At 54.3% G+C, this 56,040-nt stretch carries 57 protein-coding genes, 1 tRNA gene, 1 other RNA gene and 1 pseudogene (1 of these 60 running past the window's edge); 31 read left to right on the top strand and 29 right to left on the bottom strand.

Annotation, left to right across the window (positions count from 1 at the left end; all coding sequences use genetic code 11):
- The first annotated feature begins 537 nt into the window (after positions 1–537).
- On the top strand, positions 538–1,212 hold the full coding sequence (locus tag AAIG26_RS15735) for a hypothetical protein (protein WP_343180924.1): 675 nt from the start codon (positions 538–540) through the stop codon (positions 1,210–1,212).
- Between the two features lie 32 nt (positions 1,213–1,244).
- Entirely contained in the window at positions 1,245–2,522 is a 1,278-nt protein-coding gene (locus AAIG26_RS15730) for a hypothetical protein (RefSeq protein WP_343180923.1), read from the top strand.
- A 42-nt stretch (positions 2,523–2,564) separates the two neighbouring features.
- Here the strand turns inward: AAIG26_RS15730 and AAIG26_RS15725 are convergent, their stop codons facing one another.
- Positions 2,565–2,726 (bottom strand): hypothetical protein, encoded by a 162-nt coding sequence (locus AAIG26_RS15725; protein WP_313627760.1) that lies wholly within the window; start codon positions 2,724–2,726, stop codon positions 2,565–2,567.
- Between the two features lie 652 nt (positions 2,727–3,378).
- Here AAIG26_RS15725 and AAIG26_RS15720 point away from each other — a divergent pair.
- Positions 3,379–4,053: a hypothetical protein gene (locus tag AAIG26_RS15720; protein WP_343180922.1), complete on the top strand. Its 675-nt coding sequence runs from the start codon at positions 3,379–3,381 to the stop codon at positions 4,051–4,053.
- 122 nt (positions 4,054–4,175) lie between these two features.
- Here AAIG26_RS15720 and argG read toward each other — a convergent pair whose 3' ends face one another.
- Entirely contained in the window at positions 4,176–5,522 is a 1,347-nt protein-coding gene (gene argG, locus AAIG26_RS15715) for an argininosuccinate synthase (RefSeq protein ID WP_174240560.1), read from the bottom strand.
- Positions 5,523–5,899: 377 nt separating this feature from the next.
- Between argG and AAIG26_RS15710 the strand changes: the two genes are divergently transcribed.
- The 11 genes from AAIG26_RS15710 (at position 5,900) to mtr (ending at position 19,623) form a co-directional block, all read left to right on the top strand.
- Positions 5,900–5,976, top strand: a tRNA-Met gene (locus tag AAIG26_RS15710).
- Between the two features lie 208 nt (positions 5,977–6,184).
- The gene (rimP, locus tag AAIG26_RS15705) at positions 6,185–6,637 is read left to right on the top strand and encodes a ribosome maturation factor RimP (RefSeq protein ID WP_017457352.1); all 453 of its coding nucleotides are present in this window, start codon (positions 6,185–6,187) and stop codon (positions 6,635–6,637) included.
- Between the two features lie 29 nt (positions 6,638–6,666).
- Positions 6,667–8,154 (top strand): transcription termination factor NusA, encoded by a 1,488-nt coding sequence (gene nusA / locus AAIG26_RS15700; protein ID WP_017457353.1) that lies wholly within the window; start codon positions 6,667–6,669, stop codon positions 8,152–8,154.
- Between the two features lie 24 nt (positions 8,155–8,178).
- Positions 8,179–10,893, top strand: a complete 2,715-nt coding sequence (infB, locus tag AAIG26_RS15695; protein WP_020455415.1) for a translation initiation factor IF-2 — start codon at positions 8,179–8,181, stop codon at positions 10,891–10,893.
- Positions 10,894–11,025: 132 nt separating this feature from the next.
- Complete coding sequence (gene rbfA / locus AAIG26_RS15690; protein WP_017457355.1) at positions 11,026–11,427, top strand: 30S ribosome-binding factor RbfA; 402 nt, start codon at positions 11,026–11,028, stop codon at positions 11,425–11,427.
- Positions 11,427–12,374 (top strand): tRNA pseudouridine(55) synthase TruB, encoded by a 948-nt coding sequence (gene truB / locus AAIG26_RS15685; RefSeq protein ID WP_020455414.1) that lies wholly within the window; start codon positions 11,427–11,429, stop codon positions 12,372–12,374. The genes rbfA and truB overlap by 1 nt, the downstream gene beginning before the upstream one ends.
- A 146-nt stretch (positions 12,375–12,520) precedes the next feature.
- Positions 12,521–12,790, top strand: a complete 270-nt coding sequence (rpsO, locus tag AAIG26_RS15680) for a 30S ribosomal protein S15 (RefSeq protein ID WP_017457357.1) — start codon at positions 12,521–12,523, stop codon at positions 12,788–12,790.
- 244 nt (positions 12,791–13,034) lie between these two features.
- Entirely contained in the window at positions 13,035–15,170 is a 2,136-nt protein-coding gene (gene pnp, locus AAIG26_RS15675; protein WP_020455413.1) for a polyribonucleotide nucleotidyltransferase, read from the top strand.
- 108 nt (positions 15,171–15,278) lie between these two features.
- Complete coding sequence (gene nlpI, locus AAIG26_RS15670) at positions 15,279–16,163, top strand: lipoprotein NlpI (RefSeq protein ID WP_020455412.1); 885 nt, start codon at positions 15,279–15,281, stop codon at positions 16,161–16,163.
- Positions 16,164–16,342: 179 nt separating this feature from the next.
- On the top strand, positions 16,343–18,238 hold the full coding sequence (locus tag AAIG26_RS15665) for a DEAD/DEAH family ATP-dependent RNA helicase (RefSeq protein ID WP_045513214.1): 1,896 nt from the start codon (positions 16,343–16,345) through the stop codon (positions 18,236–18,238).
- A 140-nt stretch (positions 18,239–18,378) separates the two neighbouring features.
- The gene (mtr, locus tag AAIG26_RS15660) at positions 18,379–19,623 is read left to right on the top strand and encodes a tryptophan permease (protein WP_020455410.1); all 1,245 of its coding nucleotides are present in this window, start codon (positions 18,379–18,381) and stop codon (positions 19,621–19,623) included.
- A gap of 42 nt (positions 19,624–19,665) precedes the next feature.
- On the opposite strand, the gene AAIG26_RS15655 is transcribed toward mtr, so the two are convergent.
- The 3 genes from AAIG26_RS15655 to AAIG26_RS15645 form a co-directional block, all read right to left on the bottom strand.
- Positions 19,666–20,673, bottom strand: coding sequence for a luciferase-like monooxygenase (locus AAIG26_RS15655; protein WP_343180921.1), 1,008 nt, complete (start codon positions 20,671–20,673; stop codon positions 19,666–19,668).
- A gap of 142 nt (positions 20,674–20,815) precedes the next feature.
- The gene (locus AAIG26_RS15650; RefSeq protein ID WP_343180920.1) at positions 20,816–21,694 is read right to left on the bottom strand and encodes a U32 family peptidase; all 879 of its coding nucleotides are present in this window, start codon (positions 21,692–21,694) and stop codon (positions 20,816–20,818) included.
- 7 nt (positions 21,695–21,701) lie between these two features.
- The gene (locus tag AAIG26_RS15645; protein WP_020455407.1) at positions 21,702–22,697 is read right to left on the bottom strand and encodes a peptidase U32 family protein; all 996 of its coding nucleotides are present in this window, start codon (positions 22,695–22,697) and stop codon (positions 21,702–21,704) included.
- Between the two features lie 239 nt (positions 22,698–22,936).
- On the opposite strand from AAIG26_RS15645, the gene AAIG26_RS15640 reads away from it, so the two are divergent.
- Positions 22,937–23,461, top strand: coding sequence for an SCP2 domain-containing protein (locus tag AAIG26_RS15640; protein ID WP_020455406.1), 525 nt, complete (start codon positions 22,937–22,939; stop codon positions 23,459–23,461).
- Positions 23,455–23,958, top strand: a complete 504-nt coding sequence (locus AAIG26_RS15635) for an N-acetyltransferase (RefSeq protein ID WP_343180919.1) — start codon at positions 23,455–23,457, stop codon at positions 23,956–23,958. Before AAIG26_RS15640 ends, AAIG26_RS15635 begins: the two co-directional genes overlap by 7 nt.
- On the opposite strand, the gene AAIG26_RS15630 is transcribed toward AAIG26_RS15635, so the two are convergent.
- Positions 23,945–24,247 (bottom strand): GIY-YIG nuclease family protein, encoded by a 303-nt coding sequence (locus AAIG26_RS15630; protein WP_044489495.1) that lies wholly within the window; start codon positions 24,245–24,247, stop codon positions 23,945–23,947. The genes AAIG26_RS15635 and AAIG26_RS15630 overlap by 14 nt on opposite strands.
- Positions 24,248–24,300: 53 nt before the next feature.
- Between AAIG26_RS15630 and AAIG26_RS15625 the strand changes: the two genes are divergently transcribed.
- Complete coding sequence (locus AAIG26_RS15625; RefSeq protein ID WP_020455403.1) at positions 24,301–24,738, top strand: YhbP family protein; 438 nt, start codon at positions 24,301–24,303, stop codon at positions 24,736–24,738.
- Here AAIG26_RS15625 and AAIG26_RS15620 read toward each other — a convergent pair.
- A complete protein-coding gene (locus AAIG26_RS15620; protein WP_020455402.1) occupies positions 24,724–25,242 on the bottom strand; it encodes a type 1 glutamine amidotransferase in 519 nt (172 codons plus the stop codon). The two genes, AAIG26_RS15625 and AAIG26_RS15620, sit on opposite strands and share 15 nt — an antisense overlap.
- A gap of 120 nt (positions 25,243–25,362) precedes the next feature.
- Here AAIG26_RS15620 and AAIG26_RS15615 point away from each other — a divergent pair, with 120 nt between their 5' ends.
- Positions 25,363–26,016, top strand: a complete 654-nt coding sequence (locus AAIG26_RS15615; RefSeq protein WP_045513199.1) for an NAD(P)H-binding protein — start codon at positions 25,363–25,365, stop codon at positions 26,014–26,016.
- Positions 26,017–26,067: 51 nt separating this feature from the next.
- Complete coding sequence (locus AAIG26_RS15610; protein WP_020455400.1) at positions 26,068–27,105, top strand: permease; 1,038 nt, start codon at positions 26,068–26,070, stop codon at positions 27,103–27,105.
- Positions 27,106–27,163: 58 nt separating this feature from the next.
- Here the strand turns inward: AAIG26_RS15610 and dolP are convergent, their stop codons facing one another.
- From dolP to AAIG26_RS15590, 4 genes are read right to left on the bottom strand one after another with little or no spacing between them, the layout of a single operon-like run.
- Positions 27,164–27,739 carry a division/outer membrane stress-associated lipid-binding lipoprotein gene (dolP, locus tag AAIG26_RS15605; protein ID WP_017457372.1) on the bottom strand — a complete coding sequence of 192 codons (576 nt, stop codon included), beginning with the start codon at positions 27,737–27,739 and terminating at the stop codon, positions 27,164–27,166.
- A gap of 9 nt (positions 27,740–27,748) precedes the next feature.
- Complete coding sequence (gene diaA / locus AAIG26_RS15600) at positions 27,749–28,339, bottom strand: DnaA initiator-associating protein DiaA (RefSeq protein ID WP_040016590.1); 591 nt, start codon at positions 28,337–28,339, stop codon at positions 27,749–27,751.
- 23 nt (positions 28,340–28,362) lie between these two features.
- Complete coding sequence (locus tag AAIG26_RS15595) at positions 28,363–28,758, bottom strand: YraN family protein (protein WP_020455399.1); 396 nt, start codon at positions 28,756–28,758, stop codon at positions 28,363–28,365.
- Complete coding sequence (locus tag AAIG26_RS15590) at positions 28,716–30,854, bottom strand: penicillin-binding protein activator (RefSeq protein WP_343180918.1); 2,139 nt, start codon at positions 30,852–30,854, stop codon at positions 28,716–28,718. Before AAIG26_RS15590 ends, AAIG26_RS15595 begins: the two co-directional genes overlap by 43 nt.
- A 62-nt stretch (positions 30,855–30,916) precedes the next feature.
- Here AAIG26_RS15590 and rsmI point away from each other — a divergent pair, with 62 nt between their 5' ends.
- Entirely contained in the window at positions 30,917–31,780 is an 864-nt protein-coding gene (gene rsmI / locus AAIG26_RS15585) for a 16S rRNA (cytidine(1402)-2'-O)-methyltransferase (protein ID WP_045513193.1), read from the top strand.
- A gap of 73 nt (positions 31,781–31,853) precedes the next feature.
- On the opposite strand, the gene garD is transcribed toward rsmI, so the two are convergent.
- Entirely contained in the window at positions 31,854–33,425 is a 1,572-nt protein-coding gene (gene garD / locus AAIG26_RS15580; RefSeq protein ID WP_343180917.1) for a galactarate dehydratase, read from the bottom strand.
- Between the two features lie 421 nt (positions 33,426–33,846).
- On the opposite strand from garD, the gene AAIG26_RS15575 reads away from it, so the two are divergent.
- From AAIG26_RS15575 to rnpB, 5 genes are all read left to right on the top strand, one after another.
- A complete protein-coding gene (locus AAIG26_RS15575) occupies positions 33,847–35,181 on the top strand; it encodes an MFS transporter (protein WP_020455395.1) in 1,335 nt (444 codons plus the stop codon).
- A 25-nt stretch (positions 35,182–35,206) separates the two neighbouring features.
- Positions 35,207–35,977: a 2-dehydro-3-deoxyglucarate aldolase gene (garL, locus tag AAIG26_RS15570; RefSeq protein ID WP_020455394.1), complete on the top strand. Its 771-nt coding sequence runs from the start codon at positions 35,207–35,209 to the stop codon at positions 35,975–35,977.
- Between the two features lie 31 nt (positions 35,978–36,008).
- On the top strand, positions 36,009–36,899 hold the full coding sequence (gene garR / locus AAIG26_RS15565) for a 2-hydroxy-3-oxopropionate reductase (RefSeq protein ID WP_020455393.1): 891 nt from the start codon (positions 36,009–36,011) through the stop codon (positions 36,897–36,899).
- A gap of 103 nt (positions 36,900–37,002) precedes the next feature.
- Positions 37,003–38,148, top strand: coding sequence for a glycerate 2-kinase (gene garK / locus AAIG26_RS15560; RefSeq protein ID WP_020455392.1), 1,146 nt, complete (start codon positions 37,003–37,005; stop codon positions 38,146–38,148).
- A 32-nt stretch (positions 38,149–38,180) separates the two neighbouring features.
- Positions 38,181–38,559: RNase P RNA component class A (rnpB, locus tag AAIG26_RS15555), an RNA gene on the top strand.
- Positions 38,560–38,649: 90 nt separating this feature from the next.
- On the opposite strand, the gene AAIG26_RS15550 is transcribed toward rnpB, so the two are convergent.
- On the bottom strand, positions 38,650–39,201 hold the full coding sequence (locus tag AAIG26_RS15550; protein WP_343180916.1) for a hypothetical protein: 552 nt from the start codon (positions 39,199–39,201) through the stop codon (positions 38,650–38,652).
- On the opposite strand from AAIG26_RS15550, the gene AAIG26_RS15545 reads away from it, so the two are divergent.
- Positions 39,200–39,952 carry a glutamine amidotransferase gene (locus tag AAIG26_RS15545; RefSeq protein WP_343180915.1) on the top strand — a complete coding sequence of 251 codons (753 nt, stop codon included), beginning with the start codon at positions 39,200–39,202 and terminating at the stop codon, positions 39,950–39,952. The two genes, AAIG26_RS15550 and AAIG26_RS15545, sit on opposite strands and share 2 nt — an antisense overlap.
- On the opposite strand, the gene AAIG26_RS15540 is transcribed toward AAIG26_RS15545, so the two are convergent.
- Positions 39,932–40,324 carry a nuclear transport factor 2 family protein gene (locus AAIG26_RS15540; RefSeq protein WP_343180914.1) on the bottom strand — a complete coding sequence of 131 codons (393 nt, stop codon included), beginning with the start codon at positions 40,322–40,324 and terminating at the stop codon, positions 39,932–39,934. The two genes, AAIG26_RS15545 and AAIG26_RS15540, sit on opposite strands and share 21 nt — an antisense overlap.
- Before the next feature lie 91 nt (positions 40,325–40,415).
- Here AAIG26_RS15540 and AAIG26_RS15535 point away from each other — a divergent pair, with 91 nt between their 5' ends.
- Complete coding sequence (locus AAIG26_RS15535) at positions 40,416–41,135, top strand: AraC family transcriptional regulator (RefSeq protein WP_343180913.1); 720 nt, start codon at positions 40,416–40,418, stop codon at positions 41,133–41,135.
- A gap of 67 nt (positions 41,136–41,202) precedes the next feature.
- Here the strand turns inward: AAIG26_RS15535 and yhaL are convergent.
- Positions 41,203–41,289, bottom strand: a pseudogene (gene yhaL, locus AAIG26_RS15530) (protein YhaL); the annotation flags it as partial.
- A 95-nt stretch (positions 41,290–41,384) separates the two neighbouring features.
- The gene (locus AAIG26_RS15525; RefSeq protein ID WP_020455386.1) at positions 41,385–42,086 is read right to left on the bottom strand and encodes a pirin family protein; all 702 of its coding nucleotides are present in this window, start codon (positions 42,084–42,086) and stop codon (positions 41,385–41,387) included.
- 105 nt (positions 42,087–42,191) lie between these two features.
- Between AAIG26_RS15525 and AAIG26_RS15520 the strand changes: the two genes are divergently transcribed.
- Positions 42,192–43,088, top strand: a complete 897-nt coding sequence (locus tag AAIG26_RS15520) for a LysR family transcriptional regulator (RefSeq protein WP_020455385.1) — start codon at positions 42,192–42,194, stop codon at positions 43,086–43,088.
- 32 nt (positions 43,089–43,120) lie between these two features.
- On the opposite strand, the gene AAIG26_RS15515 is transcribed toward AAIG26_RS15520, so the two are convergent.
- From AAIG26_RS15515 to AAIG26_RS15465, 11 genes are all read right to left on the bottom strand, one after another.
- On the bottom strand, positions 43,121–43,468 hold the full coding sequence (locus AAIG26_RS15515; protein WP_045513183.1) for a DUF805 domain-containing protein: 348 nt from the start codon (positions 43,466–43,468) through the stop codon (positions 43,121–43,123).
- A 124-nt stretch (positions 43,469–43,592) separates the two neighbouring features.
- The gene (locus AAIG26_RS15510) at positions 43,593–44,579 is read right to left on the bottom strand and encodes a glutathione S-transferase family protein (protein WP_045513181.1); all 987 of its coding nucleotides are present in this window, start codon (positions 44,577–44,579) and stop codon (positions 43,593–43,595) included.
- 75 nt (positions 44,580–44,654) lie between these two features.
- A complete protein-coding gene (locus tag AAIG26_RS15505) occupies positions 44,655–45,047 on the bottom strand; it encodes a DoxX family protein (RefSeq protein WP_020455382.1) in 393 nt (130 codons plus the stop codon).
- Between the two features lie 218 nt (positions 45,048–45,265).
- Positions 45,266–45,556 carry a YqjK-like family protein gene (locus AAIG26_RS15500; protein WP_343180912.1) on the bottom strand — a complete coding sequence of 97 codons (291 nt, stop codon included), beginning with the start codon at positions 45,554–45,556 and terminating at the stop codon, positions 45,266–45,268.
- Positions 45,553–45,948, bottom strand: a complete 396-nt coding sequence (locus AAIG26_RS15495; RefSeq protein ID WP_017457400.1) for a phage holin family protein — start codon at positions 45,946–45,948, stop codon at positions 45,553–45,555. Before AAIG26_RS15495 ends, AAIG26_RS15500 begins: the two co-directional genes overlap by 4 nt.
- Position 45,949: 1 nt before the next feature.
- A complete protein-coding gene (locus tag AAIG26_RS15490) occupies positions 45,950–46,252 on the bottom strand; it encodes a YqjD family protein (RefSeq protein WP_020455381.1) in 303 nt (100 codons plus the stop codon).
- A gap of 38 nt (positions 46,253–46,290) precedes the next feature.
- Positions 46,291–46,659, bottom strand: a complete 369-nt coding sequence (locus AAIG26_RS15485; protein WP_044489740.1) for a DUF1090 domain-containing protein — start codon at positions 46,657–46,659, stop codon at positions 46,291–46,293.
- Positions 46,660–46,807: 148 nt separating this feature from the next.
- Entirely contained in the window at positions 46,808–47,194 is a 387-nt protein-coding gene (gene mzrA, locus AAIG26_RS15480; protein ID WP_020455379.1) for an EnvZ/OmpR regulon moderator MzrA, read from the bottom strand.
- 4 nt (positions 47,195–47,198) lie between these two features.
- Positions 47,199–47,861 carry a DedA family general envelope maintenance protein YqjA gene (gene yqjA / locus AAIG26_RS15475; protein WP_017457404.1) on the bottom strand — a complete coding sequence of 221 codons (663 nt, stop codon included), beginning with the start codon at positions 47,859–47,861 and terminating at the stop codon, positions 47,199–47,201.
- A 326-nt stretch (positions 47,862–48,187) separates the two neighbouring features.
- Entirely contained in the window at positions 48,188–48,964 is a 777-nt protein-coding gene (gene exuR, locus AAIG26_RS15470) for a transcriptional regulator ExuR (protein WP_020455378.1), read from the bottom strand.
- A 123-nt stretch (positions 48,965–49,087) separates the two neighbouring features.
- Positions 49,088–50,389 (bottom strand): MFS transporter, encoded by a 1,302-nt coding sequence (locus AAIG26_RS15465; RefSeq protein WP_020455377.1) that lies wholly within the window; start codon positions 50,387–50,389, stop codon positions 49,088–49,090.
- Between the two features lie 465 nt (positions 50,390–50,854).
- On the opposite strand from AAIG26_RS15465, the gene uxaC reads away from it, so the two are divergent.
- The 3 genes from uxaC to AAIG26_RS15450 all read left to right on the top strand — a co-directional run bounded on the left by uxaC (position 50,855) and on the right by AAIG26_RS15450 (position 54,508).
- The gene (gene uxaC, locus AAIG26_RS15460) at positions 50,855–52,267 is read left to right on the top strand and encodes a glucuronate isomerase (RefSeq protein ID WP_020455376.1); all 1,413 of its coding nucleotides are present in this window, start codon (positions 50,855–50,857) and stop codon (positions 52,265–52,267) included.
- Between the two features lie 17 nt (positions 52,268–52,284).
- Positions 52,285–53,772: an altronate dehydratase family protein gene (locus AAIG26_RS15455; RefSeq protein WP_020455375.1), complete on the top strand. Its 1,488-nt coding sequence runs from the start codon at positions 52,285–52,287 to the stop codon at positions 53,770–53,772.
- A 184-nt stretch (positions 53,773–53,956) separates the two neighbouring features.
- Positions 53,957–54,508, top strand: coding sequence for a YgjV family protein (locus tag AAIG26_RS15450; protein ID WP_343180911.1), 552 nt, complete (start codon positions 53,957–53,959; stop codon positions 54,506–54,508).
- A gap of 15 nt (positions 54,509–54,523) precedes the next feature.
- Here AAIG26_RS15450 and sstT read toward each other — a convergent pair whose 3' ends face one another.
- Both sstT and AAIG26_RS15440 read right to left on the bottom strand, forming a co-directional pair.
- Positions 54,524–55,768: a serine/threonine transporter SstT gene (gene sstT, locus AAIG26_RS15445; RefSeq protein ID WP_160268577.1), complete on the bottom strand. Its 1,245-nt coding sequence runs from the start codon at positions 55,766–55,768 to the stop codon at positions 54,524–54,526.
- Positions 55,769–56,008: 240 nt separating this feature from the next.
- Positions 56,009–56,040, bottom strand: partial view of a TerC family protein gene (locus AAIG26_RS15440; protein WP_343180910.1) — the 3' portion only. Its footprint extends 934 nt past the window's final position; only the last 32 of its 966 coding nucleotides appear in the window; the start codon falls outside the window, past its right edge — the gene reads right to left on this strand; it ends in the stop codon at positions 56,009–56,011.

Below are 56,040 nucleotides of genomic sequence, written 5' to 3'. Positions count from 1 at the left end.
TTATCCGTTTCGCTATGCGTGATAAGTTTCTGCGCTGTCGCGGCGGAAATGAATATCAGCGCCAGTTTTACTCCGTCAGCAACGAATCCGGAAAACGGCGCATTCACCAATACCACACCGCTTTCGGGGTATTGTGCGACCTGGCCTGTGTATTGCCCGCCGGGTGCATTTGGTATTGCGTTGCCGTTAGAGCTGACGTTGAAAAAGCCGATTATGGCTAATGACATACCAAGAAATAACCCCTACTTCGGGTTAAGTAATAAGGCCAGAACGCTACCTGTTGTTAACGAAACGACCGGCGAAATTGCGCAAGTGACCTTCCGAATCAGTGGCTTCAGTGCAAGATATTCCCCACCCACCCCCAGTACAACATGGGTTGGCGGATCATTTATGTACCCCAACCCCCCTTGCCAGTATGGCGGACCCAGTGTAGGGGACAACGTTTATTATAGCTTTATATGGAAGGTAACCTCTGCGGATGGAGCTTGTTATAAAATCAGTAACATAGACAGAACCGAGCCGTCCCGCTTTTACAACATGAGTATTGCCTACGAACTGGATACGCCGGATCCGCTGAAGATGAGTTCAGGTATCTATAAAGGCACCGCATCGCTCACTGTTGGCCCCGGTGGCAACATCGATTTTGGCGATGTGTATGAAGCTAACGATACCGTGCTGAATATCAACTTTGCGCTGACAGTGACCCATGAACTGAAACTCACGCCAGCCGCTGGTGCGCAGACGGTTGCCCTGCAACCCTGTCCATCGGGAAAGATCTGCTCAGAGGATGAGGGGAAGGCCAACTGGGAACGCTGGATGGTTTCCCGCGTAACGCCGCAACTGACCGGGCGAAGCGCGTTTACGCTCTCCAGTTCCGGTGGGTTCACCGTGTTCCTGGACTGCGCCGATCAGATAGGTAAGGAGTGTGCGCTTACCAGCGATAACAGCGGGCAACAGGTGCCGATGAAGGTGACGATCAACATGCCGGATAATGTGGTGGATATGCAGACCGGCTCCACGGTGACCGGCAGACCGCTTTTCATTGGCAAAACTGCGAACCAAAACGAGTTCACCGCCAAAGTCTATGGGGCAGATAAACCCGGCAGTATCGATTTCCTGGTGCGCCAGAAAGATGTGGACACCATGCTGTCGACGCGCCCGGACACCTATCGCGCTGCGGTCAGCGTGATTTTTGATCCGAATATCTTTTGAATTTACGCGACGGCGCAGATCGAGTGAAAAAAATGAATCTTCCATTTACACGCGTGCTTTCACAGTTGCTGGCTGCATGCCTGCTTCTTGTGAGCTTCGCCTTATCGGCGGCGACAATGCACATTACGGCAGAGTTTGTGCCATCGCTGGAAAACCCGGAAAAAAACACCTTCACGAATACCACGTCACAGAGTGGATATTGTTCAATTTTGCCTGGGGAATGTGCCGGTACCGGAATGGTCAGTATCTCAATGGGCGGCATAACGGCCTCTCTGGCGACGGCCGGGTTTACGGCTAATTCTGATCCCAGAATGGGAATGTACTTTAAAATGCCGGGCGCAATGCGCAATATCACGGTGGTGAATCAGCAAACGGGCTCGTCGGTGACGCTTGGTTTCAGGGTTAACGCTTTTTCTGCAAGATACCATACGCGAGCAGACTGGCCCGTCAGCCAGCATCAATCTACGTGGAACGGCAGTAGTTTTGTATATGCTCCCGCACCCTGCGGTTATTCGGGCGTGGGCTGGATTAGCTATACCGCTTATCTATTTATGTGGAAATGGCCAGCCAGTGATTCTGCCTGCTATAAAACAGCCAGGATCAACCTGACGGACGAGCCTTATTATATTGACTTGACCAGCTTAGGGTATGAGTTAGTCACACCTGATCCGCTGAAAATGGCATCCGGCACCTATACAGGAACCCTATCTCTTAGCGTGGGTTCCGGTGGAGATATTGATTTCGGTGATAATTTTAAGACTTCCGACAATCAGTTAGATCTCAACTTTACCCTCTCTGTAAACCATGAACTGAAACTGACTCCGGCCACCGGTGCGCAGACGGTCGCCCTGCAACCCTGTCCATCGGGAAAGATCTGCTCAGAGGATGAGGGGAAGGCCAACTGGGAACGCTGGATGGTTTCCCGCGTGACGCCGCAACTGACCGGGCGAAGCGCGTTTACGCTCTCCAGTTCCGGTGGGTTCACCGTGTTCCTGGACTGCGCCGATCAGATAGGTAAGGAGTGTGCGCTTACCAGCGATAACAGCGGGCAACAGGTGCCGATGAAGGTGACGATCAACATGCCGGAGAATGTGGTGGATATGCAGACCGGCTCCACGGTAAGCGGCAGACCGCTTTTCATTGGCAAAACTGCGAACCAAAACGAGTTCACCGCCAAAGTCTATGGGGCAGATAAACCCGGCAGTATCGATTTCCTGGTGCGCCAGAAAGATGTGGACACCATGCTGTCGACGCGCCCGGACACCTACCGCGGTGCGGTCAGCGTGATTTTTGACCCGAATATCTTTTGAATTCACTGAGCCACGTCTTCGCGGAACAAGTGACGCTGCCATTCAGGACGAAAGCGGCTGCGGCGGGGGGCGGGAAATAAGCGCAATATCGCATCTGGTGGTGATGGTGCGCAGGGCTTCCCGGCGCAAAAGCGTATCCGGACGCGTCGCACTACCTTTCAGTGCCGGGAAAGCAAAACCGTGAACCTGAATTACCTGGCGCATTTCTGCCAGGCTGGAATTGCTTAAGAAAGTGCCATTTATCAGCGCCTTCTGTTATGCGTTTTGATGTTTACAGAGAAATATTATGTCCCTACTACGCCACATTACGCGAGCAGCCTTATCCGTTTCGCTATGCGTGATAAGTTTCTGCGCTGTCGCGGCGGAAATGAATATCAGCGCCAGTTTTACTCCGTCGGCAACGAATCCGGAAAACGGCGCATTCACTAATACCACACCGGTTTCTGGGTATTGTGCGACCTGGCCTGCGTATTGCCCTGCGGGCTCCTTTGGTATTGCGTTGCCGTTAGAGCTGCGCTTAAAACAGCCGATTGTTGCCAATGACGTACCGAGAAATAACCCCTACTTCGGATTAAGTAATAAAGCCAGAACGCTACCTGTCGTTAACGAAACGACCGGCGAAGTTGCGCAAGTAACCTTCCGGATCAGTGGCTTCAGTGGGCGATACTCATTGGCCGGGAATGATTACGCCTGGGTTGGGGGATCGTATTCCTCGCCAAACTCACCTTGCCAGAACAGTGGCCCCCTTGTGGGAAACTCCAACTGGACGGCTTTTGTATGGAGAGTCACCACAGCAGAGGGCGCTTGTTATAAAGTCAGTACCATAGACAGAACAGAGCCCTCGCGCTTCTACGAAATGAGTATTGCCTACGAACTGGATACGCCAGATCCGCTGAAGATGAGTTCCGGTATCTATAAAGGTACTGCGCCACTCACCATTGGCCCCGGGGGTAACATTGATTTTGGCGATGTGTATGTAGCCAGCGATACCATGCTGAATATTAACTTTGCGCTGACGGTGACCCATGAACTGAAACTCACGCCGGCCGCCGGTGCGCAGACGGTTGCCCTGCAACCCTGCCCATCGGGAAAAATCTGCTCAGAGGATGAGGGGAAGGCCAACTGGGAACGCTGGATGGTTTCCCGCGTGACGCCGCAACTGACGGGGCGAAGCGCGTTTACGCTCTCCAGTTCCGGTGGGTTCACCGTTTTCCTGGACTGCGCCGATCAGATAGATAAGGAGTGCGCGCTTACCAGCGATAACAGCGGGCAACAGGTGCCGATGAAGGTGACGATCAACATGCCGGATAATGTGGTGGATATGCAGACCGGCTCCACGGTGACCGGCAGACCGCTTTTCATTGGCAAAACTGCGAACCAAAACGAGTTCACCGCCAAAGTCTATGGCGCAGATAAACCCGGCAGTATTGATTTTCTGGTGCGCCAGAAAGACGTGGACACCATGCTGTCGACGCGTCCGGACACCTATCGCGGTGCGGTGAGCGTGATTTTTGATCCGAATATCTATTGAGGATATGGAACGCCCATCCTGGCGGGAGAAAGCGAACCGGCTTGATAAATGTTGTTAAGCTGAAGCGATAACTTAAAGCAGAGAATCGTGCCTGCAAGGCAGGCACGAAGATGCAGAGAGACTTATTTCTTCTCGCTGTTTTCCTGGTTTTCTACCTGAGGCAGGCCATTCCCGGCCGTGGTGGAAAGCAGACCGGTTTGCACGTAGTTGAACAGTTTCTCACGGGTATCGGTGATATCCAGATTGCGCATCGTCAGTTGACCGATACGGTCATCCGGGGAGAACACGGACTCGCCTTTTTCCATCGTCAGACGCTCTGCTTTGTAGGTCAGATTGTCGGAAACGGTATTCAGAATCGAATAATCATTGCCGCGACGCAGCTCCAGCGTGACTTCACCCGTGATGGCGCTTGCTACCCAGCGTTGCAGGGAGTCACGCAGCATCAATGCTTGCGGATCGAACCAGCGGCCCTGGTACAGCAAGCGACCAAGCTGGCGGCCATGGGCGTGATATTGCTCAATAGTGTCTTCGTTGTGGATACCGGTCAGCAGACGTTCGTAAGCGATATGCAGCAACGCCATCCCCGGGGCTTCGTAAATACCGCGGCTTTTCGCTTCGATAATACGGTTCTCAATCTGATCGCTCATTCCCAGACCGTGACGGCCACCGATGCGATTGGCTTCCAGCATCAGTTCAACATCGTCAGTGAAGGTTTTGCCGTTCAGCGCAACCGGATGACCGCGCTCAAAACGTACGGTAACTTCTTCCGCCGGGATTTTGACATTCTCATCCCAGAATTTAACCCCCATGATTGGGTTAACAATCTTCACGCTGGAATTGAGGAACTCTAAATCTTTCGCTTCGTGCGTAGCGCCCAGCATGTTGGAGTCAGTCGAGTAGGCTTTTTCTGCCGACATTTTGTAGTCGAAACCAGAGGCAACCATGAATTCGGACATTTCCTGACGGCCGCCGAGTTCATCAATAAAGTCGGTATCCAGCCACGGCTTATAGATTTGCAACTCGGCGTTAGTCAGCAGGCCGTAGCGATAGAAACGCTCAATATCGTTGCCTTTATAGGTGCTGCCGTCGCCCCAGATATTCACACCATCTTCTTTCATTGCCGCAACCAGCATCGTGCCGGTTACCGCGCGGCCCAGCGGCGTGGTGTTAAAATAAGTCAGACCACCTGTCGTATTATGAAAAGCGCCGCACTGGATGGCGGCAATGCCTTCGGCGACCAGCTGTTTACGGCAGTCGATTAGGCGAGCATTTTCCGCACCGTACTCCTTTGCGCGACGGGGAATGGCGTCATAGTCATCCTCGTCCGGTTGACCCAGGTTCGCAGTGTATGCATAAGGAACCGCGCCTTTTTGGCGCATCCACAGCAGCGCTGCGCTGGTGTCCAGTCCGCCGGAGAAAGCGATGCCGATACGTTGACCTGCGGGAAGATGCTTGAGAATCGTCGTCATAAAAAAATCCCTGCTTGATAGACCGATGGTGAGAGACTTAACAGCCACGCCATACTCTTTGTGCCATCCGACCAGAACAATTAGTGAATGGTTATGCAAAATAAGTGAGTTTTCATTTAATCATCTTTTGACGATGACCGGAAGAGAAGAGTGCAATTTTCATTGCGATAGTGGTGAACACTGCTGTTTACATGCTTAAAAATAATACGCAACAAAATTGCATACGTCAGGGGCACAGGATGCTAACGCGCCACGGTTGACAGAACGGCATGTATATCAATATACTGCAGCCCGGTTTTACGTCCCGTCTTCGGTACCAAATCCCAGCATTATTTGCAAATTTGCACTCAAGCGAGTAGAATTTGCCACGTTTCAGGCGCGGGGTGGAGCAGCCTGGTAGCTCGTCGGGCTCATAACCCGAAGGTCGTCGGTTCAAATCCGGCCCCCGCAACCACTTTCCCTAAGTGTTCTTTTTCAAATATACTATGAAGACTTAACGCCTTCGCAGCTGGATTTGAAAAAAATACTCACGGAAGGTTCTCCAGGCCGCAGTTGCGGCTATAGGGTTCAGTTATTTAAAGCCCCGATTTATCGGGGTTTTTTGTTATCTGAGTACGAAATAACTGGGCTATACGCCCTTTTTTTATGTCTTGGGGGTGGACTTGTCCACATTAGAGCAAAAATTAACAGAGATGATTACGGCGCCGGTTGAAGCACTGGGCTATGAACTGGTCGGTATCGAGTTTGTGCGCGGGCGCACATCTACACTGCGCATCTATATTGATAGTGAAGATGGCATCAATGTTGATGATTGCGCTGATGTCAGCCACCAGGTCAGTGCGGTACTGGATGTTGAAGATCCGATTACCGTGGCTTACAACCTGGAGGTTTCCTCACCAGGTCTTGAGCGTCCTTTGTTTACGGCTGAGCACTATGCGCGCTTTAAGGGCGACGAAGTCTCGCTGGTTCTGCGTATGGCGGTTCAAAACCGTCGTAAGTGGCAGGGCATCATTAAAGATGTCGATGGCGAGATGATCACCGTTACGGTCGAAGGTAAAGATGAAGTGTTCGCATTGAGCAATATTCAAAAAGCGAACCTGGTCCCCCACTTTTAACAGTCTGGATTTGAGGTGAAAGGCCCCCGATGAACAAAGAAATTTTGGCTGTTGTTGAAGCTGTTTCTAACGAAAAGTCGCTTCCGCGTGAAAAAATCTTTGAAGCGCTGGAAAGTGCTCTGGCTACAGCAACCAAGAAAAAATACGAACAAGAGATCGATGTTCGCGTAAGCATTGATCGTAAAAGCGGTGATTTCGACACGTTCCGTCGCTGGCTGATCGTTGAAGAAGTGACGCAGCCGACACGTGAGATCACCCTCGAAGCAGCGCGTTACGAAGATGAGAGCCTGAACCTCGACGACTATGTTGAAGATCAGATTGAATCCGTCACGTTTGACCGCATCACCACCCAGACCGCAAAACAGGTCATCGTACAGAAAGTACGTGAAGCTGAGCGCGCAATGGTGGTCGATCAGTTCCGCGAGCACGAAGGCGAAATCATCACCGGCGTGGTGAAGAAAGTGAACCGCGACAACATCACGCTGGATCTCGGCAACAACGCTGAAGCCGTTATCCTGCGCGAAGATATGCTGCCGCGTGAAAACTTCCGTCCGGGCGACCGCATCCGCGGTGTGCTGTACGCTGTGCGCCCTGAAGCGCGTGGTGCGCAGCTGTTCGTGACCCGTTCCAAACCGGAAATGCTGGTTGAACTGTTCCGCATTGAAGTGCCGGAAATCGGTGAAGAAGTTATCGAGATTAAAGCCGCAGCCCGCGATCCGGGTTCTCGCGCCAAAATCGCCGTGAAGACGAACGACAAGCGTATCGATCCGGTCGGCGCCTGTGTGGGTATGCGCGGTGCGCGTGTGCAAGCGGTTTCGACGGAACTTGGCGGTGAGCGTATTGATATCGTGCTGTGGGACGATAACCCGGCGCAGTTCGTTATCAACGCAATGGCACCGGCTGACGTTGCTTCTATCGTGGTGGATGAAGATAAACACACCATGGATATCGCCGTTGAGGCGGGCAACCTGGCGCAGGCTATCGGCCGTAATGGTCAGAACGTGCGCCTCGCGTCTCAGCTGAGCGGCTGGGAACTCAACGTCATGACCGTTGAGGATCTGCAGTCCAAGCATCAGGCTGAGGCTCATGCCGCGATTGATACCTTCACCCGCTACCTGGACATTGACGAAGATTTCGCCACCGTTCTGGTCGAAGAAGGTTTCTCTACGCTGGAAGAACTGGCCTATGTGCCAATCAAAGAGCTGCTGGAAATCGATGGTCTGGATGAAGACACCGTCGAAGCCCTGCGTGATCGTGCGAAAAACGCGCTGACCACTCTGGCACTGGCGCAGGAAGAAAGCCTCGGTAATAAAGAACCGGCTGAAGACCTGCTTAACCTGGAAGGTCTGGATCGCGCACTGGCTTTCAAACTGGCTGCTCGTGGTGTTTGTACGCTGGAAGACCTCGCTGAACAAGGTGTGGATGACCTGAGCGATATCGAAGGGTTAACCGATGAGAAAGCAGGTGAGCTCATCATGGCCGCACGTAATATTTGCTGGTTTGGCGACGAAGCGTAATAAACTGTAGCAGGAAGGAACAGCATGACAGATGTAACCGTAAAAACGCTGGCCGCTGAGATTCAAACCTCTGTGGACCGCCTGGTACAGCAATTTGCTGACGCAGGGATCCGCAAGTCCGCTGAAGACTCAGTGACGGCACAAGAAAAGCAGACGCTGTTAGCGCATTTGAACCGTGAGCACGGTTCTTCGCCTGACAAGCTGACTCTGCAGCGCAAGACGCGCAGTACATTAAGTATTCAGGGCACCGGTGGGAAAAGTAAATCGGTGCAGATCGAAGTCCGTAAAAAACGCACCTTTGTAAAACGCGATCCACAAGAGGCTGAACGTCTCGCTGCGGAAGAAGAGGCGATGCGTGAAGCGGAAGAGAAGGCCCGTCGTGAAGCAGAGGAAGCCGCTGAGCGCGAAGCCGAGGAAAAAGCCAAACGTGATGCCGAAGCTCGTGCGAAACGTGAAGCTGATGAAAAGGCTAAACGCGAAAATGCTGAAAATGCAAAACGCGAAGCTGCGGAAAATAGCAAAGTGAGCAACCAACAATCTGACGAAATGACCAGGACAGCCCAGGCGGAAAAAGCCCGCCGTGAATCCGAAGCGCAAGAACTTAAGCGCAAAGCGGAAGAAGAGGCTCGTCGTAAACTGGAAGAAAATGCGCGTCGCGTAGCGGAAGAAGCTCGTCGTATGGCTGAACAAAATGAAGCGAACTGGGCAGCTCCGGCAAGCGAAGAAGAAGAGACTACTGGTGACTACCATGTAACCACTTCCCAGCATGCCCGCCAGGCGGAAGATGATAACGACCGTGAAGTTGAAGGCGGTCGTGGTCGCAGCCGCACAGCGAAAGCAGCGCGTCCGAAGAAAGGCAACAAACACGCTGAAAGCAAAGCTGATCGTGAAGAAGCACGTGCGGCAGTTCGTGGTGGTAAAGGCGGCCGTCAGCGTAAAGGTTCTGCTCTGCAGCAGGGCTTCCAGAAGCCAGCTCAAGCGGTTAACCGTGACGTCGTGATCGGCGAGACCCTCACCGTTGGCGAACTGGCTAACAAGATGGCGGTTAAAGGCTCTCAGGTCATCAAAGCGATGATGAAACTGGGCGCGATGGCGACCATCAACCAGGTTATTGACCAGGAAACTGCGCAACTGGTTGCTGAAGAGATGGGCCATAAAGTTATCCTGCGTCGTGAAAACGAGCTGGAAGAAGCGGTAATGAGCGACCGTGACACAGGTGCTGCAGCAGAACCGCGCGCACCGGTTGTGACCATTATGGGTCACGTTGACCACGGTAAAACCTCTCTGCTGGACTACATTCGTTCAACGAAAGTGGCCTCTGGCGAAGCGGGCGGCATTACTCAGCACATTGGTGCTTACCACGTTGAAACCGACAACGGCATGATCACCTTCCTGGATACCCCAGGCCACGCCGCGTTTACCGCAATGCGTGCCCGTGGTGCTCAGGCGACGGATATCGTGGTTCTGGTTGTTGCTGCCGATGACGGCGTGATGCCGCAAACTATCGAAGCTATCCAGCACGCGAAAGCGGCGCAGGTGCCGGTAGTGGTTGCCGTGAACAAGATCGATAAGCCTGAAGCCGATCCGGATCGCGTTAAAAACGAACTCTCTCAGTACGGCATCATTCCGGAAGAGTGGGGCGGCGAAAGCCAGTTCGTACACGTTTCCGCGAAAGCTGGTACCGGTATCGACGAACTGCTGGATGCGATCTTGTTGCAGGCCGAAGTTCTTGAGCTGAAAGCCGTACGTAAAGGTATGGCGAGCGGTGTGGTTATCGAATCCTTCCTCGATAAAGGTCGTGGTCCGGTGGCATCCGTGCTGGTGCGCGAAGGTACGCTGCATAAAGGCGATATCGTGCTGTGTGGCTTCGAATATGGCCGCGTGCGTGCGATGCGTGACGAATTGGGTCGCGAAGTCACCGAAGCTGGTCCGTCCATTCCGGTAGAAATCCTCGGTCTGTCCGGTGTTCCGGCTGCGGGTGATGAAGCGACTGTTGTGCGTGACGAGAAGAAAGCGCGTGAAGTGGCACTGTACCGTCAGGGCAAATTCCGCGAAGTTAAACTGGCGCGTCAGCAGAAATCCAAACTGGAAAACATGTTTGCCAACATGACCGAAGGCGAAGTTCACGAAGTGAACATCGTTCTGAAGGCTGATGTTCAGGGTTCTGTCGAAGCTATCTCCGATTCTCTGCTGAAACTGTCTACCGACGAAGTGAAAGTGAAGATCGTAGGTTCTGGCGTAGGTGGTATCACCGAAACCGACGCGACGCTGGCTGCTGCATCCAACGCGATTCTGGTTGGCTTTAACGTTCGTGCCGACGCTTCTGCGCGTCGCGTGATCGAAGCGGAAGGTCTGGATCTGCGTTACTACTCCGTCATCTATAACCTGATCGACGAAGTGAAAGCGGCAATGAGCGGTATGCTCTCTCCGGAGCTGAAACAGCAGATCATCGGTCTGGCGGAAGTTCGCGATGTGTTCAAATCGCCGAAATTCGGTGCGATCGCGGGCTGTATGGTTACCGAAGGTGTGGTTAAACGTCACAACCCGATCCGCGTTCTGCGCGACAACGTGGTTATCTATGAAGGCGAGCTGGAATCCCTGCGTCGCTTCAAAGATGACGTCAACGAAGTCCGTAACGGCATGGAATGTGGTATCGGCGTTAAGAACTACAATGATGTACGTACCGGCGATATGATCGAAGTGTTCGAGATCATTGAGATCCAACGTACTATTGAGTAATTCGCTTCGCTTTTCGGCTGCTAGCCAGCCGAAATGAAAAGTGGATGAACATTGCTGGCCGGGTAAGCGAAGCGCCTCCCGGCAAGAAATATTAAAAGGGGCTACGGCCCCTTTTTAGTCTGGAGAATTATTATGGCGAAAGAATTTGGTCGCCCGCAGCGCGTGGCTCAGGAACTGCAAAAAGAGATTGCGATTATCCTGCAGCGCGAAATTAAAGATCCGCGTCTGGGTATGATGACCACCGTTTCTGGTGTCGAAGTTTCCCGCGATCTGGCTTATGCCAAAGTGTTTGTCACCTTCCTCAACGATAAAGACGAAGCATCCGTGAAAGCGGGTATCAAAGCGTTGCAGGATGCCTCTGGCTTTATTCGTTCCCTGTTGGGTAAAGCGATGCGTTTGCGTATCGTGCCGGAACTGACGTTCTTCTACGACAACTCGTTGGTGGAAGGGATGCGCATGTCCAATCTGGTGACCAGTGTGGTGAAACACGATGACGAACGTCGTGTGAACCCGGACGACAGCAAGGAGGACTGATGAGTCGTCCTCGTCGTCGCGGTCGCGACGTGCATGGCGTTCTGCTGCTGGATAAACAGCAGGGCGCTTCCAGCAATGATGTGCTGCAAAAAGTAAAGCGTCTTTATAACGCCAACCGTGCCGGACACACCGGAGCGCTTGATCCGCTGGCGACCGGTATGCTGCCGATTTGCCTGGGAGAAGCGACAAAGTTTTCCCAATATCTGCTGGATTCGGACAAACGTTATCGGGTGATTGCCCGCCTTGGGCAGCGTACCGATACGTCCGATGCGGATGGGCAAATCGTTGAAGAGCGTCCGTTGACCTTCAGTGCCGAACAACTGGCTACTGCGCTGGAGAGTTTTCGCGGTGATACGCAGCAAGTCCCGTCGATGTACTCTGCCCTGAAATATCAGGGAAAGAAGCTCTACGAGTATGCGCGTCAGGGCATTGAGGTTCCGCGTGAAGCGCGCCCAATTACGGTTTACGAGCTGTTATTTATCCGCCACGAAGGCAATGAACTTGAGCTGGAAATTCACTGCTCGAAAGGGACTTACATCCGTACCATCATTGATGATTTGGGTGAGAAACTGGGCTGCGGCGCACATGTTATCTATCTGCGTCGCCTGGCGGTGAGTAAGTATCCTGTTGAACGTATGGTGACGCTCGACAAGCTGCGCGAGCTGGTGGATCAAGCCGAGCAGCAGGGTATCCCGGCAGCACAACTGCTGGATCCGTTACTGATGCCAATGGACAGCCCGGCGTCAGATTTCCCGGCGGTTAACATTCCGTCAGTGGTCGCGGCATACTTCAAAAACGGTCAGCCGGTTCGGGCATCCGCTGCGCCAAAAGCGGGGCTGGTGCGCGTCACAGAAGGCGATGACGCAAAATTCATTGGCATGGGCGAAATGGACGACGAAGGCCGTGTTGCGCCGCGTCGTCTGGTGGTCGAGTATCCTGCACAATGACGGGCTTACCTTGCGGGAAACCGTGACTACGAGTAGAATATTGCCGCTTAACGCCGGGCTATGTATTTAACATCACCCGGCGTTAATCCTGAGGCCGCTGAATTAGAGATCGGCGCCTTTTCATTTTTTTATCACTGGAGTTTAAAATGTCTCTAAGCGTTGAAGCTAAAGCAAAAATCGTTTCCGAGTTTGGTCGTGGTTCTAACGACAGCGGTTCTACCGAAGTTCAGGTTGCACTGCTGACTGCTCAGATCAACCACCTGCAGGGTCACTTTGCAGAGCACAAAAAAGATCACCACAGCCGTCGTGGTCTGCTGCGTATGGTTTCTCAGCGTCGTAAACTGCTCGACTATCTGAAACGTAAAGACGTTGCACGCTACACCGCGCTGATCGAGCGTCTGGGTCTGCGTCGCTAAGTCTGGCGAGTTTCAAGAAGGGGCCTACAAGGCCCCTTTTTTCAACCAGGCGGCAGCAATTGGCAGTAAACTAATGTATTGTTGCCAGGTATGATCTTCACTGCAGAGGTTCGCGCGGCTAATGAGAGGCTTTATCCGCAATGGGCGGGTTAGGGTTGTCATTAGTCGCGAGGATGCATGAAGATTCGGTTAAATTGTCAGCATGCCAAAGGTGTGCTGACTTTCATTAAGAAAGGACAGAACTTTGCTGAATCCGATCGTTCGTAAATTCCAGTATGGTCAACATACCGTCACGCTGGAAACCGGCATGATGGCGCGTCAGGCGACTGCTGCCGTTATGGTAAGCATGGATGACACCGCAGTATTCGTGACCGTTGTTGGCCAGAAAAAAGCAAAACCAGGTCAGGATTTCTTCCCGCTGACCGTTAACTATCAAGAGCGTACGTACGCTGCAGGTAAAATCCCTGGCGGTTTCTTCCGTCGTGAAGGCCGTCCGAGCGAAGGCGAAACGCTGATCGCGCGTCTGATTGACCGCCCGGTTCGCCCGCTGTTCCCGGAAGGGTTCGTGAACGAAGTGCAGGTTATCGCTACCGTGGTTTCCGTTAACCCGCAGGTTAACCCGGATATCGTAGCCATGATCGGTGCTTCCGCCGCGCTTTCACTGTCTGGTATCCCGTTCAATGGCCCGATTGGCGCCGCGCGTGTTGGTTATATCAACGACCAGTACGTTCTGAACCCAACTCAGGAAGAGCTGAAAGCAAGTAAGCTGGACCTGGTCGTAGCCGGTACTGAAGCCGCGGTTCTGATGGTTGAATCTGAAGCGGAATTGCTGAGCGAAGATCAGATGCTGGGCGCTGTGGTGTTTGGCCACGACCAGCAGCAGATTGTTATCCAGAACATCAACGAGCTGGTAAAAGAAGCAGGCAAACCGCGTTGGGACTGGCAGCCGGAAGCGGTGAACGAAGCGCTGAACGCGCGCGTTGCTGCACTGGCAGAATCACGTTTGAGCGATGCGTATCGCATCACTGACAAACAAGAGCGTTATGCTCAGGTTGACGTGATCAAATCCGAAACCATCGCAACGCTGGTGGCAGAAGATGAAACCCTGGATGCCAATGAGCTGGGTGAAATCCTGCACGCTATCGAGAAAAACGTTGTTCGTAGCCGCGTACTGGCAGGCGAACCGCGTATCGATGGCCGCGAAAAAGATATGATCCGTGGTCTGGACGTTCGTACCGGTGTTCTGCCTCGCACCCATGGTTCCGCACTGTTTACCCGTGGCGAAACTCAGGCGCTGGTTACTGCAACTCTGGGTACCGCGCGTGACGCGCAGATCATCGACGAGCTGATGGGCGAGCGCACTGACTCTTTCCTGTTCCATTACAACTTCCCTCCGTACTCCGTAGGGGAAACCGGGATGGTTGGTTCGCCGAAACGTCGTGAAATTGGTCACGGCCGTCTGGCTAAACGCGGCGTGCTGGCAGTAATGCCGGATGCTGATAAATTCCCGTACACCGTACGTGTGGTTTCTGAAATCACCGAATCGAACGGCTCTTCTTCTATGGCTTCCGTTTGTGGCGCATCTCTGGCGCTGATGGACGCAGGCGTACCGGTGAAAGCCGCCGTTGCGGGTATCGCAATGGGTCTGGTGAAAGAAGGCGACAACTTTGTTGTTCTGTCCGACATCCTGGGCGACGAAGATCACCTGGGCGATATGGACTTCAAAGTAGCGGGTTCCCGCGACGGTATCTCTGCGCTGCAGATGGATATCAAAATTGAAGGTATCACCAAAGAGATCATGCAGGTTGCGCTGAACCAGGCGAAAGGTGCTCGTCTGCATATTCTGGGTGTAATGGAGCAGGCGATTAACGCGCCGCGTGGTGATATCTCTGAATTTGCGCCGCGTATCCATACCATCAAAATTAATCCAGATAAGATCAAAGACGTGATCGGTAAAGGCGGCTCCGTCATTCGTGCACTGACCGAAGAAACCGGCACCACCATCGAAATCGAAGATGATGGTACCGTGAAAATCGCAGCTACTGACGGCGACAAAGCGAAACATGCTATTCGCCGTATTGAAGAGATCACGGCTGAGATCGAAGTGGGCCGTGTCTATAGCGGTAAAGTGACCCGCATCGTTGACTTTGGCGCATTTGTTGCCATCGGCGGCGGTAAAGAAGGTCTGGTTCATATTTCTCAGATCGCGGACAAACGCGTTGAGAAAGTGACCGATTATCTGCAGATGGGCCAGGAAGTGCCGGTTAAAGTTCTGGAAGTTGACCGTCAGGGCCGTATTCGTCTGAGCATTAAAGAAGCGACTGAGCAGACTCAGCCTGTAGAAGCGTCGGAAGCGCCGCAAGCAGAGCAGGGCGAGTAAGGTTGTTTTTGCCCTCCGCGATAGCGGAGGGCTTATTAGCAGGCAGGACGCCATGTTTGCAGCCGGGGGACAGGACGTTCATCCAATTGTTGTCTTCGGGAGTGGGAAATGAAGCCTTTTTTGCGCTGGTGTTTCGTTGCGACAGCTTTAACGCTGGCAGGATGCAGCAACTCTGCCTGGCGTAAAAGTGAAGTCCTCGCGGTGCCATTGCAACCGACTTTGCAGCAAGAAGTGATTCTGGCACGCATGGAACAAATTCTTGCCAGTCGGGCTTTAACCGATGACGAACGCGCACAGCTTTTATATGAGCGCGGAGTGTTGTATGATAGCCTCGGTTTGAGAGCCTTAGCGCGAAATGATTTCTCGCAAGCGCTGGCAATCCGACCCGATATGCCGGAAGTATTCAATTACTTAGGCATTTATTTAACGCAGGCAGGCAATTTTGATGCTGCCTATGAAGCGTTTGATTCTGTACTTGAGCTTGATCCAACTTACAACTACGCGCACTTGAATCGCGGGATCGCACTGCATTACGGCGGTCGCGACAAGTTAGCGCAAGATGATCTGCTGGCGTTTTATCAAGACGATCCTAATGATCCTTTCCGGAGTCTGTGGCTTTACATCGTTGAGCGGAAGCTTAATGAGAAGCAGGCTAAAGAAGCACTGAAGCAGCGCTTCGAAAAATCGGACAAGGAACAGTGGGGATGGAACATTGTCGAGTTCTACCTCGGCGACATTAGCGAAGCAACGCTAATGGATCGCCTGAAGGCAGACGCAACGGATAACACCTCGCTCGCTGAGCATCTCAGTGAAACCAACTTCTATTTAGGTAAGTACTACCTAAGTCTGGGGGATAAGGACAGCGCCACGGCACTGTTCAAACTAGCGGTTGCCAACAACGTCCATAATTTTGTTGAGCATCGTTACGCATTGTTGGAATTAGCGCTCTTGGGCCAGGAGCATGACGACCTGGCAGAATCGGACCAGCAATAGCTGACGAACATATCAGCCCGTAATCTTTTTTGATTGCCATCACCTTCGCGGGTGAGGGCTTCATTGTTCGTTAATTAACCTACTTTGAGCCGGTTCACACTTTTCAATGAAAATTGCTAATTTTTTTCACGATGAGTTATGTAGACTGGCCGCCAATGACATAGAGGCACTTGTACTACATGGCTGAATTCGAAACCACTTTTGCAGATCTGGGCCTGAAGGCTCCCATCCTTGAAGCCCTTAACGATCTCGGTTACGAAAAACCATCTCCGATCCAGGCTGAGTGCATCCCGCACCTGCTGAACGGTCGTGACGTGCTGGGCATGGCCCAGACTGGTAGCGGTAAAACTGCAGCGTTTTCTCTGCCGCTGCTGAACAACATCGATCCGGACCTGCGTGCGCCGCAGATCCTTGTGCTCGCTCCGACCCGCGAACTGGCGGTTCAGGTTGCTGAAGCAATGACCGATTTCTCTAAACATATGCGCGGTGTAAGCGTGGTAGCCCTGTACGGCGGCCAGCGTTATGACGTGCAATTACGCGCTCTTCGCCAGGGGCCACAGATCGTCGTCGGTACGCCGGGTCGTCTGTTGGATCACCTGAAACGCGGCACGCTGGATCTCTCTAAACTGAGCGGTCTGGTGCTGGATGAAGCCGACGAAATGCTGCGCATGGGCTTTATCGAAGACGTAGAAACCATCATGGCGCAGATCCCGGAAGGTCATCAGACCGCTCTGTTCTCTGCCACCATGCCGGAAGCAATCCGTCGCATTACTCGCCGCTTTATGAAAGAGCCGCAGGAAGTGCGCATTCAATCCAGCGTGACGACTCGTCCGGACATCAGCCAGAGCTACTGGACTGCATACGGCATGCGTAAAAACGAAGCGCTGGTTCGCTTCCTGGAAGCGGAAGATTTTGATGCGGCGATCATCTTCGTTCGTACCAAAAACGCAACGCTGGAAGTGGCTGAAGCGCTGGAACGCAGTGGCTATAACAGCGCCGCACTGAACGGTGACATGAACCAGGCACTGCGTGAGCAGACACTGGAGCGCCTGAAAGACGGTCGTCTGGATATCCTGATTGCAACTGACGTTGCAGCACGTGGTCTGGACGTTGAGCGCATCAGCCTGGTTGTTAACTACGACATTCCGATGGATTCTGAATCCTACGTTCACCGTATCGGTCGTACCGGTCGTGCGGGTCGTGCGGGCCGTGCACTGCTGTTCGTTGAGAACCGCGAGCGTCGTCTGCTGCGTAACATCGAACGTACGATGAAACTGACCATTCCGGAAGTGGAACTGCCGAACGCAGAGCTGCTGGGCAAACGCCGTCTGGAAAAATTCGCCGCTAAAGTTCAGCAGCAGCTGGAAAGCAGCGATCTGGATCAGTACCGCGCGCTGCTGGCAAAAATCCAGCCTTCTGCTGAAGAAGAGATGGATATTGAAACGCTGGCCGCTGCACTGCTGAAAATGGCTCAGGGCGAACGTCCGCTGATCCTGCCGCCGGATGCACCGATGCGTCCTAAGCGTGAGTTCCGCGATCGTGATGACCGTTTCGAACGCCGTGGCGATCGTAACGATCGTGGTCCGCGTGGCGAACGTGGTGGCGAAGATCGTCCGCGTCGTGAACGTCGGGATGTTGGTGAAATGGAACTGTATCGTATCGAAGTGGGCCGCGATGATGGTGTTGAAGTACGCCATATCGTTGGTGCTATCGCGAACGAAGGTGATATCAGCAGCCGTTACATTGGTAACATCAAACTGTTTGGTACTCACTCTACCATTGAGCTGCCGAAAGGCATGCCGGGCGAAGTTCTGCAGCACTTCACTCGCACGCGTATTCTGAACAAGCCGATGAATATGCAGCTGCTGGGCGATGCACAGCCGCGTGAGCGTAGCGAACGTCGTGGTGGCGGTGAGCGTCGCGGCGGTTTCGGTGGTGAACGCCGTGAAGGTGGTCGTGGTGAAGGCCGTCGTTTCAGCGGTGAGCGTCAGGAAGGTCGTAGTTTCGGTGGCGAACGTCGTGCACCGCGCCGCGATCGTGACGATAGCGCTCCGCGTCGCCGTAACGACGCATAGTTTGCGTTACAGTCTGTAAAGAAATAGATACAGCCCCGATCGAAAAGATTGGGGCTTTTTTTATCCGTAATGTACTCCTGTACTGGTACAATGCAGCAGCCTGAACTACTGGCATTGCTCACCACAGGAGAATCATTCAGATGTCGACACTGACAACCACACAAGCTTCCCCTTCGCTGTTCGGCGGGGTAGTGATTATTGGCGGCACGATCATTGGCGCAGGCATGTTTTCACTGCCGGTGGTGATGTCCGGCGCGTGGTTTTTCTGGTCATTGCTGGCGCTCGTTTTTACCTGGTTTTGCATGTTGCACTCCGGGCTGATGATCCTTGAAGCCAACCTGAATTACCGGAGCGGCGCGAGCTTCGATACCATCACCAAAGATTTGCTGGGAAAAGGCTGGAACCTGGTTAACGGTATCTCGATTGCTTTCGTGCTCTATATCCTGACTTACGCCTACATTTCGGCAAGCGGCTCTATCTTGCACCACACCTTTGCGGAAATGTCGCTGGATGTTCCGCCGCGTCTGGCCGGGCTTGCCTTTGCGCTGTTGGTGGCATTTATCGTCTGGCTCTCGACACACGCTGTCAGCCGAATGACGGCGATTGTACTGGGTGCGAAGGTCATCACCTTCTTTCTCACTTTTGGCAGCCTGTTGGGGCATGTCGAGCCAGCAACCTTATTTAACGTTGCTCAGAGCGATGCTTCGTACACGCCTTATCTGTTGATGACGCTGCCCTTCTGTCTGGCCTCGTTTGGCTACCACGGCAATGTGCCGAGCCTGATGAAATACTACGGCAAAGATCCGCGTACCATTATTCGTTGCCTGGTCTACGGCACGCTGCTGGCGCTGGGGTTATATGTGATTTGGTTGCTGGTTACCATGGGCAACATCCCGCGTCCGGCGTTTATTGAGATCGCGGCCAAAGGCGGGAATATCGATGTGCTGGTGCAGGCGCTGAGCGGCGTGCTGAATAGCCGCAGTCTGGATCTGTTGCTGGTTGTCTTCTCAAACTTTGCAGTCGCCAGTTCCTTCCTCGGCGTGACGTTGGGGCTGTTTGACTACCTGGCGGACTTGTTCAAGTTTGATGATTCCCCGCTGGGACGTTTTAAAACCGCACTGCTGACCTTTTTGCCGCCGATTGTGGGTGGCTTACTGTGGCCGAACGGCTTTTTGTATGCAATTGGTTATGCGGGTCTGGCAGCAACGATATGGGCGGCGATTGTTCCGGCATTGCTGGCAAATGCGTCGCGTAAGCGCTTTGGCAGTCCGGCATTTCGCGTGTGGGGTGGCAAGCCGATGATCGTATTGATCCTGCTGTTTGGCATCGGCAACGCGGTCGTGCATCTGCTTTCCAGCTTTAATTTGCTACCTGTTTACCAGTAATTATTTCTCTCCTCTCCCTTATGGGAGAGGAGAATCTCTGCGCTAGCCGAGCAGTTCTTCTTTCACCTGCATCGCCAGCTCAAACGAGTAGAGCCGCGCCTGGTGATCAAAAATCTGCCCGTTGACCATAATTTCATCGGCGTCCGTTTCCCGCAGAATCGACTCCAGCCCGTGGCGCACTTTCGCTTTATCACCCACCAGCGACATACTCAACGCCTGCTGTACGCCGTATTGTTCCGACGGTGACCAGAACTGATCCATATTGGGGATCGGTGGTGGCAACTGCGCGCTTTCACCACGGCGCAATTTCACAAATGCCTGCTGCATAGAGGTAAACAGGAATTCCGCATCGCGATTGCTGTCGGCTGCGACAATATTGATGCACACCATCGCGTACGGTTTTTCCAGCCGCGCCGAAGGCGTAAAGTTGGTGCGATAAAGATGTAACGCCTGGAACAACATATCCGGCGCGAAGTGCGAAGCAAAGGCAAACGGTAAGCCCAGCTTTGCGGCCAGTTGCGCGCTATACAGGCTTGAGCCCAGCAGCCAGACGGGGATTTTTTCACCGTAGCCCGGGACCGGTCGTACGTGCGGGTTTGGATCGCGGGCATCAAACCAGTCCACCAGTTCAGCGACATCTCGCGGGAAATTGTCGATATCACCGCTCATATGGCGGCGCAGCGCCATCATGGTGCGCTGGTCGCTGCCTGGCGCGCGGCCAAGCCCGAGATCGATACGCCCGGGGTAGAGCGTATTCAATGTGCCGAACTGCTCGGCAATCACCAGCGGTGAATGGTTTGGCAGCATCACGCCGCCGGAACCCAAATGCAGAGTTTGCGTATTCGCCGCCAGATAGCCAATCAATACGGAGGTCGCCGCGCTGGCGATACCGGTCATATTGTGGTGTTCTGCCAGCCAGTAGCGATGATAACCGCGCTGTTCGGCCCGTTTCGCCAGATCCAGCGAATGAGCGAACGCCTCGCGGGCGCTGGAGTTTTGCGGGATCGGCGCAAGATCAAGCACCGAAAAAGGGATCGTTTTATCAGACATACACACTCACTTTGCTACAGCATTGTCATCAGATTGAAGGTCTTCTTCCAGCCTGGCGCAATGTGCCGCTCCCGGCCAGAAAAGCTGCAACTTTCATACTGCATTAACTTGTGACAATTCTTGTTAACAAAGTGAGCTTTTATTACTGCTGTAAAGCCAGACCCGGCAGCCTGCGCCAGTAGCCGTTGCAATCGCTATTAGAGGCCAGTGATAGCGGCGCATTACCCGTTTCATTAGCCTTAAACGCGTCAAGCATGGCAAACGTCTCGTTACCCATCGGCGACAGGCGCACCATATCCACAAGGCCATTCATTGAGACCAGTTCATTGCCAAGGTTGTAAACATAGCCGCTCATCGTCTGGATACCGTTGAGCACAAAGACTTGCTGATTCTCTTGCGAAAGGATGCTGCGTCCGTTCGGGTATTTAATGCAGCAGGTTTCGCACTCATCTTTGGGTCTGTCTTCGGAGCGGGCGGTAAAGCAGCGCGCGGAGTAAGCCAGTGGCAGATGACCGTAGCTCAGCACTTCCACTTCAAATTGCTGACGAATACCGAGGGAATCACACTGATCGAGTAAGTTTTTCAGCCAGTCGCGTGAAAGCTCAACCGGCATGCACCAGCGCACCATGCCTTGCTTGAGCAGTAAACGCAGCGCCACCGCGTTGTAGCAGTTGAGCGCATGCCCGGCGACAAACGGCAGCTTGCGCTCGGCGCACATATTCACCACGCCCAGGTCGCTGGCTTCGAGTAAAAACTCGCCGTTATCAACGTAACGTTTTAGTTCGTTTAATTCGGAAGAGGCCTGCACCAGCGCCAGCGTGGAAAGCACAACCTGCTTGCCGCTGCCCGCCAGTTGTTTGGCCATATCCAGCCAGTCGCCCACTTTGGTGGCGCGGCGCTTGCTGCAGACGGCTTCGCCAAGGTAAATCACATCGGCGTGGCTGGTGGCGGCCTGGCGGTAAAAATCTTCCAGCGTCTCTTTTGGCCAGTAGTAAAGCACCGGCCCTAATGAATATTTCATGGTTTTCCTACTGCCATTTGCGGTGATACGCGCCGAGGGTGGTTTGGGTGCCTTCCGACATCGACCCCAGCGTTTCCATCCAGGCCGATTGCGGCACAAAATCTTGCGGCGAGGCCATACAACGGTCGATTGCCTGACGCCATACTTTTGCCACCTGGCTGACATAGGCGGGGCTACGCTGACGCCCCTCGATTTTTACCGAGGCAATATTGGCGGCCAGCAGCTCTGGCAGCAGCTCCAGCGTGTTGAGGCTGGTGGGTTCTTCCAGCGCGTGATAGCGCTCGCCATCCACCAGATAGCGGCCTTTGCATAAGGTCGGATAACCGGCGTTTTCGCCATCCTGATAGCGATCAATCAGCACTTCGTTAAGACGGGACTCCAGCCCCTGCGGTGTTTGCTGCCAGCGCACAAAACGCGCCGGAGAACAGGCGCCCACGGTATTGGGCGATTCGCCAGTCAGGTAAGAAGAGAGATAGCAGCGACCTTCCGCCATAATGCACAGGCTGCCAAAAGCGAACACTTCCAGCGGCACCGGCGTGACGCGCGCCAGTTGCTTGACCTGGTGAATCGATAACACGCGCGGCAGCACCACGCGCGCCACGTCAAAGTGGCGATGGTAAAAACGAATCGCCTCTTCGTTGGTCGCGGAAGCCTGGACGGAGACGTGGCGCTCAATATGCGGATAGCGCTCGGCTGCATATTCCAGCATCGCTAAATCCGCCAGGATCAGCGCGTCAGCGCCAATCTGCGCCGCCATATCAACGGCGCGCTCCCAGCGTTGATAACCATCAGGATGCGCAAATGTGTTAATGGCGATATGCAGCTTGCGGCGGTGTTGATGAACAAAGCTGACCGCTTCCTGCAGCTTCTTCTCGGTAAAATTAAGACCGGCGAAATGGCGGGCGTTGGTATCATCTTTCAGGCCGATATACACAGCGTCGGCGCCGTTTTCGATGGCCGCCTTCAGCGCCGGAAGGTTTCCGGCAGGGCAGAGCAACTCCATAGTGTATCCTGCAATCAGGGGCGCTATGGCCCGGATGTACCCCGTGGGGTCGCTAAGTTGTTAATGAACTGGGATTTTAGTTAACCTGTCAGCGACAATTTTTGATTTGAGGCAGTTAAATGCGTATTGATGGCGCCAATAATCCCCGGCTGTTTATTCGTAATTGTTGATTTGTGCCGCTATGCCATTTGGCGATTGTGGCAAAATAGCAGTCATTATCATTTCAGGGAGTAAAGCTCGTGTTGGATAAATTGCGCTCACGTCTTGTTCACGTTGGCCCGTCGTTACTGAGCGTGCCGGTTAAGCTGACGCCTTTTGCCATCAAACGTCAGGTGCTGGAGCAGGTGCTGCGTTGGCAATTCCAACAGGCGCTGGCGGACGGAGAACTTGAGTTTCTGGAAGGCCGCTGGTTAAGTATCCAGGTTCGGGATATTGGCCTGACGTGGTATACCTCTGTTGCAGATGGGCAGATGATTGTACGTGAATCTGCCGATGCGGATGTCAGCTTCAGCGCGGACGCCAGCGATTTGCTGATGATTGCTGCGCGTAAGCAGGATCCCGATACGCTGTTTTTCCAGCGCCGTCTGGTGATTGAAGGCGATACGGAACTTGGGCTGTACGTGAAAAACCTGATGGACGCCATTGAGCTGGAGCAGATGCCAAAACCCCTGCGGGTGATGCTGCTGCAGCTGGCGGAATTTGTTGAGGCTGGCCTGCAAGCGCCGCCTGCAACGACACAACCTTCTGTAGGTGAGCCATGCTGATTAGAGTTGAAATTCCCATTGATGCTCCCGGTATCGACGCGCTGCTGCGCCGTAGTTTTGACGGCGAAGCGGAAGCGACGCTGGTGCACGATCTGCGCGAAGACGGGCTGATCACGCTGGGATTTGTTGCGACCGATGACGAAGGTCAGGTCATTGGCTACGTGGCGTTTAGCCCGGTTTCGGTCGCCGGTGAAGAGCTGCAATGGGTCGGGCTTGCGCCGCTGGCCGTTGATGAGCAGTACCGCGGGCAGGGTATTGCGCGTCAGTTAGTGTATGAAGGGCTGGATTCACTCAACGAGTTTGGTTATGCGGCGGTGGTCACTTTAGGTGATCCCGTGTTTTATAGCCGTCTCGGGTTTGAGAAGGCGGCGCAGTATGATTTGCGCTGCCGCTGGCCAGAAAGCCATGACGCGTTTTTAGTTCATCGTCTGGCGGATGACGCGTTCAATGGCGTCAGTGGTCTGGTCGAATACAGCGATCATTTCAATCGTTTTTAACGGACACAGATAACAGGCTTTCCCGCAGCGCCTCGAACGAGCCATCCCCGGCGACGAGGCGCTCTTTCTGGCGCTTGGTTAACTGCTTAATGCGGTACTCCAGCCGCAGTGCCAGCGACCTTTCCCCCACCTCGGCTGAAAAAGCCAGTGCCAGCGCGCCTTTTCCCCGTAACGCTTTTGCGCCTTTCCCGGATTGATGCTGGGTAAAACGCCGTGCGACATCGGTGGTAATACCGGTGTAGAGCATGTTGTCAGCGGTGCGAATAAGGTAAAGAAACCAGGGCGTCATGACGATGTTCAGTATGTTAATGTGAAAGAAAAATAACATGGGGAAGGGAAAAAATGGAGACTCTAGCAGCCATTAATCGCTGGCTAGCGAAGCAGCATGTTGTCACGTGGTGTGTGGCGAATCGGGGAGAGTTATGGTGTGCGAACGCGTTCTATTTTTATGATCCGCAAGCGGTCGCGTTTTATATCCTGAGCGAGGATCAAACCCGCCATTCACAGATGACGGGTTTGAAAGCGCAGGTAGCAGGCACGGTAAACGGCCAGCCAAAAACCGTGGCGCTGATTCGCGGCGTGCAGTTCACCGGCGAGATCCGCCGCCTCGACAGCGAAGAGAGTGCGACGTTGCGTGCGAAGTACAATCGTCGCTTTCCGGTCGCCCGCGTATTATCTGCCCCGATGTGGGAAATTCGTCTTCACGAACTGAAGTTCACCGATAACACGCTGGGTTTTGGTAAAAAACTGCACTGGATCCGCGACTCAGGCACCCAATAAGCGCAGCGCTTCACGATTAAATGCGGGCAAATCATCGGGAGTACGGCTGGTAACCAGCTGATCTTTATCGACCACCACTTCCTGGTCGTAGAACTCACCCCCGGCGTTTTTCACATCCACCACAATCGGTTTCACCGCCGTGAGCTTACGCCCGCGTATCGCATCGGCGCTGATCAGCAACTGCGGACCGTGGCAAATGGCGAAGACCGGCTTGCCAGTGCTGATGAAATCGCGCGTGAAGGTGACAAAACGATCGTCGCCGCGCAGATAGTCAGGCGAGTGTCCCCCCGGCAGCAGCAGCGCGTCAAAGTCTGCCGGGCGCACTTCATCAATGGCTTTATCAATTACCACTTCCGCTTCGCCCTTTTTGCCGTGAATGGTTTTCCCGGCCTGTTTCTCAATCGTAATAACCTCATGACCGGCCTTGCGGAATTCATGGGCCGGAGAGGTGAATTCTGAATCTTCAAACTCGTCGGTGATCAAGACAGCAATTTTCTTGCTCATACTTCCTCCGTTGTTTTGGCTTCAGAAAGGGAGTTATGCATACTGATAACTCACCAGCACACTAAGCCTGGTTCAGCAGGCTGACATTGCAACACAGATTCATCTGCAAAGGGGGAAGCGATGCAACGTGTATTAATCACCGGTGCCACCGGTCTGGTTGGCGGGCATCTGTTGCGGTTGCTGAACAGCGACCCGCGCATTGACGCGATCACGGCGCCGACTCGCCGACCGTTGCAGGGCATCTCTGGTGTTGCGAACCCGCACGATCCTCAGCTCAGTGACGCGCTGGCACTGGTCACGGAACCGGTCGATACGGTTTTTTGTTGCCTCGGTACAACCCGGCGTGAGGCGGGTAGCAAAGAGGCATTTGTGCTTGCTGATTACACGCTGGTGGTGGACACGGCAATCACCGGCCTGCGCCTTGGCGCCACGCAAATGCTGGTGGTCAGTTCAATGGGAGCAAACGCGCGCTCGCCGTTTTTCTACAATCACGTAAAAGGTGAGATGGAAAACGCGTTGATGGCGCAACAGTGGCCGTCGCTGACCATCGTCCGCCCGTCAATGCTGCTGGGGGATCGGGAGAAAAAACGGGTCAATGAATCGTTGCTGGCACCGCTTTTCCGCCTGTTGCCGGGCAACTGGAAGTCGATTTCCGCCCACGACGTTGCCCGCGCAATGCTGGCGCTGGCATTTTTGCCTGCGAGCCAGCCTGTCCGGGTAGTGAAATCCGCGCAGCTACGGGCGATCGCAGCGGATAGCACATTGGCAAAATAGTTATCACGGCGTACTATTCTCGGGCTTATAAATATATCCCCGGGGAATGTTATGACTGGTCAGTCTTCACCTCAGGCGGCAACACCTGTTCAATGGTGGAAACCCGCTCTGTTCTTTCTTGTTGTTATCATTGGTCTTTGGTACGTGAAATGGCAGCCTTATTACGGCAAAGCATTCACCGCCGCCGAGACACACAGCATCGGTAAATCCATTCTTTCCCAGGCCGACTCCAGCCCGTTTCAGGCGGCGCTTGATTATGCCATGGTCTATTTTCTCGCCGTCTGGAAAGCCGCCGTACTCGGCGTGCTGCTCGGTTCGTTGATTCAGGTGCTTATCCCGCGCGACTGGTTGCTGCGCACGCTGGGGCAAAAACGCTTTAGCGGCACCCTGTTTGGTACGTTATTTTCTCTGCCTGGCATGATGTGCTCCTGCTGTGCGGCGCCGGTGGCGGCGGGCATGCGGCGTCAGCGCGTTTCGATGGGCGGTGCGCTGGCGTTCTGGATGGGCAACCCGCTGCTGAACCCGGCAACGCTGGTGTTTATGGGGTTTGTGCTTGGCTGGCATTTCGCCGCAATCCGCCTGGTTGCCGGTCTGGTCACCGTGCTCGGCGTGGCAACGCTGGTACAGATGCTGGTGAAAGATAGCCCGCAACAGGCTGAGCCGGTGGAGATCACCTTGCCAGAGCCGCAGGGCAGCTTTATGGCGCGCTGGGGCAAAGCGTTATGGCAACTGTTCTGGAGCACCATTCCGGTCTATATCCTCGCGGTGCTGGTTCTCGGTGCGGCGCGCGTCTGGCTGTTCCCGCATGCAGATGGCGCGGTGGATAACACATTGCTGTGGGTGATTGCGATGGCGATTGTCGGTTGCCTGTTTGTTATCCCCACGGCGGCAGAAATTCCCATTGTACAAACCATGATGCTGGCGGGGATGGGCATGGCGCCTGCCCTGGCGCTGCTGATTACGCTGCCGGCGGTTAGCCTGCCATCGCTCGTTATGCTGCGTAAATCTTTCCCGGCGAAAGCCCTGTGGCTGACCGGCGGCCTGGTGGCACTGTGCGGGATGATAACCGGAACTATTGCGCTGCTGTAAGCCTACTACTGCGCGAAAAAAAGCCCGGTTTTGACCGGGCTTTTTCATGACTGCGGTTTTATTTAAGCAGGGTAAAGGCGGTGGTCACGTGTTTCACCCCGCTTACGCGGCTGGCGATATCTGCGGCGGCGCGGCCTTCACGCTCGGTGACCAGCCCCATCAGGAACACTTCGCCGTTTTCCGTCGTCACTTTCACGTTTGACGATTTCACTTGGTCGCTGCTCAGCAACTGCGAGCGCACTTTGGTGGTGATCCAGGTATCGGAAGAGGCCGTACCCAGACCAATCGGCTGACCCTGGCGGATCTCGTTGAAGACTTCGGTTGTCCCTTCCACACCAACGGCAATCTGTTTTGCCCGCGAAGAGAGATCGGTATTCGGCGCCTGGCCTGTCAGCAGCACTTTCCCCTGGTAGGCGGTGACGTTAACACGCGCTTCTTTCTTAATTTGTTCGTCTTTCGACAGCGCGCTATTCACGCGTAGTTCCAGCGTGCTGTCATCCACCTGGGTGCCAACGGTTCGCGGATCCGTCGCGGCTTTTGTGCCCACGGCTGCGGAACCTACCACCACTGCGCCAACACAACCCTGTAACAGCAGCGCGGAAATAAGGACTGCGAGGGGCGTAAATGCCTTCATGTGTACTCCTTAATCATCCTGGTGAGGAAAAAGCGTGTTATCAATCAGATCGCATAAGCAATTTACCGTTAGCATGTGCATTTCCTGGATGCGCGCGCTGCGGTGGGAAGGAATACGAATTTCGACATCCTGCGGCCCCAGCAGACCCGCCAGCTCGCCACCGTCGTAGCCCGTCAACGCAATGATCGACATATCGCGCGTCACCGCCGCTTCGACGGCTTTAACGATATCGCGACTGTTACCACGCGTTGAGATGGCTAATAAAATATCGCCGGTATGGCCGAGCGCCCGAACCTGCTTGGCATAAATTTCATCATGCAGACGGTCATTTGCTATCGCGGTTAAGACCACATTATCGGTATTAAGTGCAATGGCAGGTAAACTAGGACGTTCTGTTTCAAAACGGTTGATCATGCTGGCAGCAAAATGCTGTGCGTTGGCGGCAGATGTCCCGTTGCCACAACAGAGGATTTTGTTGCCATTCAGCAGGGAGTGAACCATCGTCATGGCTGCTCGGGAAATGGCATCAGGTAGCGCTTCCGCCGCCGCAATTTGGGTTTGAATGCTTTCCGTAAAGCAGACTTTAATTCGTTCGAGCACGGTAATCCCTATCATTGAGCCAATCATGAGTGGTCGTTAAAGGCGTTGGCTATCCACTCAACATCATTTTCGGTGAAGGCTACCACATCAAACCGGCAATCCACAGTGTCAAAACTCCCATTGTGCCGGGCCAGCCATAAACGCGCGGTATGCAGCAGTTTGGCTTGCTTGGCGCGGGTGACGCTGCTTGCCGCACCGCCAAAACGCGCCGATTTTCGGTAGCGCACTTCAATAAACACGGTGGTCTTGCCGTGTCGCATTATCAGATCGATTTCGCCGCCGCGCTCGCGCACATTGGCGGCGATAAAATGCAGTCCTTTGCTTTCCAGCAGACGACGCGCTTTCGCTTCCCACACGTCGCCGGTCTGCTTACGGCTTAATTCGCCGGGACGATTTGCCCCTGTTGGTATTTGAGCCATGACAACTTCCTGTTGATCACGCAGTCCTGTGTAGCAGTTAAATCGCCGGTATTGCCGTTCAGCTCAAAACCCGGCACCTGACGCATTTGCGAGAAGTTATTCGCCAGCGACCAGGCATCCGCGCCCATCGCGTACAGACGCGCCAGCGAGTAGTCGTTATTCACGCTTTTCAGCGCTTGCTGCATCAGCGACGGATTTGCGCCGGCAAGCATCGGGATTTCGTTGAATTGCAGGCCTTCCATTTCAAGCCGGAAATCCGGGCCTGCGCCGCCCTGCGCACTGCGTGAGCTGGCGTACAGCATCACACCGCTCTGGCTGCCGGTACGCAGAGTAATCATCGGTTTAATCAGTGCGATTTCATCCTGCGTGGCGACGATATACACCGCGTCAACGCTGCCGCTACCGCTAATTTGCGCATCCGTCGGCGGCGCCGGAATATTCAGACCGCCAACCGTCACGCCTGGCTGCTGTGGCAGGCTGGAAGCAACCGGGCTACCGGTCAGCGCGATGCCAGAGCGACCGTTCAGCCCCATGCGCAGTTCAGCGGTGGAACCAAATTTTTGCGCTAACACAACGCCGCCGCCCAGTTTTTTCCACTCATCGGCAAACGCGGTGCTGACGCGTTCACCCAATGCGCTGCGTGGCACCAGCAGCAGCGGCGCATGACGACCCTGCTCAAAGATATGGCGTGCGGCATCGTGGGCTTCATCCTCTGGCGAGAGGGCGAAGTAGCAAATGTTGGCGCGGTTTTCGACATGCTCCGGCTGGTTGAGCGCCAGCACGTTCAGCGACGTGTTGCTGCGCATCAGCTCTTCAACATTGTTTTTGAGCAGCGGGCCGACCACGATGCTGGCGCCATCCTGCTGAACCTGGTTGAGGATCTGATCCATCGGTTGCGCACTGGTATCGTAAACTTTCAGCTCAGCGCCAGGATTCGCCGGTGTGCCTGCCACGGCAGGTGCAGCGACCGGTTGAGTTGCATTAGCGTCGGTCGGCTGAGCGGGCGTTGTGGCTGCCGGATCTTGCTGAGCAGTGGCGGCGGAATTCGTTGTTGCTGCGTCACTTTGTGCTGCGCTATCCGGTGCTTGCGCTTGTTGAGCATTCGGTGCAGCTGCATTTTGCTGCGCCGGGGCGTTGGTCAGGTCATTCACATTCGCGTCTGCCGGGCTGACAACGGCTGCGGTCGCGGCCTGGGCAACTTGCTGCGGAACAGCCGGGCCGGAAACCGGGGCAATGCCGTTTTTCGCCGCTTCAAAACCCTGCTGAATAGCGCGGCTAAACACAGCCGCCTGGCCATTTAACGGCAACAGCAGCGCGATTTTGTTGGTTGCTGCTGGTTTAAAGTTTTGCAAGTTCGACAACTGGCCAGGCAACATTTTCGCCGCCGGGTTTTGCGGGTAGCGCGTTTGCCAGTCGGTAATGCCAGCTTTCAGCATATTAGGGTCGTTGCGGTTGTCGAACCACATGCGTTGCAGGTCGAGCCAGCCTTGCAGCGTCACTTCATCGGCGTTGATCACCAGCGCTCTGGCCTGATCTTGCGTCATAGAGGCCAGCGCTTGCCAGGTGGCGTCGATGTTTTTCTGCTTCTCTTCCGGTTTACTCAACAGCGGCTGCTGGGCAATGAGCGCGCGCAGCAGCGTCAGAGAAGGCTTGCCTTGCGAGGCGGAAATGCCAATTTGCCAGTAACGCGCTTGCTGGTTCTGCTCAAGATCGGCGGGATCGAGTTCGTTGAGTTGCGCTTTCGCACCGGCAAAATCCTTCTGCGCCAGTTTCATTTCGGCAGCGAGCAACGTGCGTTCTTTGCGCTGATTATCGCTCAGATCCTGCGGCAACTGGGCAAGCAGTTCGCCGGCCTGCTGGGTTTTTCCCTCTTTCAGCAGTGCACGAATGGCGAGTAATTGCCAGTTGGTCTTGCTATCATCTGTGCTTTGCTGCATCTGCTGCAGGTAATAGCCAGAATCGGCCTGCGCTTCGCCCTGCATATGCGAGGCGCTCTGGTCTGTCGATTGCGTGCCGCAGCCTGCAAACAGCAGGGCGGCGAGCACCACAGGCAGGCAGCGCGTGGCTTTCGAACGTAGAAATCTTGACGGTAGCATACTGTATCCAGTGATAATTTTTACGCAATGCTCAATATTAAATCGGCAATACGGATGAAACAATGAAACAACACGAATCGGCGGAGAATTCTCAAGGTCAGCTCTATATTGTACCTACTCCTATCGGGAATTTGGCTGATATTACGCAGCGCGCGCTTAACGTGTTACAAGCCGTTGATTTAATTGCCGCTGAAGATACCCGCCACACCGGTTTACTGCTCCAGCACTTCGCCATTAATGCCCGTTTGTTTGCGCTGCACGACCATAATGAGCAGCAAAAAGCCGAAACGCTGGTGGCGAAATTAAAAGAGGGGCAGAACATTGCGCTGGTTTCCGACGCCGGAACGCCGCTGATTAACGATCCGGGCTACCATCTGGTGCGTACCTGCCGCGAGGCCGGTATCCGCGTGGTGCCGTTGCCGGGGCCGTGTGCGGCCATCGCCGCGTTAAGCGCCGCCGGGCTGCCATCGGATCGTTTCTGTTACGAAGGTTTTCTGCCCGCCAAATCGAAAGGGCGTCGCGATACGCTCAAAGGGCTGGAAACCGAAAGCCGTACGCTCATTTTTTATGAATCCACTCACCGTCTGCTGGAAAGCCTGGAAGATATGGTCGCCGTATGGGGGGAATCCCGCTATGTGGTACTGGCGCGCGAGCTGACCAAAACCTGGGAAACCATTCACGGGGCGCCGGTGGGCGAGCTGCTGGCATGGGTTAAAGAGGATGAGAACCGCCGCAAAGGCGAGATGGTACTGATCGTCGAAGGGCACAAGGCGCAGGAAGATGAGTTACCCGCCGATGCGTTACGCACGCTGGTGTTACTGCAAACCGAGCTGCCGCTGAAAAAAGCGGCCGCGCTGGCGGCGGAAATCCACGGCGTGAAGAAAAACGCGTTGTATAAATACGCGCTGGAACAGCAGAACGGCTGAGCGACAAACCGAACGAAAAAAAAGCATGGCCTGCGCCATGCTTAAAAAGTGAGGTTTACTTTTCTTATAAAAATCAGGTCACCGGAGCCGGGTTAAACACCGCCAGTTGGTTGTGCAGGCCCCATTGATCCGAGAAGGTTTTCTTACGGCCGCTGGCGACATCCAGGATGAAGTGGAACAGTTTCCAGCCCACATCTTCAATCGTCTCTTCGCCCGTGGCGATCGTCCCGGCGTTGATATCCATTAAGTCATACCAGCGGTTCGCCAGCTCGGTACGTGTTGCCATCTTAATCACCGGCACCGCAACCAGGCCGTAAGGCGTACCGCGACCGGTGGTAAAGACCTGTACGGTAATCCCGGAAGAGACCTGCTGCGTACCGCAGACGAAGTCGCTCGCCGGCGTTGCTGCGTAAATCAGGCCGCGTTTGGTCGGGCGTTGGCCGGGAGAGAGCACTTCAGAAATGGCGCTCTTACCGGATTTCGCAATTGACCCCAGCGCTTTCTCGACCACGTTCGCCAGGCCGCCTTTTTTGTTCCCCGGAGAGGGGTTGGCGCTGCGGTCGGTTTTGCCCATATCGAGATAGTTATCGTACCAGGCCATCTCTTCCAGCAGACGTTTGCCCACTTCTTCGTTAATGGCGCGCGGGGTCAGTAAGTGGATCGCGTCGCGCACTTCGGTCACTTCCGAGAACATTACCGTGCCGCCGCAGCGAATAATCAGGTCAGATGCAAAGCCAACCGCCGGGTTAGCGGTAACGCCGGAGAACGCATCGCTGCCGCCGCACTGCATGCCGACAACCAGTTCGGAGGCCGGGCAGGTTTCACGTTTGCGCTGATTCAGCTTCACCAGGTGGCGTTCAGCCACCTGCAGAATGTCGTCCACCATTGAGCGGAAACCCACGTGATGCTCATCCTGCAAACGCACAATGCTGGCGCTGTCGACCGCAATGGCCTGCACATCTTCAGTGCCCTGCAGCAGACGTTCCGGCTGTAATTTTTCGCAACCGAGACCAATCACCATCACTTCACCGCCAAAGTTCGGGTTCAGCGCGAGGTTATGGATAGTACGAATGGGGATCACCGCAGCCGGTGCGTTAATCGCCACGCCGCAGCCATAGAGATGGTTCAGACCGACGACGCCGTCCACATTCGGGTACTTCGGCAGCAGATCGCGTTCGATAATCTTCACGACATAATCGACAACGCCCGCCACGCAATGCACGCTGGTGGTGATGCCCAGCAGATTTTTAGTGCCGACGCTGCCGTCCGCATTGCGGTAGCCTTCAAAGGTGTAACCTTCCAGCGGCGGCAGCGGCTCAGGGACTTTGGTCGCCAGCGGCAGCGTATTCAGCGGCGGCGCTTTTGGTAGTTCAACGGTGGATTCATCAATCCAGCTACCGCGTGCAATGTCGCGTACAGCGTAACCAATCACTTCGCCGTAACGCACAATCTCACCGTGATGGGGAATATCCACCAGTGCCACTTTATGGCCTTGCGGAATATGCTCAATCAGCTCAAGTCCATCCGGAAAACGGGTTCCCGCTTTTAAGCCATTGTCATTAACGATGATCGCGACATTATCCGTGTCGTGTACCTTAATATAAAACGCCCCTGGCGGTTGCTGTCTAATTTCAATGTCGGACATTGTTAAGTAATCTCCAGCTAACTGTACGATGCATTACTCAATAAAAAGAGGAACCATTCTTTATTCTGTAATTAATATCAGAAATAAAAATCTCATTTGCTGAAATAAGGATGTCAGGAGTTTAAATAATAAAATGTGATCTGCATCACTTATTATTGTGATCTCCCGTCTGGTGCGGCTGTCTATTGCAAGAACTGTGCATTAGCGCCCAGGCGTATGTGCATATGCTCAAATTATTCTTTTTGAGCAAGGTTAAAATTGAGCAACCCTCCAGTGTGTGACATGATGACGCTGATTATACTGAGCGCTAATAAAATCGACGTGCCAATTATCTGATATAAGTTCGGGTGCTTAAATTAAATCAGATAAGAAACATCACAATAATTATATTTTAAATTTGGCGGTGCCCAAGGAAATTAAAATGACTGTTGAACATGCCGTTGAAACAAAACGGGGCTTACCAACCCGTTATTTAATTTTGCTGATTATATTTATTGTTACTGCTGTTAACTATGCAGACCGCGCTACGCTGTCCATTGCCGGGACAGAGGTTGCGAAAGAGCTGCAACTTGATTCTGTCTCAATGGGCTACATTTTTTCTGCATTCGGTTGGGCTTACCTGCTGATGCAAATCCCTGGCGGTTGGTTGCTTGACCGCTTCGGTTCGAAAAAGGTTTACACCTGGAGTCTGTTTTTCTGGTCGCTCTTCACTTTCTTGCAGGGTTTTGTTGATGTTTTCCCGATCGCCTGGGCCGGGATTTCGATGTTTTTCATGCGTTTTATGCTCGGCTTCTCAGAAGCGCCATCATTTCCGGCGAACGCCCGCATCGTTGCGGCCTGGTTCCCGGCAAAAGAGCGCGGTACAGCTTCTGCGATTTTTAACTCTGCGCAGTATTTCTCTCTGGCGCTGTTCTCACCGCTGCTGGGCTGGCTGACTTTCGCCTGGGGCTGGGAGCATGTGTTTACCGTGATGGGCGCGATCGGTTTTGTGCTGACCTTCGCCTGGGTGAAATTTGTCCACAACCCAACTGACCACCCTCGTATGTCCCGCGAAGAGCTGGAGTACATCGCGCAGAATGGCGCGGTCGTGGATATGGACCACAAAAAAACGGACGACAGTAAAAACGCCGGTCCTAAAATGGATTACATCAAGCAACTGCTGTGCAACCGTATGATGCTTGGCGTGTTTTTTGGTCAGTACTTCCTTAATACCATTACCTGGTTCTTCCTGACCTGGTTCCCGATTTATCTGGTGCAGGAAAAAGGCATGTCGATTCTCAAAGTCGGGTTTGTTGCCTCCATTCCGGCGCTGTGCGGTTTTGCCGGTGGCGTGCTCGGCGGATTTTTCTCTGATTACCTGATTAAGCGCGGTTCCTCGCTGACCGTGGCACGTAAATTCCCTATCGTGGTCGGGATGTTACTGGCTTCAAGCATCATTCTGTGTAACTACACCGATAACACCGCACTGGTTATTGCCCTGATGGCGCTCGCATTCTTTGGTAAAGGCTTTGGCGCGCTGGGCTGGCCGGTTATTTCTGATGTCGCGCCGAAAGAGATTGTCGGTCTGTGCGGTGGCGTCTTCAACGTGTTCGGTAATGTGGCCTCTATCGTGACGCCGCTGGTTATCGGATACATGGTTAAAGAGTTGCATTCTTTCAACGGTGCGTTGGTGTTCGTAGGCTGTTCAGCGCTGATGATGATGGTCTGCTACCTGTTCGTGGTTGGCGACATCAAACGTATGGAACTGAAGAAATAAGCAACAACTCATTAAGGTACAAAAGATGAATAACGATATCTTCCCCAACAAATTCAAGGCCGCGCTGGCGGCGCAACAGATTCAAATCGGTTGTTGGTCTGCGCTGGGTAGTCATATCAGCACTGAAGTTCTGGGCCTGGCGGGTTTTGACTGGCTGTTACTGGACGGCGAACACGCCCCAAACGACGTGCTCACTTTTGTACCGCAATTAATGGCATTAAAGGGCAGCGTTAGCGCGCCGGTGGTGCGGGTTCCGACCAACGATCCGGTGATTATCAAACGCCTGCTGGATATCGGTTTCTATAACTTCCTGATCCCGTTTGTCGAAACCGAAGAAGAAGCGGTAAACGCCGTGGCAGCGACCCGCTATCCGCCGGAAGGCATTCGCGGTGTCTCTGTTTCGCACCGCGCCAATATGTTCGGCACCGTGCCGGATTACTTCCGCCAGTCCAACGCCAATATCACGATTCTGGTGCAGATCGAAAGCCAGGCGGGGGTGGATAACCTCGATGCCATTCTGGCAACCGACGGCGTAGACGGCGTGTTTGTTGGCCCGAGCGATCTGGCCGCCACGCTGGGTTACATCGGCAATGCCGCGCACCCGGAAGTACAGCGCACCATTCAACACATTTTTGCGCGCGCCAAAGCGCACAACAAACCGAGCGGCATTCTGGCGCCGGTTGAAGCCGACGCACGCCGCTACCTCGAATGGGGCGCGACCGTGGTGGCCGTTGGCAGCGACCTTGGCGTGTTCCGCTCAGCCACGCAGAAGCTGGCCGACACCTTTAAGAAATAATCAAACCACCATTAAAGAGAGAGACGCAATTATGACGATGAAAGTTGGTTTCATTGGCCTGGGTATCATGGGTAAACCAATGAGTAAAAACCTCATTAAAGCCGGTTACTCACTGGTGGTCGTGGATCGTAACCAGGACGCCGTGGCTGAAGTGATTGCCGCAGGCGCTGAAGCCGTAACCAGCGCGAAAGCCGTTGCTGAGCAGTGCGATGTGATTATCACCATGCTGCCGAACTCCCCGCACGTAAAAGAAGTGGCGCTGGGCGAAGGCGGCATCATCGAAGGCGCGAAGCCTGGTACTGTGCTTATCGACATGAGCTCCATCGCACCGCTGGCCAGCCGTGAAATCAGCGAGGCGCTGAAAGCGAAAGGCATTGACATGCTGGACGCGCCGGTCAGCGGCGGCGAGCCGAAAGCCATCGACGGCACGCTGTCGGTGATGGTGGGCGGGGACAAAGCGATTTTCGACAAATATTACGATCTGCTGAAAGCGATGGCGGGTTCTGTGGTGCACACCGGTGATATCGGCGCGGGCAACGTGACCAAACTGGCGAACCAGGTGATCGTGGCGTTGAATATTGCCGCGATGTCTGAAGCGCTGACGCTGGCGACTAAAGCGGGCGTTAACCCGGATCTGGTCTACCAGGCGATTCGTGGCGGGCTGGCGGGCAGCACCGTGCTGGACGCGAAAGCGCCGATGGTGATGGATCGCAACTTCAAACCGGGCTTCCGTATTGATCTGCATATCAAAGATCTCTCCAACGCGCTGGATACTTCGCACGGCGTTGGCGCGCAGTTGCCGCTGACAGCCGCAGTGATGGAGATGATGCAGGCGCTGCGTGCAGACGGTCTGGGCAATGCCGACCACAGCGCGCTGGCATGCTATTACGAGAAACTGGCGAAGATCGAAGTGACTCGTTAATCAAAAGGGCGCGGCGCTGCGCCCTTGACTCCTTATTTATCCACCTCTTCAGGCCGTTGTTGGCCTGAAGGGTGAAGTGCGCAGCACTATCAGGCTCACAACTATGAAAATCGTAATCGCCCCAGACTCTTACAAAGAAAGCCTTTCAGCTACTGAAGTAGCGCAGGCGATAGAAAAAGGATTTCGGGAGATTTTCCCGGATGCTCAATATGTTTCCGTTCCGGTTGCGGATGGTGGCGAAGGTACGGTTGAAGCCATGATTGCCGCCACGAATGGCACAGTGCATACCGCGCGCGTCACTGGACCGCTGGGTAAACATGTTGAAGCCTGCTGGGGGATGTCGGGCGACGGAAAAACCGCGTTTATTGAAATGGCGGCGGCGAGCGGGCTGGCGCTGGTTCCACCTGAATTACGTAACCCTTTGATTACCACTTCGCGCGGCACCGGGGAACTTATTTTGCACGCGCTGGAACAGGGGGCGACCACTATTATTATCGGCATTGGCGGTAGCGCAACTAACGACGGCGGCGCGGGTATGGTGCAGGCGCTGGGCGCGAAACTGACCGATGCTAACGGGACGGAAATCGGCTACGGCGGCGGTAGCCTGATAAGCCTGAACGGCATTGATATTTCCGGGCTCGATCCGCGTTTGCAGCACTGTACGCTGCGTGTCGCCTGCGATGTCACTAACCCTTTGATCGGCGAGCAGGGCGCATCACGCATTTTTGGCCCGCAAAAAGGGGCGACGGAAGCGTTGATTGTCGAGCTGGATCGCAACCTGAGTCATTTCGCCGATGTTATTAAAAAATCGCTGCGCGTTGATGTGAAAAACGTGCCGGGCTCCGGCGCAGCAGGCGGGATGGGCGCGGCATTGATGGCTTTTCTCGGCGCGGAATTGCGCAGCGGCATTGAGATCGTGACGCAGGCGCTCAATCTTGAAGAGCATATTCACGATTGCACACTGGTAGTGACCGGCGAAGGGCGCATCGACAGCCAGAGTATCCACGGCAAAGTGCCGGTGGGCGTGGCGCATGTCGCCAAAAAATACCACAAGCCGGTGATCGGTATCGCCGGGAGTTTGACCAGCGACGTGGGCGTGGTTCACCAGTACGGCATTGACGCTGTATTTAGCGTGCTGACCAGCATCGGTACGCTGGAAGAGGCGTTTCGTGGCGCGTTTGACAATATTTATCGCGCATCGCGCAATATTGCCGCCACCTTGCAAGTGGGAATGTTGACGGAAGGGTGACAGGCGCAAGCAAACCCTCTATACTGCGCGCCGAAGCTGACCAGACAGTCGCCGCTTCGTCGTCGTCCTCTTCGGGGGAGACGGGCGGAGGGGAGGAAAGTCCGGGCTCCATAGGGCAGGGTGCCAGGTAACGCCTGGGAGGCGCAAGCCTACGACCAGTGCAACAGAGAGCAAACCGCCGATGGCCCACGCAAGTGGGATCAGGTAAGGGTGAAAGGGTGCGGTAAGAGCGCACCGCGCGTCTGGCAACAGTTCGCGGCACGGTAAACTCCACCCGGAGCAAGGCCAAATAGGGGTTCACAAGGTACGGCCCGTACTGAACCCGGGTAGGCTGCTTGAGCCAGTGAGCGATTGCTGGCCTAGATGAATGACTGTCCACGACAGAACCCGGCTTATCGGTCAGTTTCGACTATTAATAAAACCCCGCTTCGGCGGGGTTTTTGCTTTCTGGCGGCTAAAGCTGAATGGCTGTCCACTTCGTTTTCTATGGAAGAACGCGGCTTACCGGCCAGTTTCGACTATTGATAAAACCCCGCTTCGGCGGGGTTTTTGCTTTCTGGCGGCTAAAGCTGAATGACTGTCCGCTCCGTTTTCGATGAAAGAACGCGGCTGACTGGTCAGTTTCGACTGTTCAGATAAGAACCCGCTTCGGCGGGATTTTTGCTTTCTGGCGGCTAAAGCGGAATGACTGTCCACTCCGCTTTCGATGAAAGAACGCGGCTTACCGGTCAGTGTCGACTGTTCAGGTAAGAACCCGCTTCGGCGGGATTTTTGCTTTCTGGCGGCTAAAGCTGAATGACTGTCCACTCCGCTTTCGATGAAAGAACGCGGCTGACTGGTCAGTTTCGACTGTGCAGGTAAGATCCCGCTTCGGTGGGGGGTTGCTTTTTTGATAGAGGTAGTTTGCAGGCTTTTTGCTGTTGCGCGCGCCGTACCGTTAAGCACCGGCACTTCTAACCTTATAAATAAATATCCCGTCGGAAGGCTGTCGAAAAGCGCTAACATGTTCTTAAACGGTTTTGAAACTAGCATCGCGGGAGTCGCTGCCGTCATGGAACAAAAATCATTGATCATTATTCAGATGGGGGATGCCCCGAAGCCTTTACGTGACGCCCACGGGGATGTTGCGCATTGGTTTTGCCGGGCTATCGGGTGTGCTCCTGAAGAGGTGGACGTGGTTCGCGTTTTTGAAGGCGAAACGCTGCCAGCCCCGGATGCGCGCCGGGCAGCGATCATTACCGGTTCATGGGCGATGGTTTCCGACAGGCTGCCGTGGAGCGAGAAGACCGCAGAATGGATCCGCGAAGCCATTGCGGTTGAGATGCCGCTCTTTGGCGTTTGCTATGGTCATCAACTGATGTCCTGGGCCCTGGGCGGGAATGTTGAATACCATCCGCAGGGCCGTGAAGCGGGGACAAAAACCGTTTATTTGAACGCCTCGGCGCACAACGATCCGCTACTCAGCCACCTGTCTGAAAGTTTCCCTGCGCACCTGACGCACCGGCAAACGGTAACGCGGCTGCCTGAAGGCGCATCGGTGCTGGCCTCTTCCGCCCATGATAATCATCAGATCGTTCGCTACGGGCCACGGGCCATTTCGGTGCAGTTCCACCCGGAAATGACTCCGGAAATCGCGACCGATCTGCTGCGTTTGAACCGTGCGCATATCGAAAAAGAGGGCACCGATGCCGACAGCTTAGTCGCCAGCGTGCTGCCCGCACCGGGCGCGGCGGAGATCCTGCGCCGTTTCGTGCAGGAAGTGACCGAGCGCAACAAGACGCAATTATCTAACGCTGCCCAGTGAACGGTCTTGCGCCGTGCCACGCACCAGCCGGGTTAACTCCTCGCAGCGGGTGATTAGCCCGTTCTCCAGCGTGAAATGCGCAAACACGTCAATGTGCGCCTGAGAGCCATCTTTCTTACTCACCGCCACAAGATGGTGCGTCAATACGTCATTGTTTTGCCCGGCAATGGCGACCACCGTCACGTCAATGGCGTGCGTCAGATGTTTGAGCTTCGCCATATGTGCGACAAATCCCGTGAAATCAAGCGACTGCCCGTCGACAACTTGTTGATAATCCGGCGAGAAGAATTGGCGAATTTCCGCTTCGTTATGGTCAGGGTGGCAAACAACGCGTTGTAAAGCCAGGGTGATATGTTGGGTGATGTCCATCATAGTTATCCTCATTTGAGCCTGTTGGAGAGGATATCGCTACACCGCGTTGGTATATTAACCGTATCAGGACATCAAATACGGTTTATCAGCCATGTTGATCGTACAAAAGCAGCGACTCACGCATCAAAACAAGCACACCACCGCGTGGCACCAGCATGCCAGCGGGCAGCTGTTTTGCATTCAGCGGGGGATGATGATTGTGAAAACGGAGCAGGCGCAATGGGCGCTAACGCCCGCCACTGTCGGCTGGTTTCCTGCACAGATGCGCCACTGCGCCTGGAGCGTGGGCGAGGTAGAAGGACATAGCCTGCAACTCAACCATGATGATGCCCCCGCTTTCGCGGGAGTGTGGCCTGCCGATCCGTTTATGATGTTGTTGATGGAACGCATAACGCAGTGCGACCCGTCTCGCCAGGCATCGCTTCTGGCGGTGATGATGGATGAGATTCGCGTAGCACCAGGCGCCCCGTTGCAGTTAACCCTGCCGCAGGATCGTCGGGCGAAACGGGTGGCTGAACTGCTGTTGTCGGAGCCACACCATGCGGCAAATCAGGCGCAACTGGCTAAGCTCTTTGGCTTGAGCGTCAGAACATTAAGCCGCTTGTTCAGCGAACAAACCGGGCTGAGTTTTAGCCAGTGGCGGCAGCAGGCAAAAGTCCTGGCATCGATGGCGCATTTGCTGCGCGGGGTGTCGGTAAGTGAGACGGCAGAACGCTGCGGGTACGATAATGTCAGTGCTTTTATCGCCGCATTTAAGCTGCGCTTTGGCAGCACGCCGGGGCAATTTCAGGCACGAAACCGGGCGTGCTAAGTTCGCGAAGAACGACAATAGGGTTCAGTAGAGATTTGCCCCGGTCTGATGCGCCGGGGCTTATGGGTCAGGCGGTGGCTTCTTCTTCCGCCAGTCGGACAACGGCTTCTGCGACGATTGCTTCCAGCTCTGTCAGCATCTCTTCATAACCGAATCCAGCCAGGGCGGGGAGTGGGGTTTGCTGTGTAGGGTCTGTCATAAAATTCATTGTGCTGCTCATTTCATTTACTCACTTACGTAACGCAACTATCACACGGGTAAATCTATCAGCAAAGCGCGCAACGGCGTATCCGCAACCAGGGTTATGTTAGCCTCGTCACGAATAAACGCACCGTCACCACAGGTGAGCGCTTCTTTTGCTTCGCAATGTGTCACGGCGTGTACCGTACCGTGAATCGATTGCAAATAGGCGCGCGGGCCATGCAGTTGAATCTGTAACTCTTCGCCTTTGGCAAGCTCGATATGATGCAGCCACACTTGCTGGCGGAGCTGCAAACTTCCCTGGCTGCCATCGGGGGAAGCCAGCAGTTGCTGCGCCACATCGGCAATGGTCATTTTTTGCACCGGCGGGTTTTCACGCTCGGGGCAGGCATCCAGCCATAACTGCATGCGCGTTAACGATTTGTCTTTGCTCAGGTTATGTTCGCTGTAGCTGATGCCGGGCTGGGTGGCAATTAACAACGCTTCACCGGCTTTCGCCTGGACATGGTTGCCCTCGCTGTCGCGATACTCCGCTTCGCCTTCCAGAATCAGATTTAAAATATCCACTTTCGGGTAGGTGCGTGGCTGGAACGATGCGCCAGGGGCGAGCACTTCCTGGTTCAACACACGCAGGGAGGCATAGCCCAGTAATTTCGGGTCGAAGTAATGTCCAAAAGAAAAAGTGTAGCGGGCCTGAAGCCAGCCGAAGTCAGCTTGTCCGCATTGTTTCGCAGTACGGGTAGTAATCATAATTGTCGACCTCTCTTTACTTAAAACAATGTTAAAGGTATGGACGCTGCATTGTTAGCCAGATATTCTGCCCGGTATGTTCAAATTTCCTGAATGAGAACACTCATGGCCAAAGAAAGGGCGCTGACGCTCGAAGCGTTACGCGTGATGGATGCGATTGACCGGCGTGGAAGCTTTGCCGCGGCGGCGGATGAGTTGGGACGCGTGCCTTCTGCGCTCAGCTATACCATGCAAAAACTTGAAGAAGAGCTGGATGTCGTGCTGTTTGACCGCTCCGGGCACCGAACAAAATTCACCAATGTCGGGCGAATGCTGCTGGAGCGCGGTCGCGTATTGCTGGAAGCCGCCGATAAACTGACAACCGACGCAGAAGCGCTGGCGCGCGGCTGGGAAACGCATCTGACGCTGGTCACTGAAGCGCTGGTGCCGACGGTCGAGCTGTTTCCGCTGGTCGACCGGCTGGCGGCAAAAGCCAATACGCAGTTATCGATCATTACTGAAGTGCTGGCCGGGGCGTGGGAGCGGCTGGAGCAGGGGCGTGCCGATATTGTCGTCGCTCCGGATATGCATTTTCGCTCCTCGTCGGAAATCAACTCACGCAAGCTCTACTCGGTGATGAACGTCTACGTTGCTGCGCCGGATCATCCGATCCACCAGGAAGCGGAACCGCTCTCGGAAGTGACGCGCGTCAAATACCGCGGTGTGGCCGTTGCCGATACCGCCCGCGAGCGTCCGGTGCTGACGGTACAGCTTTTGGATAAGCAGCCAAGGCTGACGGTGAGTACCATCGAGGATAAACGCCAGGCGCTGCTGTCCGGCCTGGGCGTGGCGACGATGCCTTATCCACTGGTGGAACAGGATATCGCCGAAGGTCGCTTACGTGTTGTGAGCCCGGAATATACCAGCCAGGTAGATATTATTATGGCCTGGCGTCGCGACAGTATGGGCGAAGCGAAAGCCTGGTGTCTGCGGGAAATTCCCAAGCTGTTTGCCGGTAAATAAGTCATTGCTCCACATTGGTGGAGCAATGCCATTCAGGGGAACGCTTTCGGTACGGGGCCAAAGGGGTTTTCTACCGGCGTGCCGCGCTGGCTGTAAAACGCCAGCAGCATCAACCAGCCAATCACCGGAAACAGCAGCAGCAACAGCCAGCGCCAGCTCCGGTTGGTATCATGCAGGCGGCGTACCTGAACCGCCAGGTTTGGCACCAGCACCAGCAGGGCGTAAATCTGGCTTAACAGGTGCCAGCCGATGATCCTGTCGACCACATACAGCACGCCAAAGAGGATAAGGTTGACCAGTGTGAACATCCAGAATTCGCGGCGGTGCGCGCGTCCATGAAATGTCGCGTAGTTGCTCAGTACCCTAAAATACCAGTCCATTTCCCACCTCGATCAACGGTCAATCCGTTGTTTTCTCAACGATCCCTGTAAGAATAGACGGCAAAAATACAAAGCGAAAACCCGGCGAGAAATAATTTGGGCGCGATGAAACGCGCCCGGAAGATCAGGAGAAACGCAGGTCGCGTCCGTGTGGCTCATCCAGATCCTGCCACGGCCCGATAGAGATAATTCCGGTCGGGTTAATGGTTTTGTGGCTGCGGTAATAGTGGTTGCGGATATGGGCGAAATCGACCGTTTCCGCAACGCCCGGCATCTGATAAATGTCGCGCAGAAAGCCGTGCAGATTCAGATAGTCGCTGATGCGGTGCTTATCGCATTTGAAGTGAGTGACATAGACCGGATCGAAACGCACCAGCGTTGTCCACAGGCGGATATCCGCTTCCGTAAGCCGGTCACCGGTCAGGTAACGATGCTGTCCGAGGATCTGCTCAAGGCGTTCCAGCGCATTGAAAACATTGACCACCGCTTCGTCATACGCCTGCTGGCTGGTGGCGAAACCGGCTTTATAGACACCGTTATTCACGTTGTCGTAGATCCAGCCATTCAATTCATCGATCTGGTCGCGTAATTCTGGCGGGTAGTAATCGCCCGCTTTTGCGCCCAGACCGTCAAAAGCGGTATTGAACATGCGGATGATTTCCGCCGATTCATTGCTGACAATCGTGTGATTCTTTTTATCCCACAGCACAGGCACCGTGACGCGCCCGGTGTAGTGCGGGTCGGCGTGCAGGTAGAGCTGATAAAGGAATTCGTGTTGATACAGCGTGTCGCCAGTTGCCGCCGGAAAGTCATCGTCAAATGTCCAGCCGTTCTCCAGCATCAACGGGTTGACCACGGAAACAGAGATAAACGGCTCAAGGCCTTTGAGTTTACGCAGGATCAGCGTGCGATGCGCCCACGGGCAGGCGAGTGAAACATATAAGTGGTAGCGGTCTTTCTCGGCGGCAAAGCCACCTTCGCCAGAAGGACCTGGTGCGCCATCTGCGGTAAGCCAGTTGCGAAATGCGGATACCGAGCGCTGGAAACGTCCGCCGGTGGATTTGGTGTCATACCAGTTGTCGTGCCAGACGCCGTCAATCAGTTGTCCCATTTTGTCTCCTCCTTCTGAATAGCAAAAGCGAGGAGTGGTCTCCTCGCTTTGATCTCTTCACTCAGTATAGAGCGCTTACCATTTTTTATTCAGGACGCGGTCGATACTGATGGCGCCCGGACCAGTAATACCCAGCAGCAGGTAACCGCCAGCGATGGTCAGGTTTTTCATGAACATCAGCGAGTTCACGCCTTCTGCAAAGTTGCTGTGGAAGATGAATGCGGTCAGCAGCGTAAAACCTGCGGTGAACAGCGCTGTGGTACGGGTCAGGAAGCCGAACAGGATCGCCAGACCGCCGCCAAACTCAAGAAGAATGGTCAGTGGCAGGAAGAACCCCGGCACGCCCATCGCTTCCATATATTGCTGAGTGCCTGCATAACCGGTGATTTTGCCCCAGCCTGCCGTAATAAACAGAATCGGCATCAGGATACGAGCAACCAGGAAACCAACATCTTCTAATTTTTTCATCTTTCTCTCCAGGGAACCACAATAGCGGCTTTCAGTAAAAGGTCTGCAATTACGGGCGTGTGCCGCGTGCTTGCTGTCGATGGAGAGGATAGTAATCGTGACGGGAAAAGATTGTTAGCAAGGAAAACTGTCGAATTTTTTCAAAAAAACTGAGCAAGCACCAAAGCAAACGGGCGATGGATAACCATCGCCCGCGTAAGCCGTGCTGTGATTGTGTTTCAGTGCGTTGCGTTGAGCGTTGACTTGACCAGCCGCCATAAGCTCCATGCGCCTAAACCGCGTTTAGCCCAGCGCACAAGCATATTGGGGTGGCGCACGGACCATATCGCCATCGCGCTGCTGCCCACCAGAGCCCAGGAGCGCAAGCTGAGCAGCGTATTCCAGCCTCGATCGTAGGCTCCTGTGGCCTCCAGCCACTCACGGCGGCCGGTGGTGAGATCCAGGCGTTGTTGTTGGATCTCACTGAGCAAACGTGCTTTGCGCTTCAGACGTTCCGCTTTGCCGCTCACTTATCCTCCTCCAGCAAGGCACGGTCGTTTGCCAGCTCCTGGCGAGTATGACGCAGCAGCGTCGAGGCCCGCGCTTTACGCAATGTCCAGATGCCGCCTATCAACGCCAGCACCAGCAACACGACGGTGGTTGCAATCATCGCGTTGAGGCGATATTGCGGATCGATGGCCCAGATAATCAGCACCATCAGACTCATCAGGCCAAATGCGGCGAAAAGCATGGTTAGCCCTACCATAAGCAGCAGCTGGAATAAGTTCGCTTTCTCTTCTTCCAGCTCGACAACCGCCAGCCGCAGGCGGGTCTCAACCATTTCAACAAGAATGGTCACAATGCGTTGACCAATCCCCAGTACGCTTTTGCCCGGCCCTTGCGCGTTTCGCAAATCCGTCATCTTAGCGACGCGACAGCAGTACGCCCAGCACCACACCGACGGCGGCGCCGATACCTACGCTGGCCCACGGGTTGTCACGCACATACTCATCGGTACGCGCCGCCGCTTCACGGGTTTGGCGGGCGAGCGCATCGCCGGTTTCGCCCAAACGGTGACGGCTGTCGCGCAGCGCCTGTTCCGCTTTGGTGCGTAATTTACTCAGCTCTTCTTTCGACTTATCACTGGAATTGCTCAGCACTTCTTCCAGCGTATCCGCCAGGGATTTCAACTCTGCGCGCAAATTGTCAGCATTATCTTTCGACATAATTCTCTCCAGGTGAGTGAGTGGTTATTTCCATTAAATCAGTAGTCACGCGCTTCCAGGGCTTTCAGTTCGGCCTGCGCCTCTTTCAGCTTGTGCTCGCGTTTGCTTATTTTCTCCGCATCGCCTTTTTGCTTTGCCTCATTTAGATCGTGGCGGCGCCCGGCTACTTCTTCTTTCATCTCAGCGATTTTTTTCTGATGGGCGGCGCGCAGCTTGCTGTCAGAGCAATTGGCTCGTACTTCTCGCAGCGCCTTGTTCAGGCCGTTAATTCGGCTCTGATTGTTATGCTTTTCGGCATAGCTGATTTCACGCTGGATCTCATGTTCCTTTTCCTGACAGGGCGAAGCCGCCTGGGAAAATGCGCTCAGCGAAAAAAGGGCCAGCGCCAGTGCGATGCGGTTTTTCATAATCGAGAACCTTCCATTGTTGGCCAGCGAAACGATGGTTACGCCAGCGTCCAGTGACATAAAGCGAACTCTGGTTCCGTGTACTCAAGCATAGTAAGTAAACGGCCAAACACCAAAGTGAGTGAAAAGATTCAGAATCCTGGAAAGGTTAACCGAATCGATGTGTGCTGTTGCGCAGGCGGGTCAGCCACGCGGAAGTTTGGCTGTTATCATCGTCCTGAGCGGCAATGATGTAACCATGAGGTAAGGTGCGATCGAGCACGATTTTCGCCGCCGCGCTCTGCTCACTGGATTCGAATTTAATTAACAGCGTGTCGTCCTGCGGCGTAATACTTTTAAAATGAATGCCGTTGGCATCCAGATGGTGCCAGACAGAGAAACCATCCGGCACGCTGACATTTTGCGTGAGCGGGCGAATCGCCAGCGTTGATTCACGGTTTTGCAGCGTCGTCCAGGCGAAAAACATCACGCTGAAAACGGTCATCGCCGCGACACCCATCAGTAACCAGCGTAAAAAGGGACGTTGCAATTCCATGGTCTTAACCCCGATTGCGGTATTTTTTCTTCCACAGCACCACCAGTGAGCCGGCAAGGCCAATCACCAGCAATACTACCGGAAGCAACATCAGGCAGGACATCAGCGCATCTTCGTATTTACGAAACACCGGCGTCTTGCCCAGCAGATAACCCAGCGTGGTCAGTATCAGCACCCACAGCAGGCCGCTCATCCAGTTGAAAAACTGGAAGCGGGCATTACTCAGACCAGAAAGTCCGGCAATAGTTGGTAACAGGGTGCGAACAAATGCAATAAAACGACCAATCAACAGGGCAGAAAGGCCATGTTTGTGGAAAAGATGGTGCGCGCGCTGGTGATAATGTGCGGGAAGATGCGATAACCAGTTTTGCACGATGCGCGTATTACCCAGCCAGCGTCCCTGAATGTAACTGAGCCAGCACCCCAGGCTTGCCGCCACTGTCAGTAATAAAATGGTTTGTGGGTATCCAAGCGCGCCTTTTGCAATCAGTACGCCAATCAGTACCAGCAGGCTATCGCCAGGAAGAAACGCTGCCGGAAGCAGGCCGTTTTCAAGAAATAAAATGACAAATAAAACAAAATAAAGCATGCCGATCATACCGGGCTGCGAGAGTGTCGCGAAATCCTGGCTCCAGAGGGCATGGAGTAATTGGCTTAAAAGTTCCATTCAGTATTCCTGGTACATCGGTTTACGTCACGCCCAGAACAGCACGGCGATTATCTTTAATACATTATGGTCGCTCGTGGCACACTCGATACGGCATATTCAGGTAACAGACGTTGTGAGCAAGCACTAACTTATATGATGACAAATGCATCCAATTGTAACAAATGCCGACGTTATGAGTCAGTCAGAAAAATGAGTTTCGGTGATGATTTTGCTTGTCGCGGCAGGGGGAGGCGAGGCTATTTACAAAGGCTGACACTCTAGACGGTTTACTTACCTTAAAACCGGGCAGGCGCAGCGTAAGTGTGCGCCTTACAGGACATTTTTTATTTGCTGCCGGTTGCGGCGGTATCGAGATGCACCACCGGGTTTTCCGCAAACAAATAGCGATCGGCGTTGAACTCGAAATCATCGCTGGTTTCGTTAAACAGCATCTGTTTGGTGTTTTCCAGATGTTGCCACATCGCCAGTTTCGCCGCGTGCGGGTCTTTGCGAATCAGCGCGCGCAGGATCTGGTCATGATCATCACACCAGTTATCCACGGTGCGTAAGTCGATGTGATCGTGAAGTTTTTTCCAGTATGGGTTATGAACACGCTGTGTCCACATTTTCTCGACGATGGCCGCCAGCGCCGTGTTTTGTGTGGCCAGCGCAACCTGCACATGGAACTGCAAATCCCACTCAGAATCGCGGAAACACTTCTCTTTACGCGCGTTATCCTGAATTTCCATCAGCTTCATAATGTCCTGTTTCGTCACCTGGGTGGCGGCGAATTCAGCAATATTACTTTCGATAAGCTGACGAGCCTGCAGCAGCTCAAACGGGCCGTAATTGGCGAACTCAAGGTTTTCATCCGGCGCCTGGGTGTGGCGTGCCACGTTGGAGATCACATGAATGCCGGAGCCTTTGCGAACTTCAACATACCCTTCTACTTCAAGCATGATAATGGCTTCACGAACCACGGTCCGGCTGACGCTTTTCTCATCGGCGATAAAGCGCTCGGCGGGCAGTTTGTCTCCCACCAGATAGACGCCTTGCTCAATACGGCTTTTAAGCTCCGCGGCAAGCTGCTGGTACAAACGTCGTGACTCGGAGATTTCCATATGTGAGCTCCAGGAAAAAGAAGGGTAATAATAGATTTGTTATACCACTTTTACTGCTTTCTCACCATCGCAGATAGTAAAAAAGCCGCACCAGGCGGCTTTTTTAAGTATCAAAATTGAGGTTTAACTTTGTGCTGCCGGGCCACCAAGCGAATGCTCTTTCACCACCTCTTCGGCTGATTTGTTTTTCAGCACCGTCCAGATAACCACGGCACCCATCAGGTCGAACAGAGCCAGCACAGCGAACAGCGGGCTAAAGCCGATGGTATCCGCCAGCGCACCAACTACCAGGGCAAACAGGGTACTTGCTGTCCACGCCGCCATACCGGTCAGACCGTTCGCGGTTGCCACTTCGTTACGACCGAATACGTCAGAAGAGAGTGTAATCAGCGCACCGGACAGAGACTGGTGAGCAAAACCACCAATACACAGCAGGCCGATTGCCACATACGGGCTGGTGAACAGGCCGATCATGCCAGGGCCAATCATCAGTACCGCACCCATGGTCACTACCATTTTACGGGAAACAATCAGGTTCACACCGAAGACACGCTGGAACAGCGGCGGCAGGTAACCACCGACGATGCAACCCAGGTCAGCGAACAGCATCGGCATCCAGGCGAACATGGCGATTTCTTTCAGGTTAAAACCGTAAACCTTGAACATGAACAGCGGGATCCAGGCGTTAAACGTACCCCAGGCTGGTTCTGCCAGGAAACGCGGCAGCGCGATGCCCCAGAACTGACGGGTGCCCAGAATCTGCCAGACGGACATTTTTTTGCCGTTGTTGGTCTGGTGTTGTGCTTCCTGACCGCCAATGATGTACTCGCGTTCTTCTTCGCTCAGTTTTTTCTGATCGCGCGGGTGTTTATAGAAAACCAGCCAGGCCATCGCCCAGGCAAAGCTCAGCACACCAGAGATGATGAAGGCCATTTCCCAGCTGTGCATCACGATTGCCCACACTACCAGCGGCGGCGCAATCATCGCACCAATAGAAGAACCGACGTTGAAGTAACCCACCGCGATAGAACGTTCTTTCGCCGGGAACCATTCGGACGCCGCTTTCAGACCTGCCGGGATCATCGCTGCTTCAGCGGCACCCACCGCGCCACGCGCCAGTGCCAGACCACCCCAGCTGCCTGCCAGCGCAGTCGCGCCGCAGAATACCGCCCAGGTAATCGCAAAGAAGGCATAACCAATTTTGGTGCCCAGAACGTCCAGTACGTAGCCTGCAACAGGCTGCATAACAGTATAAGCCGCGGAATAAGCCGCAATGATGTAAGAGTATTGCTGAGTAGAAATGTGCAGCTCTTCCATCAAGGTTGGAGCGGCAGCCGCTACGGTGTTACGTGTCAGGTAGCCCAGCACGGTGCCGACCGTCACCAGTGCTATCATGTACCAACGTAATCCTTTGATTTTACGCATGTAAACCTCATCGTTATGTTATTACCGCCTGCGCGGCCATCCTTCGATCGCGTCCGGAGGATGAAACGGGGAGGACGTACCCGGGAGAACTCCCGGTACGGCCCAAACCTTGCCATAAGTAAGCGTGTTTAAGTCGGTATCCGTACCCAAAAAATCCGATTAACTTTTTATCGGGAATGCATTCCGTCGGCTTATGTGTTCGACGGCAGGAAAGATAACTTGTCATACAACTTGAAAAGGTGAGTGACATCACAAAAGTGTTTTTCTTTGTGTGGTCTTTAACTTTGCCGGGATAAGCCAGAAACGGCGCGGGTTAGCGGGATATTCAGGCGCCTGGATTGTCAGTTTTTGTCTGCTTTTATTGATCCAACTCACGAAAATATCTTCGGTCTATAGAAATTGGTGTGATAACTTTGTCAGCATTAAAGGTAAGCATCAGACGCACTCGTTTAGAGGAAGACGATAATGACCCCGTTTATGACCGAAGATTTTCTGTTAGATACCGAATTTGCTCGCCGTCTGTACCACGACTACGCAAAAGACCAGCCGATTTTTGACTACCATTGCCACTTGCCGCCGCAACAGATCGCTGACAACTACCGCTTTAAAAACCTGTATGACATCTGGTTAAAAGGTGATCACTACAAATGGCGCGCCATGCGTACCAACGGCGTACCTGAGCGCCTGTGTACCGGTGACGCCTCCGATCGTGAGAAGTTTGACGCCTGGGCCGCAACCGTGCCGCACACCATTGGTAACCCGTTATACCACTGGACGCATCTGGAACTGCGTCGTCCATTTGGTATTACAGGTAAGGTGTTGTCGCCATCTACCGCCGACGAAATCTGGAATCGGGGTAATGAACTGCTGGCGCAGGATAAGTTCTCCGCGCGCGGCATCATGCAGCAGATGAACGTGAAAATGGTGGGTACCACCGACGATCCGATTGACTCGCTGGAACACCACGCTTCGATCGCCAAAGATGGCACCTTCCATATCAAAGTGCTGCCGAGCTGGCGCCCGGACAAAGCGTTCAACATTGAACAAGCCACTTTCAACGATTACATGGCGAAGCTGGGCGAAGTCTCTGATACCGACATTCGTCGTTTTGCCGATCTGCAGACGGCGCTGAGCAAACGCCTGGATCACTTCGCGGCGCATGGCTGTAAAGTTTCTGACCATGCGCTGGACGTGGTGCTCTTCGCTGAAGCCAGCGAAGCCGAACTGGATAGCATCCTGGCGCGTCGCCTGGCGGGTGAGACGCTCGGCGAAAAAGAAGTCGCACAGTTCAAAACGGCGGTGCTGGTCTGGCTGGGTGCGGAATACGCCCGTCGCGGTTGGGTGCAGCAGTACCACATTGGCGCGCTGCGTAATAACAACCTGCGTCAGTTCAAACTGCTGGGGCCAGACGTCGGTTTCGACTCCATCAACGACCGTCCGCTGGCGGAAGAGCTCTCCAGACTGCTGAGCAAGCAGAATGAAGAGAACCTGCTGCCGAAAACCATTCTGTACTGCCTGAACCCGCGCGATAACGAAGTGCTCGGCACCATGATCGGCAACTTCCAGGGCGAAGGTATGCCAGGCAAAATGCAGTTCGGTTCCGGCTGGTGGTTTAACGACCAGAAAGATGGCATGGAACGTCAGATGACGCAGCTGGCGCAACTGGGTCTGCTGAGCCGCTTTGTCGGCATGCTGACCGACAGCCGCAGTTTCCTCTCTTACACCCGCCACGAATATTTCCGTCGCATCCTGTGCCAGATGATTGGCCGCTGGGTCGAAGCGGGCGAAGCCCCGGCGGATATCCAGCTGCTGGGCGAAATGGTGAAAAACATCTGCTTTAACAATGCGCGTGATTACTTCGCGATTGAACTGAACTAAGGCCGTTTGAGGTTGATATGCAATACATCAAGATCCATTCACTGGATAACGTTGCGGTAGCACTGGCGGATCTCGCTGAAGGCGCGGAAGTCGTTATCGACAACCAAACCGTTCGGCTGCGCCAGGCGGTGGTTCGCGGGCATAAGTTTGCCCTGCAACCCATCGCCAAAGGTGAAAATGTTGTCAAGTATGGTCTGCCAATTGGTCATGCGACAGCAGATATCGCGTCGGGCGAATACATCCATTCCCATAATGCCCGTACCAATCTGAGCGATGTGGACGAGTATAGCTATCAACCTGATTTTCAGGAGGAAGGCGCACAGGCGGCGGATCGTGACATTCAGATCTACCGCCGCGCTAACGGCGAAGTCGGGATCCGCAACGAGTTGTGGATCCTGCCGACGGTCGGCTGTGTGAACGGCATTGCCCGTCAGATCCAGAGCCGTTTCCTGAAAGAGACGCAGGACGCCGAAGATATCGACGGCGTTTACCTGTTCAGCCACACCTACGGTTGTTCCCAACTGGGTGACGACCACATTAACACCCGCACTATGTTGCAAAATATGGTGCGTCACCCGAACGCGGGTGCGGTGCTGGTGATTGGTCTGGGCTGTGAAAACAACCAGGTCGACGCCTTCCGTCAGACGCTCGGTGAATTCGATCCGGAACGCGTCCACTTTATGGTCTGCCAACACCAGGATGACGAAGTGGAAGCCGGTCTTGAGCATTTGCATGAGCTTTATCAGGCGATGCGCAACGACAAGCGTGAACCGGGCAAACTGAGCGAGCTGAAATTCGGCCTTGAGTGCGGCGGTTCTGATGGCCTTTCTGGCATCACCGCCAATCCAATGCTGGGCCGTTTCTCGGACTACGTAATCGGCAACGGTGGCACTACCGTGTTAACCGAAGTACCGGAGATGTTCGGTGCGGAACGTATCCTGATGAGCCACTGCCGCGACGAAAGTACCTTCGAGAAGACCGTCACCATGGTCAACGACTTCAAACAATACTTTATCGCGCATAATCAGCCGATTTACGAAAACCCATCGCCGGGTAATAAAGCGGGCGGTATCACTACACTGGAAGAGAAATCACTGGGCTGCACGCAAAAAGCGGGTGCCAGCCAGGTGGTGGACGTGCTGCGTTACGGTGAGCGTCTGAAAACCCACGGTCTGAACCTGCTGAGCGCACCGGGTAACGATGCGGTTGCTACCAGCGCGCTGGCCGGGGCAGGCTGCCATATGGTGCTGTTCAGTACCGGTCGCGGTACGCCATACGGCGGTTTTGTTCCGACGGTGAAAATTGCTACCAACAGCGAACTGGCGGCGAAGAAGAAACACTGGATCGACTTCGATGCCGGTCAGCTGATTCACGGCAAAGCGATGCCGCAACTGCTGAGCGAGTTCGTGGATGTGATCGTCGATATCGCCAACGGCAAAAAGACCTGTAACGAGAAAAACGATTTCCGCGAACTGGCTATCTTCAAAAGCGGCGTAACGCTTTAATTTAGCTTTATCTTTCGCGCCATGACTGTGTTGGCTGCGCTCATTCACCCCGGTCACTTACTTGTGTAAGCTCCCGGGGATTTGTGAGCTTGCCGCCTTGCCCTGGCGCGAAATTTTTGGGTCAGGCCTGCTCGCAGGCTTTCAGTGATGTGTCGCCTTCCCCAAAATCCTACAAGGAATTTCCATGACCACGTATTGGCTTGCCCAGGGCGTTGGTGTGATTGCTTTTCTGATTGGTATTACCACGTTTATCAACCGTGATGAACGGCGCTTCAAAAAGCAACTCTCAGTCTATAGCGCCATTATCGGCGTACATTTCTTTCTGATGGGCGCGTTCCCGGCGGGCTCCAGCGCCATGCTTAACGCCATCCGCACCCTGATTACTCTGCGTACCCGTAGCCTGTGGGCCATGGCACTGTTTATTGTGCTTACCGGCGGGTTAGGGCTGGCGAAATTTCACCATCCCATGGAGTTGTTACCGGTTGCCGGGACGATCGTCAGCACCTGGGCGCTGTTTCGTTTTAAAGGCTTGCCGATGCGCTGCGTGATTTGGTGCTCAACCGGCTGCTGGGTGATCCACAACATCTGGCTCGGATCGATTGGCGGTTCGCTGATCGAAGGCAGCTTTTTAGTGATGAATGGCCTGAACATTATTCGCTTCTGGCGCATGCAAAAACGCGGTATCGACCCGTTTAAAGTCGAAACCGCGCGGCAAGAGAAACCAGCTGCCCGGTGAAGGCAGCCAAAAAGATCAGTTACGCAGGGCGTTATTCACCAGGCGCTCATCTTCCGCCTGGCACACCGCTGCGGTAAACAGCACATCGGTGGAGGAGTTAAGCGCCGTTTCGCAGGAATCCTGCAAGACGCCAATAATAAAGCCGACTGCCACCACCTGCATGGCCACATCGTTGGAAATACCAAACATATTACAGGCCAGCGGGATCAGCAGCAGGGAACCGCCCGCCACGCCAGACGCGCCACAAGCACAGAGCGATGCCACCACGCTCAGCAGCAGCGCCGTTGGCACATCAACCGTAATGCCCAGCGTATGCACTGCCGCCAGTGCCAGCACGGTAATGGTGATTGCCGCGCCCGCCATGTTAATGGTGGCACCCAGCGGGATAGAAACCGAATAGGTATCGCGGTCAAGATTCAGCTTCTCACACAGCGCCATGTTCACGGGAATATTCGCCGCTGAGCTGCGGGTGAAAAAGGCGGTGACGCCGCTTTCACGCAGGCAGGTAAAGACCAGCGGGAACGGGTTGCGGCGGATTTTCCAGTACACCAGCAGCGGGTTAACCACCAGCGCGACAAACGCCATGCAGCCCACCAGCACCACCAGCAGTTGCGCGTAACCTAACAGCGCGCCAAAACCGGATGTCGCAAGGGTAGAAGAGACAAGGCCGAAAATGCCGATCGGCGCGAAGCGGATAACGATCCGCACCATAAAGGTGACGGCGCCTGCCATATCCTGCACCAGATTTTTGGTGCTCTCATTGCTGTGGCGCAACGCAAAGCCCAGCCCGACAGCCCACACCAGAATGCCGATGTAGTTCGCGTTCATGATTGCCGTCACCGGATTGGCGATCATGCTGGTCAGTAAACCGCGCAGCACTTCCACAATGCCGGATGGCGGCGTGACATCATTGGCGCCCGGCACAAGCTGGAGCGTCGAAGGGAAGAGAAAGCTGGCCAGCACGGCGGTCAGCGCGGCAGTGAACGTGCCTAACAGATACAGCACCAGCACCGGACGCAGACGCGTCTTTTGCCCTTGTTGATGACCAGCGATGGAGGCCATCACCAGCATCAGCACCAGTACTGGTGCCACCGCTTTTAACGCGCTGACGAACAGCGTACCCAGAATGCCGGTCGCAATAGCGGCGGGCGTCGAAATCCACGCCAGTAAAATACCCAGAATTAAACCAATAAGAATCTGTTTCACCAGGCTGCCATCAATCAAGCGTTGCAGTAACCCGGTGGAGCGGTGCGTTGTCATGCCATGTTCCTTTCGTGTTGTGGAGTTGCATCCCGCATGCCTTTTTGGGTGACATTTGTCAGGATGTAACATTTGCTTGCAGAAAGGAGTATATGGACTCTGCGGCAACAAGAAAGGGGAGAAGAGTAACTTTTCCAGCCAGGCGCGGCTTTTTGATTTTTTGTGTTAACGTTTTGTGATAAAGGCGACAAGGCTGATGAAATGGCCGCTCTGCGCACTGGCAGAGCGGTCATTTACTGCTTACGCACTGTTTTTCTTGTCGTGCTGGTGGT

This window comes from Kosakonia sp. PSU_27, assembly GCF_039409795.1.
In the GTDB taxonomy this organism is placed as follows: domain Bacteria; phylum Pseudomonadota; class Gammaproteobacteria; order Enterobacterales; family Enterobacteriaceae; genus Kosakonia.
This window is presented reverse-complemented; position numbering and strand designations above follow the sequence as displayed.

Excerpts from the sequence above, each read along its gene's own strand:
- AAIG26_RS15735 (WP_343180924.1), top strand. The coding sequence starts at position 538 with ATGAGTATTGCCTACGAACTGGATACGCCGGATCCGCTGAAGATGAGT.
- AAIG26_RS15730 (WP_343180923.1), top strand. The coding sequence starts at position 1,245 with ATGAATCTTCCATTTACACGCGTGCTTTCACAGTTGCTGGCTGCATGC.
- AAIG26_RS15725 (WP_313627760.1), bottom strand. The coding sequence starts at position 2,726 with ATGCGCCAGGTAATTCAGGTTCACGGTTTTGCTTTCCCGGCACTGAAA.
- AAIG26_RS15720 (WP_343180922.1), top strand. The coding sequence starts at position 3,379 with ATGAGTATTGCCTACGAACTGGATACGCCAGATCCGCTGAAGATGAGT.
- argG (WP_174240560.1), bottom strand. The coding sequence starts at position 5,522 with ATGACGACGATTCTCAAGCATCTTCCCGCAGGTCAACGTATCGGCATC.
- nusA (WP_017457353.1), top strand. The coding sequence starts at position 6,667 with ATGAACAAAGAAATTTTGGCTGTTGTTGAAGCTGTTTCTAACGAAAAG.
- infB (WP_020455415.1), top strand. The coding sequence starts at position 8,179 with ATGACAGATGTAACCGTAAAAACGCTGGCCGCTGAGATTCAAACCTCT.
- rbfA (WP_017457355.1), top strand. The coding sequence starts at position 11,026 with ATGGCGAAAGAATTTGGTCGCCCGCAGCGCGTGGCTCAGGAACTGCAA.
- truB (WP_020455414.1), top strand. The coding sequence starts at position 11,427 with ATGAGTCGTCCTCGTCGTCGCGGTCGCGACGTGCATGGCGTTCTGCTG.
- rpsO (WP_017457357.1), top strand. The coding sequence starts at position 12,521 with ATGTCTCTAAGCGTTGAAGCTAAAGCAAAAATCGTTTCCGAGTTTGGT.
- nlpI (WP_020455412.1), top strand. The coding sequence starts at position 15,279 with ATGAAGCCTTTTTTGCGCTGGTGTTTCGTTGCGACAGCTTTAACGCTG.
- AAIG26_RS15665 (WP_045513214.1), top strand. The coding sequence starts at position 16,343 with ATGGCTGAATTCGAAACCACTTTTGCAGATCTGGGCCTGAAGGCTCCC.
- mtr (WP_020455410.1), top strand. The coding sequence starts at position 18,379 with ATGTCGACACTGACAACCACACAAGCTTCCCCTTCGCTGTTCGGCGGG.
- AAIG26_RS15655 (WP_343180921.1), bottom strand. The coding sequence starts at position 20,673 with ATGTCTGATAAAACGATCCCTTTTTCGGTGCTTGATCTTGCGCCGATC.
- AAIG26_RS15650 (WP_343180920.1), bottom strand. The coding sequence starts at position 21,694 with ATGAAATATTCATTAGGGCCGGTGCTTTACTACTGGCCAAAAGAGACG.
- AAIG26_RS15645 (WP_020455407.1), bottom strand. The coding sequence starts at position 22,697 with ATGGAGTTGCTCTGCCCTGCCGGAAACCTTCCGGCGCTGAAGGCGGCC.
- AAIG26_RS15635 (WP_343180919.1), top strand. The coding sequence starts at position 23,455 with ATGCTGATTAGAGTTGAAATTCCCATTGATGCTCCCGGTATCGACGCG.
- AAIG26_RS15630 (WP_044489495.1), bottom strand. The coding sequence starts at position 24,247 with ATGACGCCCTGGTTTCTTTACCTTATTCGCACCGCTGACAACATGCTC.
- AAIG26_RS15625 (WP_020455403.1), top strand. The coding sequence starts at position 24,301 with ATGGAGACTCTAGCAGCCATTAATCGCTGGCTAGCGAAGCAGCATGTT.
- AAIG26_RS15620 (WP_020455402.1), bottom strand. The coding sequence starts at position 25,242 with ATGAGCAAGAAAATTGCTGTCTTGATCACCGACGAGTTTGAAGATTCA.
- AAIG26_RS15615 (WP_045513199.1), top strand. The coding sequence starts at position 25,363 with ATGCAACGTGTATTAATCACCGGTGCCACCGGTCTGGTTGGCGGGCAT.
- AAIG26_RS15610 (WP_020455400.1), top strand. The coding sequence starts at position 26,068 with ATGACTGGTCAGTCTTCACCTCAGGCGGCAACACCTGTTCAATGGTGG.
- dolP (WP_017457372.1), bottom strand. The coding sequence starts at position 27,739 with ATGAAGGCATTTACGCCCCTCGCAGTCCTTATTTCCGCGCTGCTGTTA.
- AAIG26_RS15595 (WP_020455399.1), bottom strand. The coding sequence starts at position 28,758 with ATGGCTCAAATACCAACAGGGGCAAATCGTCCCGGCGAATTAAGCCGT.
- AAIG26_RS15590 (WP_343180918.1), bottom strand. The coding sequence starts at position 30,854 with ATGCTACCGTCAAGATTTCTACGTTCGAAAGCCACGCGCTGCCTGCCT.
- rsmI (WP_045513193.1), top strand. The coding sequence starts at position 30,917 with ATGAAACAACACGAATCGGCGGAGAATTCTCAAGGTCAGCTCTATATT.
- garD (WP_343180917.1), bottom strand. The coding sequence starts at position 33,425 with ATGTCCGACATTGAAATTAGACAGCAACCGCCAGGGGCGTTTTATATT.
- AAIG26_RS15575 (WP_020455395.1), top strand. The coding sequence starts at position 33,847 with ATGACTGTTGAACATGCCGTTGAAACAAAACGGGGCTTACCAACCCGT.
- garL (WP_020455394.1), top strand. The coding sequence starts at position 35,207 with ATGAATAACGATATCTTCCCCAACAAATTCAAGGCCGCGCTGGCGGCG.
- garR (WP_020455393.1), top strand. The coding sequence starts at position 36,009 with ATGACGATGAAAGTTGGTTTCATTGGCCTGGGTATCATGGGTAAACCA.
- garK (WP_020455392.1), top strand. The coding sequence starts at position 37,003 with ATGAAAATCGTAATCGCCCCAGACTCTTACAAAGAAAGCCTTTCAGCT.
- AAIG26_RS15545 (WP_343180915.1), top strand. The coding sequence starts at position 39,200 with ATGGAACAAAAATCATTGATCATTATTCAGATGGGGGATGCCCCGAAG.
- AAIG26_RS15550 (WP_343180916.1), bottom strand. The coding sequence starts at position 39,201 with ATGACGGCAGCGACTCCCGCGATGCTAGTTTCAAAACCGTTTAAGAAC.
- AAIG26_RS15540 (WP_343180914.1), bottom strand. The coding sequence starts at position 40,324 with ATGATGGACATCACCCAACATATCACCCTGGCTTTACAACGCGTTGTT.
- AAIG26_RS15535 (WP_343180913.1), top strand. The coding sequence starts at position 40,416 with ATGTTGATCGTACAAAAGCAGCGACTCACGCATCAAAACAAGCACACC.
- AAIG26_RS15525 (WP_020455386.1), bottom strand. The coding sequence starts at position 42,086 with ATGATTACTACCCGTACTGCGAAACAATGCGGACAAGCTGACTTCGGC.
- AAIG26_RS15520 (WP_020455385.1), top strand. The coding sequence starts at position 42,192 with ATGGCCAAAGAAAGGGCGCTGACGCTCGAAGCGTTACGCGTGATGGAT.
- AAIG26_RS15515 (WP_045513183.1), bottom strand. The coding sequence starts at position 43,468 with ATGGACTGGTATTTTAGGGTACTGAGCAACTACGCGACATTTCATGGA.
- AAIG26_RS15510 (WP_045513181.1), bottom strand. The coding sequence starts at position 44,579 with ATGGGACAACTGATTGACGGCGTCTGGCACGACAACTGGTATGACACC.
- AAIG26_RS15505 (WP_020455382.1), bottom strand. The coding sequence starts at position 45,047 with ATGAAAAAATTAGAAGATGTTGGTTTCCTGGTTGCTCGTATCCTGATG.
- AAIG26_RS15495 (WP_017457400.1), bottom strand. The coding sequence starts at position 45,948 with ATGACGGATTTGCGAAACGCGCAAGGGCCGGGCAAAAGCGTACTGGGG.
- AAIG26_RS15490 (WP_020455381.1), bottom strand. The coding sequence starts at position 46,252 with ATGTCGAAAGATAATGCTGACAATTTGCGCGCAGAGTTGAAATCCCTG.
- AAIG26_RS15485 (WP_044489740.1), bottom strand. The coding sequence starts at position 46,659 with ATGAAAAACCGCATCGCACTGGCGCTGGCCCTTTTTTCGCTGAGCGCA.
- mzrA (WP_020455379.1), bottom strand. The coding sequence starts at position 47,194 with ATGGAATTGCAACGTCCCTTTTTACGCTGGTTACTGATGGGTGTCGCG.
- yqjA (WP_017457404.1), bottom strand. The coding sequence starts at position 47,861 with ATGGAACTTTTAAGCCAATTACTCCATGCCCTCTGGAGCCAGGATTTC.
- exuR (WP_020455378.1), bottom strand. The coding sequence starts at position 48,964 with ATGGAAATCTCCGAGTCACGACGTTTGTACCAGCAGCTTGCCGCGGAG.
- AAIG26_RS15465 (WP_020455377.1), bottom strand. The coding sequence starts at position 50,389 with ATGCGTAAAATCAAAGGATTACGTTGGTACATGATAGCACTGGTGACG.
- uxaC (WP_020455376.1), top strand. The coding sequence starts at position 50,855 with ATGACCCCGTTTATGACCGAAGATTTTCTGTTAGATACCGAATTTGCT.
- AAIG26_RS15455 (WP_020455375.1), top strand. The coding sequence starts at position 52,285 with ATGCAATACATCAAGATCCATTCACTGGATAACGTTGCGGTAGCACTG.
- AAIG26_RS15450 (WP_343180911.1), top strand. The coding sequence starts at position 53,957 with ATGACCACGTATTGGCTTGCCCAGGGCGTTGGTGTGATTGCTTTTCTG.
- sstT (WP_160268577.1), bottom strand. The coding sequence starts at position 55,768 with ATGACAACGCACCGCTCCACCGGGTTACTGCAACGCTTGATTGATGGC.